Origin of the sequence: Methylorubrum rhodesianum, from assembly GCF_014199985.1 — a bacterium.
Lineage (GTDB): Bacteria > Pseudomonadota > Alphaproteobacteria > Rhizobiales > Beijerinckiaceae > Methylobacterium > Methylobacterium rhodesianum.
In genome coordinates this window covers 1-57,671 of sequence record NZ_JACHOS010000017.1, presented here as the reverse complement: position 1 = coordinate 57,671, position 57,671 = coordinate 1, and the positions used below count along the sequence as shown (strand labels likewise).

The window sequence follows — 57,671 nt, the reverse complement described above, 5'->3', positions numbered from 1 at the left end:
GGGTCACGACCTGGACCGCCTACGCCGCCCGGGCCGAGGCGGTGCTGCCCGAGACGGCCGGCCGAGCGCTCGCGGGTGAGGACGGCGTTCCGCCGCTGGCGGCGGCCCTGCACTTCTCCCGGCGCAGCGCCGAAATCGCCGCGCGGCTGTGCCGAGAAGCGGGTTTGAGCGGAGCGTTTCGGGCGCTGGCGCATTACTGCCTGTCCCCGGACGTGGCCGCGGGACTGGTCGAGCTCGGCGTTGCGGCCCATTTTGTGGCGGCGCGGCCGAGCGAGGAGGCACTCCTCGCCGGTCTCGCGGCTTCGGACTGAACGCCCTCGTTGCGCCCTGCGGGCCGATGCGGACGTGAGATGTGCCGGAGCGTCGGAGAAGGAGCCCGCAAGCGGCTCCAATGGATGACGGCGCGGTTTCGCTCTTCTATGGGAGCAGATCGCGCCGGTGCGGCGGCTGAATGGAGCGAACGCCCGTGACTTCACCCAAGGACGGCCCCAGGGACGGTGCCAAGCCTTCCGAGCAAGGCAAGTCTCTCGAGCAAGGCAAGTCTCCTGAGCAAGTCAGGGAGCCGGCCAAGGACTCGACGAGGTATCAGTCCCGACCCGCCGATCCCAAGGTGACGGGCAAGCCGGCCGAGCCGTCCGCGACCGCCTCCTCCGCGAAGCCCGACCCGGTCAAGTCGGAGCCGGTCAAGGCGGGGCCGACCGGCAGCAGCGCCCTGTCCGGCAGCGGGCCGACAGGTTCCCTCGGCCGTCCGCAGGACGCCAAGGCGGATGCGCCGGCCAAGCCGGGGCCCACCGGCAGCAGCGCCGTTCCCCCCTCCGGCACGACCACGGGTCCGACGTCCGGCAAGTCCACCGAGCCGGGACGGCCGTCGGCCGGATCCGCTTCCCCGGCCGCCTCCGGCTCCACGGCCTCCGGCCCTGCGACCTCCGGTGCAACCGGGGGCAGCGCGCCGTTGAAGCCGGGCCCGACCGGAAGCAGCGCCGTGCCGCCGAACACGGCCGGGACCAAGCCCGCCGACGCGAAACCGGAGGCACCCGCCAAAGCCGGCGCGACCGGCAGCAGCGCGGTGAGGCCGGACATCCCGGCCTCCGGGACTGCCAAGCCCCAAGATGCCAAGTCCCAAGATGCCAAGTCCCAGGAGACCAAGTCTCAGGAGACCAAGTCTCAGGACACCAAGCCGGATGCAAAATCCGGAACGGCGCAGGGTGCCACCAGGGTAACGGAGACGGCCTCGCTGACCGACGGGCCGATCCTCGACCTGAAGGCCAAGCGCCTCTCCGATCCGGCGGAGGCGGTGAAGCCGGGCGCGAAGCCCGATGCGGGCAAGGAGGGGACGGGCACCTCCGCCTCGCCCAAAACCTCCTCCAGTGAAGTGCCGAAAGCGGCCGCGCATCCCGCACGCAGCGGCCCGGGCTTCGGTTCGGTCGCCGCGTCGGGACTGCTCGGCGGCTTGATCGGCGCCGGGTTGCTCTACGGCGTCACCACCTACCAGCGGGGAGCCGATCCGCGACTGGCCGCTATCGACAAGTCTGTCGCGGGCCTCGCCACCAAGGATGCCGTAGCGGGCCTCGACAAGCGCCTCGCCGCCAACGAACAGGCGCTCAAGCCCTTGCCCGACGCGGTCGCCCGGGCGGAAGCGGCCGCGAAGGCCGCGACGGAGCGCGCCAACGAGGCGCTGCAGAAGGCGGGAGCCGCTCCTGCCGCCGACGGCTCGGTCCCGGCGCCCGCCGTCCCGGCGGACGTCGTGGCGCGTCTCGACGCCCTCGACCAGCGGGTCTCGGCGCTGCAGGAGGAGCCCGGCCGCGACGGCACCGCGGAGGTGAAGACCGCGCCGACGGTCGATCCGGCAGCGCTCGCCTCCCTCGACGACCGGATCAAGGCGCTCGAAGCGAGCGGCGCCAAGAGCCCGTCGCCCGATCTCTCGGATAAGATCGCCGCGCTGCAGAGCGAGGTCGCGTCGCGCACCAAGGCCGACGCGGAGGCCGAGGCCGCGCTCGGCCGACGGCTGGACGAGGTGCAGAAGGCGCTGGAGGGCCGCATCGCCGCGGCGAGCCAAGCCGCGCAGGAGGCGACCCAGGCGGGCAAGCAGGCCGCCGACGCCGCCCGGACCCGCGCCGACGAGACCGTGCAGGGCCTGGAGCGCAAGCTTCAGGACAAGCTGCAGGAGCAGTCGGAGCGGATCGCCAGCCTCGACAAGGCGGTCGATCAGAGCGCCAAGCAGACCACCGTGCAATCGGCTCTTCGCATCGTCGCAGCCGACCGGATCGCCTCGGCGCTGGAGGCGGGCCAGCCCTATCCGGACGCACTCGCGAGCCTGCGCAATCTCGAACCGGCGGATTCCAAGCGCCTCGACGCGCTCGCTCCCTTCGCCGACAAGGGCGCCCCGACCGCCGCCGGTCTCGCGGCGGAGTTCCGCCGGATCTCCGATAAGATCGCCGAAGCCAAGCGTGCGGCGCAGGCGAAGGCGGTTGCCGAAACCGGCAATGTGGGCGACCGGCTGATGAGCATGGCCAGCTCCCTGGTGCAGGTGAAGCGCGTCGAGGGACCGGCTGCGGGCGTCACGCCGTCGGCCGCGGGCAGCGAGAGCTCGACCGCGCAGGTTCAGGCGGCCCTCGACCGCGGCGACCTCGCGGCGGCCGCCAAGGCCTACGCCGCCCTGCCCGAGGAAGCGCGGGCCCAGGGCGGTGATTTCGGCGCCCGGCTCTCCGCGCGGGCCGAGGCGGGCCGCGCGGCCCAAGCGCTGCTGGCCGACGCCTTCACCGGCCTGCCGCCCGCGCGCTGACGGGCGGGAGCTTTTTCGCGATGACGATGAACGAGCCGCGCCCGGTGCGGCGTTTCCCCCTTCCACTCTGCCTGGGCCGCGTGCGCCCGCTCCCCGTGCTTCCAAGGAGGCCCTGACCCATGTGGCGCGCCCTCGTCTTCCTGGCCCTCCTGGCCGTCGCCGCCTACGGCGCGGTGTGGATCGCCGACCATCCGGGCACCGTGACCGTCGTCTGGAACGGCTACGAGGTCGGCATGAGCCTCGCCATCGCCCTGACCGGCGTGCTGGTGGCGGCGATCGTCCTCGGCCTCATCTGGGCGATCGTCACCGGCGTGATCGGCCTGCCGGCCAGCATCAGCCGCTCGACCCGCGAGCGCCGCCGCAACAAGGGCCTCGCTTCGCTCTCGCGCGGCATGATTGCCGTCGGCTCCGGTGACCCGCTGGCGGCCCGACGCCATGCGGGCGATGCCGAACGCCTGCTCGGCAGCCAGCCGCTGACCCTCCTGCTCAAGGCCCAGGCCGCGCAGATCTCCGGTGACCGGGACGCGGCCGAGCAAGCGTTCAAGCGGATGGCCGACGATCCCGAGACCCGGGTGCTCGGCCTGCGCGGCCTGTTCGTGGAGGCCCGCCGCCGCGAGGACGAAGGCGCCGCCCGCGCCTACGCTGCCGAGGCCGCCCGGCTGGCGCCGAGCGTCACCTGGGCGAACGAGGCGGTTCTGGAAGCCCAATGCGCCGACGGCGAGTGGTCGGCCGCCACGGAGACCGTGGAGCGCCGTGCCGCCCTCGGCCTGATGGACAAGAACGCTGCGCGCCGCCAGCGGGCGGTCCTGCTCACGGCCGCGGCCCAGCGCCACGAGGCCGGCGAGCCCGATACCGCGACCGAGCAGGCGCTGAAGGCGGTCAAGCTCGCCCCGGATCTCGTGCCCGCGGCGGTCATTGCCGGCCGGCTGCTCGCCCGACGCAACGATCTGCGCAAGGCCGCCAAGATCCTCGAGGCGGCCTGGAAGGCGACGCCGCATCCGGAACTCGCCAAGGTCTACCTGAACCTGCGCACCGGTGATTCCGCCCGCGACCGTCTGGCCCGTGCCGAGAATCTGGCCAAGCTCTCCTCCTGGGATCCGGAATCGCGCCTCGTGATCGCCCAGGCCGCGACCGAGGCGAAGGATTTCGCCCGCGCCCGGGAGGCGCTCGCGCCGCTCGCCGACGACCGGCCGACGGCGCGTGTCTGCCGGATGATGGCGCGGATCGAGGCCGCCGAGCACGGGGCGGAGAGCGGACGCTCCCGCGAATGGCTCGCCCGCGCCGCCCGCGCCCCGCGCGACCCGGCCTGGGTCGCCGACGGCGTCATCTCCGAGCGCTGGGCACCGGTCTCGCCGGTCACCGGCCGCCTCGATGCCTTCGTGTGGAAGACGCCGCCCGAGATCCTGGCCGGTCCCGACGAGGATGAGGCGCCGGCCCCGACCGAGCCGGTGGCTCCGACCGAGATCCCGGCGGTGCCCGCGCCGATCACGGCCGACAGCCCGGCGCCCTCCACCCCCGGCTTCCTCCAGACCGGCGCTGGCACCCCGTCGACGCCGCCGACGCCGGCGCCCGTCAACGCCCCGGCCAATCCGTCGCCGGCGCCGCAGGAGACCGCCGCGGACCGGCCGCGCCGCATCGCGTGAGACCCTGCGCCGCCCGGTCCGGCACCGGGCGGCGGCCCCGCGGCGCACGCGGCGTGCATTCTGTGGCATTCTCCGCCTTGCCAGATGTCGGCGCCCCGGCTACAGACCCGCCACCTGCCGCAAGAGACCACCGCCCGCGCCGAGCGCGCGTCGGTCCCCGGCCGGTTCCGGAGGGGTGGCCGAGTGGTTGAAGGCGCACGCCTGGAAAGTGTGTATACCGGAAACGGTATCGCGGGTTCGAATCCCGCTCCCTCCGCCAGTAACTCGCGAAATTTGAGCAGTTCATCCCGGCTTCGGCAGGCGCGGCATTTTCTTCATGCCTGCCGGGACTTTGCATGGCCAGCAACAGCAACCTGCCTCGCAGAGACACCGATGCAGCGCAGCATCGGCCTTTACAGGCTCAACGTCTCGCCAGCGCCATTCGCCAGTGCCACCTTCTCGGCCTGCTTCCTACCCACCCGACTTCCAGCGGCAAGAGAGACAGGCGCGATCCAGGCAGCCGCTGACGTGCGACAGACATCTCGGAAGCTCACGCCACGAACGAGAACGAGGCCCGTCGGACCCCGCTCCTCCAGATGCTGTTGTGATGGCTCAGACTCGTCGTTCGTCGGGTCGGCTCAGCCGAGCCCGAGGAGCTTGCGCTGCTCACTCCAGTCCATCGGCAGTCGCGTGTCCGCCATCAGGCGGGTCGCCGTCAGCTCCGGCGGATGCTCGCCTGAGAGCAGCCGCGCCACGATGTCCGGTGCCAAGAAACTGAGGCGGAGGAGGCGCGTGACGTAGGAGCGCGACAGCCCTTCCTCCTGCGCCGCATCATCGATCGACAGCTGCGTCTCGCCGAAGATGCGCTCGCGCAGCTGCTGCGCTCGGGCGAGCAGACCGGTCAGGCTCGCATCGGGTGCCGGCCCTTTGCGCTCACCCGAGATCACCAGCTGCAGTTCCTGCCCCACCCGCTGCAGCACAGCCGGCACACGCAACACCAGCACCGCGCCTCGATCCAGCTCGCCATCGTCCCCGTCTGAAGCGTTGGCTTGGCTGAGTGCCTGCGCATCTGCATGAGCCCCAGCGGCAGCACCGGGTACGCACAAGGATCCAGTGAGGCCCTGAAGCAGACGCGCCGTGTCGACGTGCAGCTCGATGCCGTCCGCCCGCACCACGATGCGGCGCAGACACACGCGAAGACGCTGCCGCTGCTCGCCTGCAGGTGCCTCGTGCCAGTGGGCTGCCAGAGCGGCACCTGCGGCAAGCAAGCGCTGCTGCTCGGAAGCCGAGTGCTCGCGCACCAGCTCGTGCAACGCGCTGGCGCTGCCGAGCAGCTCACGCAATCGCCCCGTGACCAGAGCCTCCAGTGCCAGAGCCGGCAGCCGCTGATTACCACTCCGCGGCGCATCGGCCGCGCCCGCATCGCTCTGATCTGTGTCTCCGAGCTTCCTGGATCCGCTGGACCGGGTGGGGATCCGTTTTCCGGAGACGAGGCTATGCGAGACGTAGTAGCGGTAGCGAAGGCCGCGCTTGAGCGTGTGGCTCGGCGTCAGCCGCTGACCCTGTGCATCGTAGACGAGGCCAGCCAGCAGGCTCGGTGCATCCGCCGTAGCGCCACTATCACGCTCGACTCGGTTCTGCGTCAGGACCCTCTGTACTGCGGCAAACAGCTCGGCATCGACAATCGCCGTGTGCTCGCCGGCATAGCTCTGCCCCTTGTGCACGACCTCACCCAGGTAGAGCCGGTTGGCGAGCATCGCGTAAAGGGCACCACGAGCCAAAGGCTGGCCGCCGAAGTGACCGCCATCGGAGGCGCGCCGCCGCTTGCTCAGGATGCCCGCTTGCGCCAGCTCGAGCTGCAGCAGACGGACCGAGCGCAGGGCACAGTAGCGCCGGAAGATGTGGCGCACCGTCTCGGCCTCGACCTCATTCACCACCAGCCTGCGCTCGCCCACGTCGTAGCCGAGCGGCGGCAGGCCGCCCATCCACATGCCCTTGCGCTTGCTCGCCGCGATCTTGTCACGGATGCGCTCGCCCGTGACCTCGCGCTCGAACTGGGCGAAGGAGAGCAGCACGTTGAGCGTCAGCCGGCCCATGCTGCTGGTGGTGTTGAAGGCCTGGGTCACCGACACGAACGAGACCTGCCGCGCGTCGAACACGGCCACAATGCGAGCGAAGTCGGCCAGAGCTCTGGTGAGGCGATCGACCTTGTAGACAACCACCACGTCGACGCGGCCGGCCGCCACGTCGGCGAGAAGCCGCTGCAGGGCGGGCCGCTCCATGCTGCCGCCCGAGTAGCCGCCATCGTCGTAGAGGGTGGGCAGCAGCCCCCAGCCCTCGTGCCGCTGGCTGGCGATGTAGGCGGCGCAGGCCTCACGCTGCGCATCGAGCGAGTTGAAGGACTGCTCCAGCCCCTCCTCACTCGACTTGCGGGTATAGACGGCACAGCGCAGCCGTGCCGGCTTGGTTGAGGACGGCACCGGCTTCGATCTAGGCATGGCTCGTCTCGCGCCCCACCCTGCGCCCGGTCAGGCCAAAGAAACGGGGACCGGACCAGTGGCTGCCGGTGATGTGCTTGGCGATCTGGCTGAGGGAGCGGTAGCGCTGATCCTCGAGTTCGAAGCCGCCTTCCGTGACGGTGACAACATGGCTACGGCCGTGCCACTCGCGCACGAGGCGGGTGCCGGGCCGCAGCAGAAGCGCAGGCGGCACCGCCGGTGTGTCAGGCATAGTGGTTCCTCCCCTCCCCCGCTGAGCCAAGGCACGCAGGTGACGCTGGTTGGCTTTGGAGAGGCCGCCCTGCGCGACCTCCTGAAGGCGGTAGGCCAGCGCGCGCACGATCAGGTCGCGGCTGAGCGGCGGTGGCGGCTGGGGGAACAGCCTGCGCCAGGCTTGGCGCAGCTCCACCGTGCTCATCTGCGCCAACTCAGAGAGCTGCAGCGGCGCCCGGCCCAGCACTTGTCGTCCGGCCGGCCGCTCCTGTGCGTCAACGAACGCAGCCGGAGCGGCCGGGTTCTTCGTCCTGCTCGACTGTGGCATCAGGCCATTGCCTCGGCTGAGGCGGCCGGGCTTTGCTCGGCGAGCTTGTAGCGGGTGCTGACCCCGGCGGCGCGCACGGTGAGGATGGCGAGACCGCGCTGGCGCAGGCGGGTGAGTGCAGCGCGGGTGGTATGCGGCAGCCAGTGGGTTGCGGTGGCCAGCGTCTCGAGCGTTGCTCCCTCCGGCTGGCTCAGCAGCGCAATGAGAAGCGCCTGCTTGCTTGGCTTAGGCTTGTCGTCTGCACCGCTTATAGGGTCGCTGCCTTTCGCCTCCTCAGGAGCGACAAGCGCCAGCGGCATGATGCCGATGGCGGCCCGGCCTTCGGCGGTGATAATGAGGCACACCTGCCTTCCTCGCTTGCCCTCAGCGTGAGGCATATCAGCGATCAGTCCGCGTGTGCGGAGGACGGACAGGCTGGCGCGGAAGGTTGGCGGCTTGATCGTGTCAGGGCAGAGGACACGCTGTTCGGGGTGATGAGCGGCCTGGGTCAGGATCAGGCGTTGCGTCTGGCTGAGGGTGTCGGCCGTTTTGCGTGGCATGTTTGTGTCGTCCGTCTCTGGGCGGCAGCTCTGGCGCTGTCACTGAGCGGACCCCGCGAGTGGCTCGTGCGCCAGCGGGGTGACATGCGCGCCGGTGAGCAGTCATCCGGCACAGCCACAGCAATGCTCAGGTGTCTGGCGAAGTCCAGTCGGTCCACGAGGACGCGTTGCTACTTCCGTGAACTTGTTTGCATGGGGCTTCCCCCCTTCCCTGCGCGGGGACCAACCGAACTGGAATCAGTCGGCTTCGTGATGTGTGATCACGGCAGTCGCCAAGCCGGCCGTAGAGAAGTCAGCTTCGCCGCTTTTGGCCGACAGACGTACAAGCGGCGTGCGAACTCCTGACCCATAGCGGTCCCTTCACACCGCGGCCTTTGTCGTCCGCTTCGACGAAGGAAGCGGACGTCGTAGAAGCCTTCACTGCCCCGCTGGTAGGGCGAATGCAGCGCGTGCCGTGAACCCTGCGATCAAGATCACCAACATCACCGCTTTGCCGCTGCTGACCGTGCCGACGCGTAGCTGTTTGATAGCCGAACCAAAGTTCCGCACCGGAGCAACCTAAAGTAAAAGAGGGCCGCCACCCCAAGGTGGCGGCCCCTCAGTTTTTTGAGCGAAGCGCGTTCGCCCTTGATGTGGGTGTCTCGCCTTTCCTGGCTGCGCGGTCAGGCGCCGGCAGGCGCGTCCTCGACCTTGTAGCGCAACCATACCATCCCGCCTTCGAGCGTCTCAGTGTGGAGGTGCCGGAGTGCTTGCCCGGCGCCCGGCCGTTCGTCGGCCTCGCCCTGGTAGTCGAAGATGCTCTGGACGCCGGCGAGGCCGTCGACCGCCGGCTGGATGAGGACGCTCATCTCGTCGATGAGCCCGGCCTTCAGGAAGGAGCCGTTGATGCTCGCGCCGCCTTGCAGGAGGATGGTCTCGACGCCGAACGCCTCGCCGAGCGCGTCCATGGCCTTAGCGAGGTCCCGGCCGTCCGGGCCTGCGAACAGGTAGGACACGCCGTCCTCGCGCAGCTCGGCCAAGTAGGCGTCTGACACCGTTTCGGAAAGCACGGCGACTGCATGGTCGCCGAGCAGGTTGTCCTGCCCGTAGTGAACGCGCCCCTTCGGGTCGATGGCGATTGCGAGGTCGCGGTCCTTCCGGTCTCCGACGAACGGCTCGCGCGAGGAGACGCCCGGCCCGGTCACCTGCCGCGGCTTGCCCTTCGAGATCTCCTGCATGGTCACGCGCCCGCACATCCAGCCCTGGGCGCCGAAGCGGGCCGCGACCTCGTCGTAATGCTTCCGCAGCCGTGCCCCGTCGACGCCGGCCGCGGGCACCGTGAAGCGGCTGGGGTGCAGCCGCCCGTCGATGGAGCTCACCATGTGGCAGATGATCTTCGGTCGCATCGGGTCGCGGTTTCCTTTTCGGTCAGGGGACGCGGGTGGCTCACTCGCCCCGGTATTGCGCGTCCGTGACATGCTCCATCCAATCGACGACTTTGCCGTCGAGCGCCTCCGCGATGGCGACGTGGCTCATGCCGGCTGTAGCCGAGGCGCCGTGCCAGTGCTTCACGCCGGGCGGTATGCGCACCACGTCGCCCGGCCGGATCTCCTGAACCTGGCCGCCCCACTGTTGCACCCGGCCGGCTCCGGCCGTGACGATCAGGGTCTGGCCGAGCGGGTGCGTGTGCCAGGCCGTTCGCGCGCCCGGCTCGAAGGTGACGAGCCCGCCCGACATCCGTGACGGCGGCATCTCCCTCAAAAGCGGGTCGACGCGCACGGAGCCGGTGAACCACTCCGGCGAACCTTTGGCCGAGGGCTGGGAGCCGCTCCTTTGAACCGTAATCGCCGCGTCCGACGGTCCGGCGGCGGAGGGTTGAACCGTCCCGCCGGCCATCACGCCGGCGAGCACGAGCGACAGGAAGCCGACAGGGATGCGCATCTCGGTCCCTCCGGTTCACGCCGCGTCGGGCATGCGGTCGAGGAGCTTGTCGAGGGTGATCGGGTAATCCCGAACCCGGATGCCGGTGGCGTTGTAGACCGCGTTCGCCACCGCGGCGCCCACCCCGCAGATACCCAGCTCGCCGACGCCCTTGGCCTTCATGGGCGAGGACATCGGGTCGACCTCGTCGAGGAAGACCACCTCCTGGTGCGGGATGTCGGCGTGGACCGGCACCTCATAGCCGGCGAGGTCATGGTTGGCGAAGAAGCCGCGCTTGGTGTCGACCGCAAGCTCCTCCATCAGGGCCGCGCCAGTGCCCATGACCATACCGCCGATCACTTGGCTGCGGGCGGATTTCGGGTTGAGGATGCGCCCCGCCGCGCACACCGCCAGCATCCGCCGGACCCGGGTCTCGCCGGTGTAGGCATCGACGCCGACCTCGACGAAGTGCGCCCCGAAGGTCGACTGCTGCTGCTTCTTCGAGATGTCGCCGAACTCGATGGTGTCCTCGGCCGTGACTTCACCCTGCCTCGCGGCCTCGCCGAGCGGCGCGGCGCGGTTGCCGGCCCGGACCTGCCCGTCGGCGAACACCGCGTCGGCCGAGTTGATGCCGAGGCGCTGCGCCACCGCCTCGCGCAGCTTCACGCAGGCCGCGTAGACGCCGGCCGTCGAGGAGTTGCCCCCGAACTGGCCGCCCGACCCTGAGGAGACCGGGAAGGAAGAGTCGCCCAGCCGCACAGCGACCTTGTCGAGCGACACGCCCATCATCTCGGCCGCCGTCTGGGCGATGATGGTGTAGCTGCCGGTGCCGATATCGGTCATGTCGGTCTCGACCGTGACCGTGCCGTCGGCGGCCAGCCGCACCCGCGCGCCTGACTTCATCACCATGTTGTTGCGGAACGCCGCCGCCATGCCGATGCCGACGAGCCATTGCCCGTCGCGGACCTGGCCCGGCTTCGCGTTGCGCTTCGACCAACCGAACTTCTCCGCCCCCAGCCTCAAGCATCCGACGAGGTCGCGATGCGAGAACGGGCGCTTCGGGTCCTGCGGGTCGACCTGGGTGTCGTTGCGGATGCGGAACTCGACCGGGTCCATCCCGAGCTTCTCCGCCATCTCGTCCATGGCGACCTCCAGCACCATCAGGCCCGGGGCCTCGCCCGGCGCGCGCATGGCGTTGCCCTCAGGCAGGTCGAGATGGGCGAGCTTCATCGCGGTCAGGCGGTTGGCGCCCGCGTACAGCAGCTTGGTTTGGCTTACCGCCGTCTCGGGGTCGCCGTCGGGCAGGTTCCCCGACGTGCTCTCGTGCGCGATGGCCGTGATGATGCCGTCCTTCGTCGCGCCGATGCGCACCCGCTGGATCGTGGCGGGCCGGTGCGTCGTGTTGTTCATGACCAGCGGACGAGTGAGCGCCACCTTCACCGGGCGCCGGACGGCTTTCGCCGCGAGCGCGGCCAGCACTGCGTCGGCGCGCACGAACAGCTTCCCGCCGAAACCGCCGCCCACGTAGGGGGAATCGAGGCGGACGTTCTCTTTCGGGACGCCGAGGATCTTGGCGAGGCTGCCATGGCCCCAGGCGATCATCTGGTTCGAGGTCCAGAGGGTGACCTTGTCGCCGTCCCACGCCGCGATGGTCGCGTGGGGCTCCATCATCGCGTGGCTCTCGTCGGCGGTTGAGTAGGTCTCGTCGAACTGCACCGGAGCCTGCGCGAAGGCGCCCTCGAAGTCGCCGACGCGCTCCTCGCCGTTGCCGCCGCTGCCCTCGCCGCTGTCGCCCGGGACCGGCTTGGCGCCCTTCGCCTCGGCGGCGAGGTCGAACTTGCCGGGTTTGCTGTCGTAATCGACCTTCACGAGGAAAGCCGCGGCCCGGGCCTGCTCGAAGGTCTCGGCGACCACCACCGCGATGGCTTGGTGGTAGTGCTGCACCTCGTCGCCGCCGAACAGGAAGGCGGCATTCATCATGCCGCGCTCCATCCTCGGATGGTCCAGCGTCGTCACGATGCCAAGGACGCCAGGCGCCCGCTTGGCCGCCGTCATGTCGATGCGGCGGACGCGGCCCTTGGCGATGCCGGCGCCGAGCACGTAGCCGTAGGCCTGGTTGGTCGCCACGTCGTGGCGTTCGTAGGCGTAGGGCGCCATGCCCGTGGTCTTGTACTTGCCGTCGATGCGGTCGGTCGGCTTGCCCACGACTTTGAGCTGGTCGATGGGGTTCTGGCCGGCGGGGGTGTCGAACTTCATGGCTCAGGCCCTCGCTTGGTTGAGCGCCGCCGCGAGCGTGCGCTCGGCGAGCTTCAGCTTGTAGGCGTTGTCCTCGGTCGGCTTGGCGCCGGCGAAGGCCTTGGCGGTCACCGCCTTGGCGCCGTGCGGCAGGTCGGCTTCGGCCGCCTCGACCCGCCAGGGCTTATGGGCGACGCCGCCGAAGGCGACGTGGCCGCTTCCGTCCTTGCCAAGAATGGCCGCTACCGAGACGAGCGCGTAGGCGTAGGAGGCTCGGTCACGGACTTTGCGGTAGATGTGCGTGCCGGCGACCGGCTTCGGCAGCGTCACCGCGGTGATGAGCTCGCCCAGCTTCAGTGTCGTGTCGACCTCGGACCTGTCCCCAGGCAGGCGGTGGAACTCGGCGATAGGGATCCTGCGCTCGCCGCCCTTGGCGTCGACGGTCTCGACGGTGGCGTCGAGCACCCGCATGGCCACCGCCATGTCTCCGGGATGGGTCGCGATGCAGGTCTCGCTCGATCCGATGACGGCCAGCGACCGGCTCACGCCGTCGAGCGCCGAGCAGCCCGAGCCCGGCTGGCGTTTGTTGCAGGCCTGGGCGGTGTCGTAGAAGTACGGGCAGCGGGTCCGCTGGAGCAGGTTGCCGGCGGTCGTCGCCTTGTTGCGCAGCTGGCCCGAAGCCCCCGCGAGCAGGGCCCGGCTGAGGACGCCATAATCCTTCCACACGCGCGGGTCAGCGGCAAGGTCGGTGTTGCGCACCAGCGCACCGATGCGCAGGCCGCCCTCGGGCGTCGCCTCGACCTTGTCCAGGTTCAGGCCGTTCACGTCGACGAGGTGCGTCGGCGTCTCGATCTGGAGCTTCATCAGGTCGAGCAGGTTGGTGCCGCCGGCGATGAACTTGGCGTTCGGCGTGCGCGCGACCGCGGCGGCCGCCTCGGCCGGGGTGTTGGGGCGCTCGTAGGTGAAGGACTTCATGCGGGCCTCCCGGCGACCTCGGTCATCGCCTCGACGATGTTGGAATAGGCGCCGCAGCGGCAGATGTTGCCGCTCATGCGCTCGCGGATCTCGGCCTCGGTGACCTGCGGCGCGGCTTCAAGGTCAGCGGTGACGTGGCTCGGGATACCGGCCTTGATCTCGGCGAGCACCGCGACGCCTGAGCAGATCTGGCCCGGCGTGCAGTAGCCGCACTGGTAGCCGTCGTGCTTCACGAACGCCGCCTGCATCGGATGCAGGGCCTCGGGCTGACCCAGCCCCTCGATGGTGGTGATCTCCGAACCCTGGTGCATGACCGCCAGCGTCAGGCAGGCGTTGATGCGCCGGCCGTCAACGATCATCGTGCAGGCGCCGCACTGGCCGTGGTCGCAGCCCTTCTTGGAACCGGTCAGGTGCAGGTGCTCGCGCGCCGCGTCGAGCAGGCTGGTGCGGGTGTCGAGCTCAACCTCCCGGCGCTGCCCATTCACGGTGAGCGACACCTTCGCCGTCACGGGCTTGTCCGTGCCTACGGGAGCTGCGCCTGCGCCGGCGCCGGCTGGGGTGGCGGCCAGGGCCACCGCGGCGGATGCTCCGACCATGAGGTCTCTCTGGTTCAATGCGATGTCTCCAGGACGACCCATCGCGGCCTCCGAGCTTGCAGGGGATGACCGACCGATGGCCGTGCATCGTTGTGGGGGTGTCCAGGGCCAACCCGGACAGCTTGAATAGGCTCCAAGGTACGGCGCTTGGCCGCGACGATTAGGGCCCCGTTCCCACATAAGCCTATGAGTGCAGCTTATGGATTTGCGAACGCGCGTGGTACGAGGGACCACGAATGGTGGGTCGATGCATCCAGGCGGAGATGGGCGATGGCACGACAGGACATGACCGACCTGCTCTCCTTCGCCACCGTCGCGAAGGAAGGAAGCTTCACCCGCGCCGCCAAGCGCCTGGGCGTCACGCAATCGGCGCTGAGCCACGCCATGAATGGTCTGGAGGCGCGGCTCGGGCTGCAGTTGCTGAACCGCTCCACCCGCAGCGTCTCGACGACCGAGGCCGGCGAGCGCCTGCTGCGCTCCGTGGGGCCGCAGTTCGAGCAGATCGAGGTCGAGCTCGCGGCGTTGACCGAGTTCCGCGACAAGCCGGCGGGCAATATCCGGATCACGGCGCCCGAGCTCGCGGCCGAGACGGTCCTCTGGCCGGTCCTGCAGAGGCTGCTGCCGGAATACCCCGACATTCACGTCGAGGTCGTCTCCTCGGACGTCCGGACGGACATCGTGGCCGAGCGCTTCGACGCGGGCGTGCGCATCGGGGAGTACGTTGAGAAGGACATGGTCACGGTCTGCATCGCGCCGCCCATGCGCATGGCGGTGGTCGGAACGCCGGGCTACTTCAAGGGCCGGTCCAGGCCCCGGAAGCCCGAGGAACTGACCGCCCACCGGTGCATCAACCTGGCGCGCGTTTCCCGCGGCGACCTGTTCCCCTGGGAGTTCGAGCGGAGGGGGCGAGAGGTCGCCGTCCGGGTCGGCGGCCAACTCGCCTTCACCAGCCTGCGCCTGATCCGCAGCGCGGCCTTGGCCGGGCTCGGGCTGGCCTACCTACCCGAGCAGGAGGTGCAGGCCGACGTGGCGGAGGGACGGCTGGCGCGGGTGCTGGAGGACTGGTGCGAGCCCTTCCCGAGCTACCACCTGTACTATCCGAGCCGCCGCCAGCCCGCGCCGGCCTTCACGGTCCTCGTCGAGGCGCTGCGCTATCGGGTCTGACGGGCGTCGGCATCGGTGACGCCTGCAGCCTTCCTTGCGAAGGAACCCGGATCAACCGCCCAGACCGACGGTCTGGCCGCCGTCGACGACCATGGCATGCCCCGTCGTGAAGGCCCCGTCGGCCGAGCTCAGCCAAAGGACGGCGGAGGCGATCTCCTCGGGTTTCCCGAGGCGTCCGACAGGCTCCTGCGCGACCATGCTGTCGTACCCGTCCGGCGCTCCCTCGGCCACGCGCCGGATCATGGCGGTGTCGATGATGCCGGGGCAGATGGCGTTCACCCGGATGTTCTTGCCGGCGTAATCGAGCGCGGCGGACTTCGTGAGGCCGATGGTGCCGAACTTCGTGGCGGAGTAGGCCGCCTGTCCGGCGATGCCGACGATGCCGGCGCCCGACGAGGTGTTGACGATGGACCCGCCGCCCTGCCGGAGCATGACCGGCACGAGGTACTTCATGACCAGGAACACGCCACGCAGGTTGACCGCGACGATGCGGTCCCAGAACTCCTCCGTCACCGCGTCCAGGGCGCCGTAGGGCTGCTCGATCCCGGCGTTGTTGAAGGCGACGTCCAGGCGTCCGAACCGCGCCACCGCCTGCTCGACGGCCGACCGGACCGCGGCGCCGTCGGTCACGTCGCACGGGATGGCCAGCGCCGAGCGGCCGCTCTCCTCGACGAGGCGGGCGGTCTTCCGGATGCCGTCCTCCTGCACGTCGAGAAGCGCGACGTCAGCGCCGGCCCGCGCGAAGGCGACGGCGGTCGCCCGGCCGATGCCGCTGGTCGCGCCGGTGACGAAGGCGACCTTGCCGGAGAAGCGGGTGTCCTGGGTCATGTTCGTGTCCTCAGACCGTGAAGCCGCCATCGACAGCAAGGGCGTGGCCCAGGATAAAGCTCGACGCGTCGCTGCAGAGCCAGAGGACCGCGGCCCCGATCTCCTCCGGTCGGCCGAGCCGCCCGATGGGCTGGCGCTTGATGAAGCCCTCCATGGCCTCCGGCTTGGCCTCCTTCATCGCGGCCACCATGGGCGTGTCGATGGTGCCCGGGCAGACCGCGTTGACCCGGATGCCGCGCGAGGCGTTCTCCAGCGCGGCGCTCTTGGTCAGCCCGATCACGCCATGCTTCGAGGCGTGGTAGGCAGCGAGGTTCGGCCCCCCGACCAACCCGCCCACCGACGAACAGTTCACGATGGTGCCGCTGCCCTGGCGCTGCATCTGCCGCAACTCATGCTGCATGCAGTTCCAGACCCCGCGCAGGTTCACCGCCATGACCCTCTCGTAGTCGGCCTCGGGCACGTCGGTGACCTCCGCCGACGGGATCTGGATGCCGGCGTTGTTGAAGGCGGCATCGAGACGGCCGAAGGTGTCGACCGTGCGCCGGACCATGACGGCGACCTCAGCGTCGTTCGAGACGTCGCAGCGCACGCCCAGCACCTTGTGACCCGCGGCCTCCAACGCGGCGACGGCCTTGCCGAGGGCGTCCTCGTTGAAGTCGGCCAGGACCACGGAGGCGCCCGCCTCGGCGAACATCCGGGCGGTCGCCAGGCCCATGCCCATGGCGGCGCCGGTGACGAGGGCGACCTGGCCCTCGAAGTCGTAGGTCGGGTTCATCTCAAGCCCTTATGTGGGAATGCGGGGATTCCTGCCGCCCGGGGGCGCCTGGGTCAGGTTTGCGGTCGCGTGGCGAGACGGGCGCCGCGGGCGGACAGGAGCGCCGCCGCGGCGCAGCCGACGAGAACGAGGGCGCTGAACGTGAAGGTCGCCTGGTAGCCGGCATGGTCGAACAGCAGCCCACCGAAGGCCGCGCCGCCCGTGATGGCGAACTGGACCACCGCGACCATCAGGCCGCCGCCCGCCTCCGCCTCGTCCGGCAGGGCTTGGCTTACCCAGGTCCACCAACCGACGGGCGCCGCCGTGCCGATCAGCCCCCACAGCGCCAGCAGGCCAGCCACCATGGGCAGTGACGCCCCGAACCAGATCAGGCTCACCGCGAGCAGCGCCATCGCAAGCGGCATGACGACCAGGGAGCCGTACAGGTTCGTCTGCAGGATGCGGCCTATGAGGGAGGTGCCCACTAGGCCCGATACGCCGAGCACCAGCAGCAGGACGGACAGGGTCGAGGTGTCCACCCCGGTCACTGTCTCCAGGAACGGCCGCAGGTAGGTGAACAGGGCGAACTGGCCGAGGAAGAACAGGGCGGCGGCGAGCATGCCCAGCGGCACGCGCGGCCGGCGCAGGACCTTGAACGTTGCGAAGGCGTCGGCCCGCGTCCGGTTCGGCATCGCCGGCAGGGTGAGGAACAGCCAGGCGAAGGTCACCGCGGCGACCGGCACGACACAGAAGAAGGCGCCGCGCCAGCCAATGTACTGACCGAGGAAGCTGCCGAGCGGCGCGGCGACCGTCGTGGCGAGCGCGTTGCCGCCGTTTAGGATGGCGAGGCCGCGTGGCACGTCCTCGGCCGGCACGAGGCGCATGACCGTCGCCGCCGACAGCGACCAGAACCCGCCGATGACCATGCCGACCAGCGCCCGTCCGCTCAGGAACACCGCGGCGTTCGGCGCGAATGCGACGGCGAGCCCCGAGACCAGCATGACGACGGTCAGCCCTAGGAGAAGCGTCCGGCGGTCGAGCCGCGGGGTCGCCGGCGCGATGAACAGGCTGGTCAGCACGGCGAACAGGCCGGAAACCGCGATGGCCTGACCCGCCTGCCCCTCGGTCAGGTGCAGGTCTGTGGCAATGGGGGTCAGCAAACTCACCGGCATGAACTCGGACGCCACGAGGGTCGCTGCGCACAGGGACATGGCGAACACCGCGCCCCACCCTTGCGCCCGGGAGGCGCCTGCCTCGCCGATGGCGACCCCGTTCGCACAGACCTCGTTCGCGTTCATGGGCGATCCGCCCCTTTCTCTATGTTCGGTTTTGAGTGTGACACCGCGCGAAAGACCGGCTCGGCCGGCCTCGGCGTCGCGGCCTGGGCGGGCGACCGGCCTTAGGCGCCGTACTGGCCGTCGGTGACCTTCTCCATCCAGGTCACGGGGCTGCCGTCGAGCGCCTCCTGGATCGCGATGTGGCTCATCGCGGTGGTCGGACCGGCCCCGTGCCAGTGCCTCTCGCCGGGCGAGAACCAGACCACGTCGCCGGGACGGATCTCCTCGACGGGACCGCCCTCGCGCTGGACCCGGCCGCAACCCGCCGTGACTATCAGCGTCTGGCCGAGCGGGTGGGTATGCCAGGCCGTGCGGGCGCCCGGCTCGAAGGTGACCAGGGCCCCGCCCGCCCGGGCCGGCTCGATCGGGCTGAACAGCGGGTCGACTCGGACGGTGCCGGTGAACCAGTCCTCCGGGCCCTTGCCAGAAGGACGCGAGCCGACGCGCATGATCTCCATGGCGATGTTCCTTGACAACTTGGCAACCGTGACGGCGGCCCATGCCGACGTCGTTCGGGCCGGAAGCTAGCGCCTGAGCTTGGGCTGCATTAGATGCTCAAACCAACATGAGGTCATGAGCAGGGCTTATGGATGCTGCGCGAGAGCCTGAACGACCTCGTCGCGTTCGTCGCTGTCGCGCGCGCGGGCAGTTTCACCAAGGCGGCCGCGCAGCTTGGGGTCTCGCAGCCTGCACTGAGCCAGACGGTCCGGGGTCTTGAGGCGCGTCTCGGCATCAGGCTCCTCGCCCGCACCACCCGCAGCGTGGCGCCGACCGAGGCTGGGGAGCGTCTCCTCAGGGCGGTCGGCCCCCGTTTCGACGAGGTCGAGGCCGGGCTCGCCGGCTTGGCCGAGATGCGAGGCAAGCCGGCCGGGACCGTGCGCATCACCGCAGACGAGCACGCGGCACGAACGGTGCTCTGGCCGGCCTTGCGGCGCCTACTGCCGGATTACCCGGACATCAAGGTCGAGACGGTCGTCGACTACGGCCTGACCGACATCGTCGCCGAGCGCATCGACGCCGGCATCCGGCTGGGCGGGACCGTGGCCAAGGACATGACCGCCGTGCGGATCGGGCCCGACTTGCGCATGGCCGCGGTCGCCGCTCCGGCCTACTTCGCTGCGCGACCGAAGCCGGAGCGGCCGGACGACCTGACGGGCCATACCTGCATCAACCTGCGCCTGCCGACCCATGGCGGCCTCTATGCCTGGGAGTTCGAGAAGGGTGGGCGCGAGCTCCGCGTCTGGGTCGAGGGTCAGCTGGTCTCCAACACCGTCACCCTCATCCTGGAGGCAGCGCTGGACGGGTTCGGCATCGCCTACCTGCCCGAGGACGGCGTGCTTTCGCACCTTGAGACGGGCAGGCTGGTCAGGGTTCTGGAGGATTGGTGCGAGCCGTTCTCCGGCTATCACCTGTACTATCCGAGCCGCGGCGAGCCGGCGCCGGCGCTGGCCGTCTTGGTTGAGGCGCTGCGCTACCGCGTCTGAAGTCGCTACCGGGCCGCTCGCGCTCCTGCGGCGGCGAGCAGGTCTCGCCGTCCGAGGCGGTGCCTGTCCCAAAGCGCCGCCACTGCCTCGTCGGCGGCCCTCTGCCCGCTGTCGTGGGCCCCGTGGGCTGTCGTGAAGTCGTGGGGGTGCGTCGCCTCGCCCGCGAAGAAGAGCCGGCCCTCGAAGGGCCGGGCCAGCCGTGCCCGCGCATCGGATCGGCCCGGCACGGCGCAGCTATACGCGCCGCCGATGGACGCCATACGGCTCCAGGACGTCGCCGCGAGCGGTCGGATCGCCGACGCCACGTCGCTGCCGAACAGGCCGGCCAACTCGGCCGACACGTGGGCAAAACCTGCTGCCGGACCATCCTCTTCCACGATGCGGGCGCCGTCGCCCCCGAGGAACGCCTCGATCACCGGCCATCCATTAGGTCGGATGGAATAGGCGGCGGACCTCGGGTCATGCAGGTTGCCGTAGGCATGCGTGTCCGGCTCGAACGCGGTGTCGCGTCCGATCTCCAGGAACACCTTCTCGTTGCGACCGAGTGGCAGGGCGGCGGCCGCCTCGCGCCAAGGTTCCGTCCCGGAAGGAAGGCGGATCGCGTCGCCGGCCAGGACCGCGGTCGAAACCGTGAGGATGGCGGCCCCGGCGCGGACGGTGCCGGCGCGGGTGGTCACGGCGACGCCGTCCGCCGTCAGGTCGATCCGCTCGGCGGGGGTGACCAGGCGCAGCGACGTCGAGGACGGCAGGCTGGCGGCGACCAGCGTGCCGTAGCCGAGCGGCAGGTTCCAGTTCTTGCCCGTCGAGGCATCGTCGTAAGCCAGGTAATCGGTCGCGGAGATCTGCTCAGGCGCCAAGCCACTCATGAAGCCGGCGATGGCCCGAACATAGGCGTTCCACCGACCGCCGGGCTCCATCGCGTCGCTTGCGCGGTCGCTCCCTTTCGCGACCGCGCAAAGCCGCTCCTCCCAATCGCCGAACGCCTTCCGTGCCGCTTCCTCGTCGTCCTCGTTCCGGGTGATGCCGGGATGCGCCTGAGCCCACGGCGGGTCGCTTCGGTCGACCGGGAAGCCGGATGCCTCGGCGATGCCGACCCAGGCGTTGCGGTCGCCCGAGTGCAGCCACTCGCAGCCCAGGTCGAGCGGGTAGCCTCCGAGGTCCTGCGTGCAGGCTCGCCCTCCGATGCGCGACGACGCCTCAAGCAGCAAGGTCGATGCGCCGCCGGCGGCGAGCCTCCGCGCGGCGCCGATGCCGGCGGCGCCGCCCCCCACGATGATGACGTCGAACTCGCTGGCCATGGGGCTGTAGGTGAGGCCGCTTGTTCGGCGGGACAAGCGCCTAGGCGTGCGGGGCACGGCATCGTTCCAGGCGGTCGGGAGTTCGGCCAAGCCTTCGGCCAGGTCACGTCGCTGGACCTTGTTGACGGTCTCGCAACCAACCCGCCAACTCCTCTCGGGAAGTGCCTCTCCCGGACCGTCCCGACAAGCCGACTAACGGGGTTCGAGGGCCTCCTCGACGAGGGCGCGGACCTGCTGCCAGGCCGGGGCGGAGGGCGTGACCAAGTCGAAGTGGCCGGCATCCGGGACGTCGGCCAGCCGGGGCGCGGGCACGGGCTTGCTCCTGAGGGCGCGGGCATAATCGCAGGCGACCTAGGGCGGCACGAGCCGGTCGAGCAGGCCGCTGACCATGACGACCGCCCCGGCTGACGGCATGAGTGCCGCTGGCGAGACCTCCGCGAGCGTATCCGCCGGGGCGAGCCGTTCCGCGATGTCGGGGCCGCACAGGACCGGGACGAGCCGGGCGAACGTCGCGAGGTCGCCCACGCCGCCCAGGCTGATGACGGCGCGTGGCACGAACCGGAGTGACCCGTGCGAGGGGCTTACGGTCGGCAGCGAGCCGCGCGAGGCCGCCCACATCGTGAGCCTTGGAAGGCACGCCTCCGGGAACAGGATGCTTCCCGTGACCGCGCATCGCCCCAAGGGCTTTCGCAAAAAACATCGTGGAAGCCACTAGACGACCGGTCTAATCAAGGCTATGTCAGCGTCATGGCACACCCGAGCGGCAACACCGACGTCCGGCAAGGCATCCTCGACACCGCCCACAAGATCGTGGGCGCTAAGGGGTTCTCCGGCGTCGGCCTCAACGAGATCCTGGCCGCGGCCGGGGTCCCGAAGGGCTCGTTTTACCACTACTTCGGCTCGAAGGAGGCCTTCGGCGAGGCGCTGCTGTCGGACTACTTCGAGGATTACCTCGCCGACATCGACGCCACCCTCGCCGAGCCTGGCCTCAGCCATGCCGAGCGCCTCATGAATTACTGGCGCAAATGGCAGGCGACGCAGGGCAGCATCGACTACCAGCGCAAGTGCCTCGCAGTGAAGCTCGCGGCGGAGGTCTCGGACCTGTCCGAGCCCATGCGCCTCGCGCTCAAGCGCGGCACGGCCGGGATCATCGACCGGGTGACCGGGGCCATCGAGGCGGGCGTGATCGAGGGCTCGTTAAAGGTCGAGCGCGAGCCGCGTGAGACGGCCGAGTTGCTTTATCACGTTTGGCTGGGTGCGAGCCTCATGGCGAAGATCGAACGCACCAACGCGCCGTTCGAGGCTGCGATGGCCACGACACGGCGCATCCTCAACCCGCAACCCGCCTGAGAACCAGGCGCGGCGAACCCGTTCAGTGTGCTGGCATTCAAGACGACCAGTCTACTAGGTAAAGCCATCAACGAGGAAAGCGACCATGACCTTCCAATCTGCACACACCATCATGCCCTACCTCCTGCTCGCCGATCTTGGGGCCGCCCTGTTCGGCAGCTCCGCCGCCTCGGCCGGGGAGCGCATCACCCTGGAGGTCATCGGCGCCGTCCGCATGGCGGGCGCAGAGGAGATCCGTCCTTCCGACAGGCCGCCCAGGCTGACCGAGAACCGGCAGGCACAAGACGCGGGCGCCGAGCGCGCCGATGCCGTGATGTCGTCGCACCGCAACTGACCTGCCGGCGGACGAAAGCGCTCCTGTTCGAGCCGACTACTACGGCAACCCTTCACCCACCCTATGACCACGGAGAACGACGATGAAGATCCTGATGGTGCTGACCTCCCACGACCAGCTCGGCAACACGGGCCGCAAGACCGGCTTCTGGCTGGAGGAGCTCGCCGCCCCCTACTACGTGTTCAAGGACGTGGGCGCCGAGATCGTGCTGGCCTCGCCCAAGGGCGGCCAGCCCCCGCTCGACCCCAAGAGCAATGAGCTGGCCAACCAGACGGACCAGACCCGCCGCTTCGAGGCCGACGCCGAAGCCAACGCGGCCCTGTCGTCCACAGTCCGCCTCGACGGCGTGACCCACGACGGTTTCGACGCCGTGTTCTACCCCGGCGGGCACGGACCCCTCTGGGATCTCGCCGAGGACCCTGCCTCGGTCCGGCTGATCGAGACGACGCTGCAGGCCGGCAAGCCCGTCACCCTGGTCTGCCACGCCCCCGGCGTGCTGCGCCATGCCAAGGCGCCGGACGGCAAGCCGCTCGTCGAGGGCCGGAACGTCACCGGCTTCACGAACACCGAGGAGGAGGCTGTCGGCCTCACCCAGGTGGTCCCCTTTCTCGTCGAGGACGAGCTCGGGCGGAACGGCGGCAGGTTCTCCAAGCTCGATGACTGGGCACCGTACGTGGTCGTCGACGGCCTGCTGATCACGGGCCAGAACCCGGCCTCCTCCGGCCCGGCGGCCGAGCGTCTGGTCAGCCTGCTGGCCAACGGCTGACGACGGACGCGGCCCTCGGGCAGGGGTGTCCGCGGGCCGGTCAAGCAAGCTCGCAAATCCATACGTCCAGGCAAGACACTCGCATGTCCGCGGGTGTCTCGCCCCTTCCAGTCAGGAAATCGGCCATGCCGGCAATCGAGATCAACGGACAATCGAGCGACTTCGACGTCACGGACGACACCCCGCTGCTCTGGGTCCTGCGGGACGTGGCCGGGCTGACCGGCACGAAGTTCGGCTGCGGCATGGCCCTGTGCGGATGCTGCACCGTCCTGCTCGACGGCGACCCGAGACGACGCGGCAGCCTATTGCCGCCTGTCGCCGTCCACGTGGGATCGCTGGGTCAGCGCCGGTAGGATGCCGCCGCCGGTTCCTGGAACGCATCGGTGGGATCGGAAGGCCATTGATCTGGCCTGGGATCGGCTCTCCGGCATCGCCACGGCGGTGGTGGACGCATCTGAGACAGCCATGGCCGCGTGGCGTGCATCGAAAAGGCGGTGAGACCAGGCAGGCTCACCTACGGCAACCTATCAGAATTCCCCGCACGTTCTGGCTCGCGAGGCGGGGAAAGAGGCCGGCAGGCCGTCACCGTCCTGGCAGGCGTGACGGAGCACCTGCCGGCCTCGTCTTCGAAGCGCAAAAAGAGCGTCATCGGAACGAAGGTGAGCACGTTAGCGAGCGCTATCACCCTGCGATCCAGCCCCTTCGATCTGGCTAGCGGCCCCGTCCCCAATCCGCCGGTCGGTAAGGCTCATCTGCGGGCGCAGCACCTCTGCGCCAGTGAGGATCTCGCTCGTATCGCGGTGCTGGCGGAGCATCGCTATCCCACTCCAGCCGAAGACGGTCGTTCAGGACGTGGATCCGCGCGAGCCCGCAGAAATTGACCCGCTGCTCGATCACCTTCTCGTCGGGCCTGACGCGTGATCCAAAGTCGACGATTACCCGGGCGATCATCACGCAGGCCGAAGGGCGCGCCGCGTTGAATGCGAGGTTCCTGTCGCCGCGACCGGGAATTGGCGTGTTCAGCCAGTTGCCGCTCCACGACTTGCCGGGGGCCTGGAGGCGAAAGTCCCGAATGGGGCCGGAGGTGTGGTTGGTCAGCGTGAACCGCTTATCGGCCGCCGTCTGAGCTTGGGCTGGCGCGATGTGCTCGCCGGTCGCCGCGCAGCCTGCGAGGAGCATCACGCCCACCAGCCTGCCTGTCCGCATCTTTGCGCTTCCGCGCCGCCCCACGACATTCCCCATGACACGCTCCCTCACAGCCGCATGGGACTCTTGCCCCTTCACGACCGCAGCCCCTTGCCTCAGCAGCCCTCTTTAGCTGCTGAGCGTTGGCTAACACGCGGGCCGCAGTGTGCCCTTGAACGCCTGTTTCAGGCTCTTGAATGAGCGTGCCGAGCATGGAACCCGTGACTACGTAGATGCGAGGAATTGGCCGGAGAGGTTAGGAAAGGTTCTGGACACAAGGCAGTCCTGATGCTTCAGCCGACTGGTTCCCTCCGCGCCGGACCAACTGGCTCTATGCTGACAAGCTCTGCGCCGCCCCTTGCGCTCCAGCGGTTTACCACGAGCACGCTTCCGGCACGTGACCGGCATGAAGCGTGGTTGCATCAAGACTGGCCGAGCTTTGCGCCGGCCTACCGCTGCGCCCCGCTCGAACCGTTCGACGTCACCGTTGATCGGCTCCGCCTCGACAGCATGGTCTTGCACTACTCGCGCATCACGGCACAGCGATGGGAGCGCGACGCCTCCACGATCAGGTCGTGGAGCCCGGACTCGCTTGTTGTTGCTCTCACTCTACAGGGTGAAGCGCGAGGCACCTGGGGGGACCTCGATGTGAAGACCGGCGTCGGCAGTCTCCACCTGGCAGATTTTGCCAAAGCCTCGGCGCATGTTTCCAGCGCCAGCCAGACGATCGCCCTCACCGTACCGCGCTCCGTCGTGGCAAGCCGCGGCCTAGACGTCGCCACCCTCCACGGGGTCGCCATTGCGTCACATACGGCGACGCTCCTGACGACACACCTGCTCAGTCTCCGGCAGGCAGTACCAGAGCTGCCGAAGGGTTCTGAGGCGATGCTGGCGCGCGGCGTACTCGATCTGCTCGTCCTTGCACTTGCAGGCGCCGGACGCGCGTCTGGCTCGGCTGTAGGTAGCCGCGGTCTTGCGCTGCTGGCGCGTAGTGCCATCGAGGAGGCGTTGGGTTCGCCCTCACTCAGTGCTGCACGGCTCTGCCGCATGCTCGCCATCTCGCGCTCAACCCTTCACCGCTTGTTCGAGTTGGAGGGTGGAGTGCAAAGCTACATCCGCCGCCGACGGCTTGAGGTTGCCCGCGAGGCGCTTGAGGATACCGCCTCCCGCGAGACGATCCGCGCGATCGCGGAACGGCTAGGCTTCAGCGACGCGGCCCACCTCAGCCGCCTGTTCCGCAGCCATCATGGCATGACGCCGCGTGATTGCCGTGCCGAGGCGCGGCGGTCCGCTACGCACGCATAAGGACAGGCGCGATGGTCATTTTCACCATTGTCCTGGCCAGCTTCGTCGTTGCCTTGGTCCTGGTCGCGTCGACGCGCCTTCCCGCTGTCGCAATAGCTGGCGCGCTTCCTGTTGCTGCCGCTACCTGTGCCTACCTCGCGATCGTGCTGTCTCCTTCGACCAGCTCAACCGCGCCGGTCGCCGTGCCGTTGGTTATGTTATTCGTCGCCTTTGGCTCGGTGTCCGGCGCAGTGATGGGGGCCCACCGTCGCTCAGCACGGGCCATAAGGTGCCTGGGCCGACGAGGCGAGAGGTAGGGGGAAGAACCTCCTGCCTCGCCGGTATTCCCCGACGCATCGGCCGGGGCCGGGAGAGCATCTGGAGCACCACCGCGAACGGTCAAGCTAGCCGCCAATGATGCCTGAACGGGCTGCTCGCCTTCATCTCGGCTGCTTGCCTGCGCCGCATCTGAGCAGCGGTTGCGATGACCGAAGCAGAGATTGCAGATGAAGATGTGCAAAATGGCACGGCGTTTCAGAAGATTCGGCCCTAACTCAGCGCTACGCAACAAGTCACGGCCAGCCGCCTTTCGACGGAGACCGCGCAAGCCTTGTAGGGTTGTGCTATGAAGACTCGCATCAGTTCTGCCATCGCTGCTGTTATCCTGAGTGCCGGCGCGATTTCGTCGCCTGTTCTCGCCCAGAGCAACTCAACGGTCCGAGGTGAGAAGCCTTCGAGCTTCTTCACTGATCGTGCGGCTCCGAACGCCTATGACGACCTGACGACCGGTTCAATCGACACAAGTTGGAACCGCGGCGTCGATCGCTCAGCCAAAGAGGGCAACGCGGAACTCAATAACCGCTCTGTGCCCAATTACGGCATGACTTCCGGTGGCCCGTCGCGATAAGCCTCCGCCGCTTCGTCGGTACAGAAGAACCGGTCGAACGAAGTGACGGTAGCGATGATCAAACCCGCCAGCCCGTGAGCAGATCGGGCGGCGGGGCTGCTCATTGATTATTAACCATACCGATCCCATCTGAGGGACATGCCGATCGCGATCCTGTCGCTTGATCGGACGCGGCCACGATGCCGGGATTAGGGTGACGCCGGATGTACGCGCACCTTCGTTCCGGCTTCCGTGGCCGTTCTCTTTTGCGGCTATCTCAGAAGGCGGCGGCCTGCTTCACCCGATCGTCGGTAGCCGGGACCTTCCACTAGACGGCGCCGGGAAGGGCGTAGCCGCCCTGGCGTTGCACCGAGCCGATGTTGGTCGCGAGACCTCCGGTCTCCAGAGTCAGGGCACCGACCGTCTTGGTGTTGTCGATGCGGCCCGGCTCGCCTGCGAAGGCGGCGGTGGCGGCCAGGGTGAGCGCCAGGGTGGCAACAGCGCGCAAGATGATCTGCTTGGACATGTTGTTCAGCCTCTTCATTGTTCTTGCGGCGGGCTCCCGTCGCTTCATGAAAAGGAATGTGCGGGCACGGGTCTTATGAATCAAATGGGATGATTTCATAATTTTCATCGATGGCGTGCATATTGTCCGGCTCGGCACTAACGTGATCGTGGTGCTGAACTAACGCTGCCGACTGGATCGTTCAGGCGTTGATGGAGGCTATCTCCGATCGCGGCGGTTGAGCCTCAGGGCTCCCGACCGCGAGCGCGCCGGCTGCCGCGTTCACCCCGTTCGCGCGCGGCCGGCGCGTCCCTCTACTGTCGCCCCGCTACGCCGCCAGAAGCCAGCGGGTGAAAGCGCGATCTCGTAACGCCCAGCACTGCGAATGGGCGCAAGCGTGGACCGGGCCGCTCTGGAGGCCGCGCCTCCGAAGCAGGCTGCTGCATCAGCTGGCGAGTTTCTGCTCCTGGCGCCGGTTCGGCTTTAAGGCCTGGAGGTCCCGCGCCAGATTCACAACCTGGTCAGACCTGAACCGTCCAGGCACCAGTGAGCCGCCGTACCCACGCGATAAGGGTCGAAGCGATAGCCGCTTGGCCGCTTTACAACATCGAGAAGGTGGCTGAGTTCTGTCCAGCCCGAACCGGGTTGGCGCCAACATCTTAGTTAGAACAATTCGTTTTAGTTGCTGTGAAAACACATCCACAGAGCAATGGTGCCGTTCCGCTTGCTCACATCGCTGTGATCGCCTACTCGCTCAAAATATTAGTGCAGATGAAGTCGTATGACGACTTGAAGCACCTCTATGGCCCTGCGTGAGCGCACTCCGCTGGTCATTGAACTAAGGACGCAGCGGTGTTCAATCCTGGATATCAGCTTACTACAGCCTCAATCTGTGCGCTGATCTGCGCCGCATCACTCGGCATGGCCGCCCCATGGTCAGTGATGAAAGCGTGGGCGCAGGACGCGGTGCAGCTCGACGAGCTCGCGGTCCACGGCCAGGTCGGCAATGTCGGAAGGGTCGGTCAGGGCGTTGGCCTCCAGAAGTGACGTGACCGGCTGGCTTTGGACCGGGCTGATTGAGAGGATCAGCCTGGATCAAAGGAGTTGGGAATGAAGCGAGGACAGAGGCCGAGCGCGGAGCAGGTCGTGCTGAAGCTGCGCCAGATCGAGGTACAGACGGCGCAGGGCAAGAGCATCGCCGTCGCGTGCAAGGAGGCGGAGGTCTCCGAGCAAAGCTACTCGCGATGAGTGTCCGAGGCAGGAGATTTTCTACTCACTGAAAGAAGCGCAGACCGTGACTGGGCTCTGGAAAAACACCTACAACCGCGTCACGCCGCATTCGTCGCTCGGCTATCGACCGCCCGTGCCTGTCAGCTTCCCGGATCTGGCCTACCGGCTACCCATGGCCACTACCATGCAGTAGCCTCCCATCTGGCCCGGTCCAAAATACCGGTCAGGTCACCCCTTGAAGTGCTTCGCTCCATCTTGAACTTGCACTGGCGGAATGAACGCATGGTGCCAAGCAGAGCCATTCACAAAAGGGCCCATCGCCACCCTACCAGAGGACAGCTCTGCCAAAGTACATCTCTATCAGAGCACAGCTCTCCGCACACGAGGCGGCGGCAAGCGAATGCTTCAAGCTCATGTAGACCGACGCGGTCGAAACATTTCTTTTTACCGAACTCTGGTGCGAGTTTATAGCTGATCTATAGATACCCTCCATCCTCTCAAGCCTAGAGTCCCAATCAAACAAATCAGCGGCCGCGCGCCGTCCTTGCTGGCTCGCTTCGGCCAGTAGGCTGGGCTGCTCGAGAACGCGGGCGAGCGTCTCGCGAATGTCAGCCAAGACCTGCGCAGGTCTCCGGGCCTCGACGATGAGCCCACCGCCTGTAGACAACATTGCGCCTGGGCCGGCGAGATTGAACGAAAGCACCGGCAAACCAAGAGTCATCGCCTCGGCTACGGATGAACTACCGCTGTCGCGAAGACTGAGAAAAGCGAGCAGATGCGCGCGTTGCATCTCGGCCAGCGTCTCCTCCCGACTGATTTGTCCAAGAAACCGTACCTTTCGCTTCAGTCCAAGCCGTATAGCCAGTCGCTGAAGACGGGGCAGCATGGGCCCTTGACCAATAAAGGTCAGCGAAATTCTATCTCGCTGCTCGGGCTGCATTCCGGCCACCGCCTTGAGCAGCAGAGAAAATGGCCGCATTGGCACGAGTAGGCCCACAGCCACGATCGCAAGATCAGTTGTCGGCAGTTCGTAGGGTGGAGCGCACTGGGGGACCACCGCATTTGCGGGTAGCAGTTCGTAGTCGCGCGGGACTCTCTTGTGAAGCACTCGCAGCGTGTCCTTGTTGGACACGACCACGTGACTTGCCTCTTTAAGGCAGCGCCGGATGATGGGGTTGTGGATCTGCACCCAGGTGGCAGCCATCCGAACGAGTTCGACGGCGCCGCTCCAGCCCATTGTCGGAACAAGGGCTAACGGGACGCTCTCAAAACCAGCGACCGGTCCCCAGATGACCGGAACATCTCCCCATAACGCTGGCAAGCAGGGTCGTCGCGCTGTATGAAATGTACATTGATGGACAATGTCGGGCTGGAAAGATTCCTTCAATGTTTTCGCGAACTTCTCCGCACGTCGGTTCCATATATGGTAGAATATCTGACGCCCAGGCTCACCCCATGAGCGCAAAAATATAAAGTTCTTGTCCGGAACGGGGATCAAGCGCAAACCTGGAACAGCCTTGCCCTCGCTCTCTGGGATGTATTTTGCGCGGGTCAGCACGAGCACGTCGTGCCCACGGTCAGCCATCCCCCGAGCCCACTCCCAACCGAGAAGATGCTCCCCCCCGCGCCGAGGCGAGCACGCGAAGGAGATCATCAAAATTTTCAGCTTTCTTGGCGAGTCGAGCAAATCACTGGAGTGCATGAGGCTATCCTTTCAGAAGATGCTGAACTCGCAGAGTTAGTCACTCCCCAAACCAAGTGACTGAGCAAGTCGGTAGGCATCAAGAATGTTGTCCTCAATAGAGCAATATTGCCATCGGCCATAGCGACCAATTGGATAGACATCGCGACGCTCTAATTCGGAAATATAATTTGTAGTGTAAACTTGCCCGCTCGGCGTGATATGTATATATGCTGGATCAAGCATGACAGAGCACCATGAGACCACCTGGTGATCAGACACAACGCCGGCTAATCGAAGATCGGTCAGCACTTTCTCGAACATGCGCTCAGCGTCCACCGAAGCTGTCTGAGGAAATGCCACTTCAACATAAAGACTCATGCGATCGGTTCCCAAAATATTGTCGTAATGACCGATGCGAAAGAATGAAAATTGCGGCTGCGGGTAGTATACCCAGTGATCAGGCTTATACGATGGCCGATCGAAGCCGATATTGAAGACTAGCACTTTATTGGCCGACAACAGTTCTCGACAATAGCTTACATTCGCGAGATCAAGTATGTGCGTGAGTGGAGCAGAAATGATGAGTCGCTCATACTTAATCCAATCGTCGCCGACAAGAGCGCGTTTATTATCGAGATCGATCCGTTGACACAATGTGTTTGTGCGCAGAACGCTTGCATCAACGAACGAGGCGAGTGCGTCGACATAAGCACGTGCGCCCATCCTATGATAACTAAACTGAGCGTTATAACCCGGGGCCGAGGATGTACTCTGATTTGCGGTGATCCGATCCAGTAGTTCTGCAAATTCAATATGTGGGAGGAAGCGCCCCATCGCCTCTGGATGAAGCTGCTCGCAAGGTAGAGAATAAAGCTTCTCATTATACGGGATAAAAAATAGTTCCGACATTGCTTTGCCGTAGCGGCCAAAAACCAAGTCTCGAAAAGACGAAAAATCTTTTTGCTGATTCGAACTTGCCATATACATGTCTCGCAAACAAAGACTGAAGCTTGAGAGAGAAAGCTGATGAATATTGTACTGAAATGGGTAATCAATGTAGCGCCCCTCCAAAAAGATACGCGCTTTGCGATCGACCCTGACGAGATCTGCCTCATCCATTGTCGAGTGCAGGCGATCTGCTATCCATTTATTGCGGAAATGGAAAAAATGGCCGGAATAATCCCACGTAAATCCGTCTTGGTAGATCGTACGGCAATACCCCCCAAGCTCATTATCCTTTTCGATCAACAGGCACTCGGATTGATCATGCAAAAAACCTGCAAAAGCGAGACCGCTAACTCCTCCACCGACAATGAGTGTAGTCATGGCAACCTACTCCAAGATCCCACACGGTTACGGAGCCGAATGTAGAAATCTTCACCTAACATTTTCTTTGCCAACTGTTTCAGGTGAAAATTCGTAAATTTCGCCTCACCTAGCAAAATTTGCTCGAATTTTTTATCAGTTGTGGAAGAGAATATCGGGACCGTCTTAAGTGCCCTTCTCGGAATAAAACTGTTGTTGTAGCCCCAATCCATAGAGCGGACTGTGTTATACCCGCAGTCGTACGCTATCTGAGTAACACGGTGGTTCAGATACCCGCCGGGCGCAGCAAAGGCGGTGACCGGCGACCCGGTTAGATCCTCCAGAAGCTTCTTGGATCTATCCAGTTCGGCTCGCAGAGGCGCGTCCGTGAGTGTTGTCAAGCGAGCATGGGTGACGGTATGCGAGCCGAGTGTATGGCCGAATCCCAACAACGCGCGGAGTTGCGGGCGGGTCAGGAAACCGGGCCGGCCGATCCAGTCGGTCACGATAAAGAATTTTGCTTGAAACCGCTCTTTGAATAGAAGCTCACCCACTCTGAGGTGATCTGAAGTTCCGTCGTCGAAATTAAGTTCTATTAGCGGGCTAAGTGATGCCCATGCTGAAAGCAGAGCCATTTGTCGTTGAAAGCGATGCCAGGGTAGATCATAAAAATCACAGTGATCGATATCATCGGTAATTCTATGATAGGTGAGAATAGCGAAGTAAGCATGTCGTGCCCGCTTGACAGAATTCGCCGACACGAGAGGCGATATCGAATCCCGGCCCATGAACGCGCTCGTTCCAATGCCTGTTCGGCAAAAGGCTGTTCTTCTCACACTGTGAACACAAATGCGTATTGTAGGTAGCCCGCAAGCGGCCATGCTACACATTCGAGCTAATCGGTTCTGGCACGCCGGCTGGTAGTCGCAGTGCAATCACTTTCCCGGCTCGACGGTCCACTGCTGGTGGCTTCCGCGGCTGGTGGGAACTCTGGTGAAAGCTTCACCGTGTTGGCACCAGTGAATGCGGTTGGTCGCTCTTGTTCATTTGCGACAGTTTTATCGAGCCTTCTCTGTTTCGATTTATGGGTCAGCCGGTCGTGAGGAATTTGCGGTTTAGCCTTGCACCCCGCGGGGTGGCATCAACGCGGCGTCCAGTTCGGGGAACTGCTACGCTTGCTTCGCGCCGTGGTTCCGAGCGCGACGCCGAAGATCCACTCTTTAGTCAGGACTTGGCATTTTTTCAGTGCCATACTGTCTGTCTTAATCGCCTAACCGAAAGTCGGCTTTCCACCCCATTCGCACCTCTGCCATCCGCGGCCCAAAAGACCGCCTGGGATTAGGATCTGTACGCCGCTTGTTCAGATATGCACCGTCATTGGTCCTTCTGCTCAAGCGGTCAGAGGGCGTGCTCTTTCTATGGCGATTGCCATCGGTGGGATGGCTGCGACCACAGCCGCTCGCGGTTTGCGGCTCCTTACCGCGTTCAGGCTGGCAAGTGCCTTAGCCACCGACGTGTGTCGATGTCGCCACCTTCCCAAAGAGGCAGACCCCTGTGAGGGAAGCCGCAATCCCGCGCCCCGGCGTCAGCCGACGTCGCTTCGCGGCCATGATCGCCGGCGGCTTCGCGACAGGCGTGATCACGCGTGTGATCCGGACGAGCGGACGCCGGTTCCTCGCAGGGGTTGCTGGCAGCCGCTGCCGGCCGACAAGGTAGCCTTGGCCCGCGTCGGTATGAAGCGCGATCTCGGTCGTTGTTGCGCTACAAATGCGGAGAACTGCGGGCCGGCGAGCGGGGTGTAACGACCGGCCCAGATCTGAGAGCAGGATCCCTACCGCCCAACATCACGGCTCTGAGTTCGTCGCAGCTGAAATCTGCCAGGTTGGCTGCCAGATCGGCGCGCACACGCTCCAGCAAGGCCTCGTTGCTGGCGCCATGGATCATCGCGTCGATCAGCACGTCAGCGTAGGCGCGGCTCGTCTGCCCATCACAGCCAAGTTTTCGGATGGCGAAATCGGCCAATGCTTGGGCGCCAGCACGGCGGTTCAGAAAGCGCCGTTCCTCGCCGATCACAAATGAAAGCTCTTCGGCGCGTTCTCTCTCCTCGAACGATCTGAGCATCTTCTCCCTCCATAACAGGTTGGCCGATGCGAGCGTGCGAAGAGTTTAACATGAGACGAGTGGCGGCGAAAACCAAGAGAAATCGCCTTTGCTGTCAGGGCGGCCTCTGAGGGGTGGGGAAACTCGAATCATGGCCGTGCGACGACGACGTGAGTAGCCGGACTCCCTACGCGGCGCAGGGGCCTCACAGCGGGCGTTCTGTCACAGCGCGAAAGCAGCCATCGCCGACCATGTTGAGGTCATGCGATCTGCACCCTTTACCATCGTCATATCCGGCAAGCGATACGAGTGCCGTGTCGCTGGGAACACTGAAACCGAGGCCGCCGATACGGCCGAGCACATCCTGCATCAGCTCCGACAGGAGGAGCGGGTTTGGCCCGGGCAAGTGAACATTGAGTGCGAGGACTTTGAAGCGGCCAAGCGCCTTGCCGCGTACTTCGCCACCATCACCGTCGAACCCGACCTCGAGTGACTTCTGTCGTGCAGCGATGCGTCTGGCCGGCGATCTGGTGCGACAATGGTGAGGCTGTGCAGCTCGGCGGCCTCATCACCACCGGTGCCGCAATCCGCCGTAGACCGCCCGGCCGGTGCCCGCGTTGAAGATTTCCAAGGAAAGATTAGCAACGCCTGCGATGGCCACGCTGGAGATGTAGCGCCGATCGAAGAGGTTGCGGGCTTCGAGATAGCCCGACCACTTTTGGCCGATGTCGTAGCCAATCCTGAAGTTTAGGAGCGCGTAGGACGCCCAAGACCGAGCCCTGCCGTACGCGGCTCGTCCGCTTCGAAGCTTTCGGAGTAGCGCAACGGGTATTAGGCATGGTTTAGGAGATGGAGCTAATGTAATTCTTTGCATTCATTTAGGGCAGCTCTACTGAAGGGTTGCTCATGAGGACATGGCCGCCGTCAGAAAGGGCGCGTCCAATTGAGGCAGTGGTACGACAAGCGGCGGGGGCTGGCCGGCATTAAGCCGCGCAGCGCCAGCACCCGACATCGACCTAATCACCCTCAGTCATGCATCCGCCACGTGAGCAAGCTACTGCGGGGCTGCCTTCCGGCCAAAGAGGATGAGGCCGCTGATGCGCCCTCATCGGCTCCCCTCTCGCCCCCTTACCCGGCTTTAGATGTTTGATCCCAGGGTTTGATGGTGCAGTCTTCACGCTGGAGTGGAGGGACGCGCTATGGGCCAGGTTCTTCACGGCAGCGCCACGACGACTGAGGCGATCCGTCGAGCGATCCAGCATCGTCAAGCGAGCCTGAGAGCGCTCTCGAAGCGCTATGGGATCAACCCGAAGACGGTCGCTAAGTGGCGGCAGCGGACCGCGGTCGCCGACCAGCGCACAGGTCCGAAGGATCTGCGCTCGGCGGTGCTGTCACCCGAGGACGAAGCAGTGGTGGTCGCCTTTCGCCGCCACACACTCCTGCCGCTGGACGACTGCCTCTACGCGCTCCAGGCGACGGTCCCGCACCTGACCCGCTCGTCGCTGCATCGCTGCCTGCAGCGCCATGGGATCAGCCGATTGCCGGAGGTCGACGGGGACAAGCCCAAGCGATCCCGCTTCAAGGCCTACCCGCTCGGCTACTTCCACATCGATCTGGCCGAGGTTCACACGGCGGAAGGGCGGCTCTACCTGCTCGTTGCCATCGACCGTACGACCAAGTTCGCCTTCGTCGAGTTGCACGAGAAGGCGACTCGGCGGATCGCAGGCGACTTCCTCCGGCATCTCATCGAGGCCGTGCCCTACAAGGTGCACACGGTGCTCACCGACAACGGCACCCACTTCACGACACCCGGCAACGTTGCCTCGGCCGCATCCATCATCAGGGAAGCGATCGCCGCCGGCGAGACGTTCCGGGCCCACAGCTTCGAGTCCGCCTGCGCCCGAAACGATATCGACCATCGCCTGACCAAGCCGCGCCACCCCTGGACCAATGGTCAGGTCGAGCGAATGAACCGCACGATCAAGGACGCGACGGTCAAGCGCTACCACTACGACAGCCACGAGCAGCTCGGCGCTCACCTCGCTGACTTCGTCAGCGCCTACAACTTTGGCCGACGCCTGAAGACCCTGCGAGGTCTGACCCCCTACGAGGCCATCTGCAAGGCATGGTCCGCCGAGCCGGGCCGCTTCAGATCAAACCCGCTCCACCAAATGCCGGGACCAAACATCTAAGCCCCGTTACTCAGACAGGCTCCTAGAGATCCGGCTTTGGGGGCGCAGGGCCGATGCGATGACAATGGCCCGGACGAGGTGGATCCTCCCCGAAGCCGCTGCGCGCCGGTCAGACCTCCGACGGCACAGTGATCGCCACGCGGTGCACCTCGTTCCGCAGGCCCTCCAACGGCTGTGTCCGGCCCTCGACGTCCGTCGCGCGGCACATCAGCGACAGCCCGAACTTGCACTGCACGCGTATGCCTGACGAGGTTGAGTCCGCTTCCTATGCCAGAGCGGGCTCCCGAGGAGACTGCGCATTGAGTCCGGAAGGGGTGGAAAGCGGTCGTCATTCGGACGCTGGGAAGCGGACATTTCCCGCTCGATCCAATCGACATGAGGATGATGTTACTTAAATCGCGAAGGCCGAAAATGTGTGGCTAGCCTCACACTAAGCCGTCCAACATTAACCTAAGCCTCTCGACTGCATCCCCGATTTGCGTCTCGGTCAGCGATGAGTAGCCGAACACCAGCATATTGTCCTCGGCTCCGGGGTCGAAGTCGTAGGCAGCTCCACTCGACAGGGCGTAGACACCAATGCCTCGCTCTCGCGCCATGACTTGGATCTGCCGCGCGGACGGGAACCCTACCGGGAGTTGCCAGACCAAATGCAAACCACTCTCGCCGCTGATGATGACGGCCCCGTCGAAGGTTCGCTTCAGCGCCTCTACGAGACAGTCGCGACGGGCTTTGTACACCTGACGCAGTCGGCGCAGGTGCCGATCGAAATGGCCTTCATCGATGAAAGCGGCCAACGCAGCCTGCTCAAGCCATGCTTGGCCGTTGCTCATCCGGGCCTTGAGCATCCGCGCCTCGTCCCAGAACATCCGAGGGACCGTGGCGAAGCCGATGCGCAGGCCGGCGCCGACCGACTTGGAGAAGGTGCCGGCGTAGAAGACGCGGCGCCCCCCATCGAGGCCGGCCAGGGCAGTCAGTGGCGGGCCGTCGTAGCGGAAGTCGCTGTCGTAGTCGTCCTCGATGATGAAGCTATCGGTCTCCTCCGCCCACCGCAGCAGATCCAGGCGGCGGGTCAACGTCATGATTGCGCCGGTCGGGAACTGGTGCGAGGGCGTGACGTACAGCAAGCTGCCTCGCTCTCTCGGCAAAAGGTCGGTCCGCAGGCCCTCGCCGTCGACCGGAACCGGGTGGATGGTCAACCCGGCGCTTCTGAAGATCAGCGACGCCCCGAGGTAGCAGGGGTTCTCGATGCAGAGCTGCCGGGTGTGCGATTTGAGCAGATTGAAGACGAGGTTGAGCGCGTCCTGCCCGCCCGTCGTCACGATGATCTGGTCTTCACCGTCAGGACCAACGGCGTAGATCACCCGCGTTCCGGCGCGCGCACCGCTCGCGATCGGCTGCGGAATGCCTTGCGCCTTCCAGCCGTAGGCGGCGATCCGCGCCAGGAGCTCGTCGATGTCATCGACAACAAGGGCCAGATGCGCGAAGCCAGGGTCGAACGGCTTGGCTGGCTCGCTTGGTCGGTCCGGACCCTGCACTACAACGCCGTTCGCCCCATGCGTCACTCGGATATCGCCCACCTGCCCCGGAGGTGTTCGTGCCAGCCTTCACCGCTTGGCCGGCCGCGCTCATCCGACCGGCTGCGCCGGCCAAGCTAACCATGGTGAAGCGGCCTACCGCGCACCAACTTTGCTCGTGGACCACCTCGTGGGGGCCGATCAGGAGCTTATTAGATCTGGTATTGAGTTGATATCTGGCGAAACCGATCCTGCATCGGTATCTTTCTCTACTCCACTCGTCCCAAGTCACGAATCAGGACTAGAGATTGATGGCGCAATCGTCAATTATTTGAAGCTTGAAACGACATTAACTGTCTGGTGCGCTGAGGCAGAATTCATTGTTTGCTTGTGCGATGGCAGATTTGATTGCGCAGCTAAATCGGCAGAGTTGAGATAGATCCAGACAATCCAAGTCTAACAGTATCAAGATTATACCGAAAGCCTGAGAGGGTCGGAGGAGTTCCCCCTGGTGATCGCGCGAGAACTCGGTTCCACGGTTGAGCAAGCGGATTTAGTGGGGGCTGACACGACGAGCCTAACAGACAAGGCTCAGGATCGAAGTGGCGATGCTCAACCCTCAGAAGAGCTCACCACCCTTTTACCAGAGGCAAACCCGTCTTCCGCCAGCACATCCGAAGCCCGACCGCGGCCAGCCGTGATCGAAATCCCTCCAGAGCGGCTCTGAGGGCGGCCTCGTCCTGACAGCGTCCGGCGATTAGCAGCCCGATCCTCCCCCTTAGGCACGTGCCTGCGCTTTGAACGCCACCCTCACGGCGATGTCGTCCAGCTGGTCGGGCGCCACTCCGGGGGGAAAGGCCAGCACCTGCTGGTCCTTGGCGATCGTGGTCCAATCGCCCGGAGTCTTCCCCTTCGGCATGAGAGCGAACTCCGCCTCCACCACCTCGGTTGTCATGCGTTCGCGGAACAGCCAGGGCAGAGTCTGCTCGGGCTTTTCCAGCCGGATCGGCTCGTCGGGCCGCTGCTGGAACGCCGACCAGGCGTCCGGGAAATCATGCGCCAAGCTGAGCAGCACCGTCGGCCCGCCGGGCGGCGCCGCGGCCAACGAGGTCACGGTCTTGTAGATCTTGCCGATGCGGTCCTCCGCGGCCAAGCGGGCAGGCGCGCCGCCCGGTTTGGCGACGTAGCGCAGCGTCAGCACCACGTTGCTGATCGCTCGGTAATTGAGGCGGCGGAACGTCCACGGCAGCCGCAGCGTCCAGGTCGACACCGCCCCGCGGCCCTCGAACGGCATGTAGTCGTCGCCCTGCGACGACAGCTCGAACCGCCCGCCGTCCTCCCGCACGGTGCTGAGCGCGATCCACGGAGCCTGCGTGACGCCGTCCGACTGGATCTCCGCCATCCCCATGGTCGGCGCGGTCTTCCGACGCTTCGCGCTCTCGAGCACGAGCTCGCCCGTCAGCGGCGCGTCGGGCGTCTGGAGATAAGGGATGGTCACCTGCACGCTGCGCAGCCGCCGGTCGTAGTGGCCCGGATGGTCGATGTCGAACATCTCCTCCGGGATGGTGAAATGCGCTTCGCCTGATTCTCGCAGCTTCCACAGCTCCAGCGGGGCTATGTGGCGCAGTGATACCTGCCGGGTGATCTCGGCCAGGTCGGGCGTGTCGATATAGGCACGGTCCATGTCGGCCAGGCAGGCCAGCAACTCGTGCCCGGCCGTCAGTTCGCCGCGCGCGTCGGCGGGTTTCGACACCCGTACGAAGGTGCGCGGCTCGCGCTCGTAGCCATAGGACGCCTGCGCCATCAGAGCGCGCTCCAGCGCCAGGTCGAAGCAGCGCCGGAACAGCTCCATCTGCCGCTCGATCCGGTAGTCGTAGAGCTCCACCCGGGTGAATTTCTGCTCCAGATAGGTCTGCACCTGCTCGGCGTGGCGCGCCGCCGCCTCCTGGCTCAGAACCTCCTTGTCGGCCGCGCTCTTGCGCAGCCGCGCCACCGCGGCAGCCGTCTCGGCCCGCTTGATGTCAGCCACCGCCTGATGCAGCTGCGTCGCCCATTCGTGCTCGCGCAGCACGTAGCCCGCCTGTTTGCCGAGCAGCCCGGCGAAGAAGCTGTGAGCCGCGCCGAGCGCCTGCTTCTGGCGCGAGAAGGCGGCCTGCACGCCCGCTAGCTGCTGCCCGCCGAAATGCACCGCCACGCCGCCGCCGAGCGGCTTCACCGCAGCCTCGATGCTCGGGATGATCTGCAGCACCGACCCGAGAATCTCGATGTTAGACGCCTCCGCGGCCATATCGGCCGCCTTGAAGCTCTCGTTGATCTCGCCGGCCTCCTCGGCCAGGATCGTGCCGTTTGTGATGAGGCCAGGGCCGCTGACGTTGGTCGATCCGCCCGCCCCGGTCACGCCCGCCGCGGCCGCTCCGCCGACACCGCCGAACGCCGCTCCCAGCAGCAGCGGCGCCAAGTTCAGGACCGACAGCGTGCCGACCTGCACGGAGTTGGAGTCCACGAGGTTCAGTTGGCGCTGCACCGTGTAGCGATCCTTGCCGACGTCCTCCGGCCGCGGCATGGCGGTCGGCTCGACGACATCTTTGGCGCCCAACAGATCGCGATAATGCGTCCAGCGCTCCAGCGGCGCCTGCCGTTCCGCCTCGGCGCTCTCCACCGCCTTGGCGGCTTCCGTGGCCTGCTCGCGCCGCGTGTTCAGGATCAGGGTGGCGAGCTCCTTCTCGTTTTCGGCACGCTTGTGCGCCAGCTCCTCCGAGTCCCGCCGGTCGCGCGTCTCGCTCAGGGCCGCCCCTAACCGCGCCACGGCCTCGGCCAGGGCCGCCGCCTCGCGATGCACGGCCCGAAACCTGCGCCGCGGCGGCGGTGCGCTCAGCGCGGCCGTCACGTCGGCGATGTCGAGCCCGGCCGCCGCCGCCTCGGCCAGCAGCGCCGGATCGATCGGCGGCGAAAACAGCGGCAGCTGGATTTGCTGCCCGTCGATGTTCATGCCGTTGCGGATCTTGTACAGGCGATCCTCGACCAGATCCCACAGGGCGAGCAGCTTCTGGTTCTTGGGCACGCCAAAATATTGGATCGAGGCCCGCCGTACCACGCCGAGCGCCGCCGCCGTCGAGGCTGCCGGGGTCGCGCCCGCGGCTGGCCCCAGCAGCGTCTCGGCCTCGTAAGCCACATTGCCGAAGGCGTTCAGGCGGAGCCGCAGCTCCGCATAGGACATCGCCGGCAGCGTCGTGCGCGACGCGGTCGTCTCCGGCCGGGGTCCAGCGCAGGCGTGCGCAATCACGTAATGCTGGATCGAGGCGTTGACGTCCTCGGGCGTGAAGCGTCGGAAGAGACGGTCGCCGATCGCCACGCGCAGCAGGATGTACTGCATCGAGGCCCAGCGCCGATAGGCTGCCGGCCGAAGCCGCGCGATGCGGTGGGCCCGGAACGGAAACAGCCGCAGCACTTCGATCTGCGCCAGCATGGCGGTCTTTTGCGGATCGCCGTCCGGGCGCGACAGCGCCGCTAGCAGTTGGTCGATAGGGGTCGTATCGACCTGGCGCAGCGGCGTGAACCGCCACGCACGGGCGACGTCGTTGCCATAGTCGAGCGGGTTCAGGACGCGGTGCATCCACTCCAGCGCTTCGTCGAGCCGCCCGTTGTCCCACAGCCGCTTCATCAGCATCATCGGGGCGTGGAAGAAGATCTCCCAGTTGTAGCCGCCATAGGGCGCGCTAGCGTCGAACGCGACCCCTTCGTCCGCCGGCCCAGTGACGCGGGCCGGATCGGCCCCGAACACCGCCATGAAGCTCTTGGCCGCGCCGAGGCTCTGCAACTGCGTATCGGGCGACAGCAGCGCGTCGAGCCCGCCGTTGCGCAGCGTCTTGGCGAAGTCCTCTGCATGCGCGTGCCAGAACGGCTCGACCTTGAGGTCCACGGCCTCGACATCCTGGTTGCGGCGGTTGACCTTGCCGAGGCCGTTCAGGAAGGCGGCATTCATGGCGGCCGTCCGGCTCGCCTCGAAGCGCTGCCCGACGGGCGCGGCGATGCGCGCCACCGCAAGCTCCTGCGGAAGATAGGCGGACTGCACCAGCGAAGCAGACGACAGCCGAAATTCCGTATTGGCGGTGGCCAGCCAAGGATGCGATGGAGCGACCGCGACCGGCGCCGTGATCCCGCGCGTCAGATCCAGGGCCTTGGCTTCCTCGACCAGCCAGGGCAGGTGGTCCTTGATGCCCTGCGGGTTTTCGACCGCGATCGTGGTGACGCCTGAGGACGGGGTCGCCACATAGCTGCGGCCGAGCCCGCCGATGAACAGGGGCGCCTGCATGGGCGCCCCGAAACCCTGGTTCAGCGTGACGAGGCGGGTCTCGGCCGGGGCGTTGAACAGCCGGTCGCCGTCGCGGCTCTGGCCGGGTGGCGTCGCCTTCACGGCGCCGCTGGCGGCAAAGCCCATGTAGGAGCCCTTGAGGGTGCCGGAGAGGCCGACATGGTCGCCGTCGATGAAGCCGCCCAGCGCGGACGCCGCCATTTCGCGGGACCGCACCGGCAGCGAGAACCGCGCGATGGCGCCGGCCCGCGGCGCGCCGCCCGACGCGGTTCCGCGCAGGCCAAGCACAATGGCGGCGTCGTCGCCGGTTCCCGTCGCTTTCAGAACCAAGTCGGCCGGATTGGGAAATTGCGGTTTGTCCAACAAGCGGATGAAGCCTCCGGCGCCGCCGCTGAAGCCGGGGAGCACGATCATCAGCCCGATTGAGTTGCCCGTTGCCTTGATGGTTTCGTCGGCCCACCAGCTCTCGTACAGCGCCGACGATTGCTGCTTGGGCGTCCAGGCCTCGCCTTCGAGCTTCGACCAGCACAGCTTCACCTCCCAATATGCCGACGAGAAGCTCGGGTTGATCTTCTTTTGCGGATCGATCGTCTGGGCTTCGGGCTGGTCGACCTTGCGGACCAGCGTCGGCCAGAACAGGTGCAGCTTGCCCTCATGCACCATCGGCAGCACGTGGACGCCGGCCTCGAATAGGGCGTTGGCGGAGCCGTCGCTCGTCCGCGGGCTCAGCCGGTCCTTTTCGACGCCCTGGATTTCGGTGGTGATCGGCGACCAGGCGGTCCATTCCTGGTGGTGGTCGTAGCGGTTCAGTCGTCTGTAGAAGTATTTGCGCGGCAGGCCGCTGCGGCTGCGCCCCACCACATGCAGCACCGAGGCGTAGACGCCTACCTCGTCACCCTCGAATACGGTCTGCATGAAAGTGCCGCAGACTTCCAGCGACGCCACCGCGCACAGGCTGTCGAGATAGTCCGAAAAGGCCCGCTCGGCCGTCGCCGGCGTAGCGTCTGACTGCCGCAACGCGTTCTCGAAAGCCACGAAAGCAGGCGTCTTGTCGTCGCGCCAGCCCGGCTCCAGAAGATTCTCGGGATAAAGCAAAGCCTGTACGAGCGACGCCCAGGTGGGATAGCGTCCGGTGATCCGCCACTCCTTGGCGTTGATCTGGCCGGGATCGACGCCGTTCTTGATCTCCTGGCCCATCAGGCAGCGCTGCACGAAGATCTGCACGGCGAAGATTGCCTGCCGGATGCGCGACGTGAGCACAAAGGCGTTGGTCTGGACGTCGATGAAGTAAAGCCCAAAGAGCTGGTCGGCGTCGCGCAGACCCTTCGTGCGGACAAGAGTGGCCACCAACGCGTCCCGGCTCGCTTCCCGGATAGGATCGAACAAGCGCCGCGAGCCTTCGAGCCAGCCCGAGCCGCCAAACCGCGACTGCACGCCCCGCAACAGCGTCTCTAAGGAGTCGGCCGGCAGCGGCTCCGCCACGCAAGCGGCGGCTTGCACGGCGGTCAGGCCGAGCTTGCGCAGCGCCTCGATGCGCTCCTGGAGCAAGCGCAGCGCCGCGAACGGCCGGATCGCGGCCGCATCCGGCGCGAGCGCCCCGGAGGGCGACGCGGCGGCGTCTGTCACGGCGGAGTCCGGCGTCGAGAGCCAGCGCCCCACCGCGGTCGCCCCAGCGTCCGTCACGGCTCCTCCCGCCTGGATCAGCGCCGCTGCGGCTTCCGCCAGCGCGGCCGGGCGGTTGGTGGCCTTGGCGCAGACCTGCGCCGCAGCGACCTCGCCCAGCGTCTCAACGCGATCCGCCGGAGATCCGGTCAGCCGGGCTTGCGTCAAGAGTTTGCTTGCGCCGAGCGCGCGCGCCGTCGCCACTTCGTCCCAGCCCAGCGCGCCCGCGAGCGTGAACACCCGCCAGGCGGCCAGCAGCGCCGCGCTGGCATCGCCGCCTTCGGCCACGACGTCGAGAGCCGGCCGGCCCCCGACCTGCAACAGGGCCGCTTTTGGATCGTCGGCCGCACCCAAGAGCTTCGCCGCGATGGCGGGCGATCCCCCGAGTGCCGTTGCGGAGGCGGCCAGCGCCGCGCCGCGCCGGCGGAGCCGTCGCGCCCACTCACGCTCCTTGGCCTGCGCGTCGCGCGCCTCACGTCGCGCCTCAATCGTGTCGGGGTCCACCCCGGCAACGTCCGGAGCGCCGGCCGCGGCTGCAGCGTCGTCCTTCAGTTCCGCCTCGTCGCTCTCCGCGGGGGCGGCAAGCGCCAGCGCGATGGCGGCCGTCACGGCGGCGGGCTTCCACTCCGCCGGCGCGTCGCTCACGAAAGCGTGCGTCGCCGCCGCGCCGAGGCCTGCGTCGAGCAGCAGTCGGGCGCCCTCGATAAAGGCCAGCAGCACCGCTGCGTCCGCCGGCGCATTTAGCGCGGGTCCCCCGAGATCAGCGGCCAACGCGATCACGTCCCGCGCCGGAACTCCGAGCACGCCCGCCAGTGTGGTGACGCGGTGAAGCGCCGACACGGCGCCCAGCGACAGGATCGTAAGGTTCAGCGTCGTGGCGAGCTCGCGGATCTCGGCGGGACTCACCCCCAGCGCGGCCGCAATCCCGGCGACGCCGTCTTCCAGCGGCGCTTCGGCTGTGAGCGGAACGCCGTCGGAGTTCAGTCGAAAAGGCGAGTGCAGGCGCGCGACGCCGCTCGCCAGGAACAGCTGGGCATAGAGCGAGTCTCCGCCATGCGCTCCAACGCCGCTTGCCAGCGCAGCCGCGACCGGCCAGCTGACGTCGCAGAGTCGGCGCAGCTCCTCCACGGCGCCGAGCGCCCGCAGGTGATCGAGCTTGAAGGCTTCGTCGGCCTTGGGGCCCACCGCCTCGAGTGCGGCGTCGAGCTCGGCGAAGCTCACCTCCATGCGCCGGGCAAGCCGCACGAAGCAGTTGAGTCGACGCCAGTCCGATGCGTTGCGCGCCTTGCGAGCGTCGTCGGTCCCGTCCAGAACGCCGCCGTCGAGCGTGCGCAGCCGCATGCCGTCGAGGTCGCAGCCGATGGGCGGATCGAGCACCCAAATCCGGTCGAGGCGGTCCTTGCGCGCTGGCGAGTCCAGTAGCGCCAGCACCTCTGCCCGGGTGATCTGGCCGAGCGCTAGAGCCTTCTCGATCTCGGCGACAGGTGCGTCGGCGTAGCCGGGCTGGCGGAGTATCTGCAGCCGATCCACGTCGATGTAGATCCGGGCGCGGATATCGCGCGCATTCCCGTCTGGCACCTCGCCGCCGACGAAGCGGGTGCGCAGCAGCGCCACGAGCTGCTCGAATGAGAGGTCGAGCGTGGCGAGTGCGGTGCGTACCTGGGACAGGTCTTTCATCCAGTCCGCGCCGTCGCGGCCAAACAGTGCTGCCGTCTCGACCGGCGCGTCCGCCTGCGCCCCGTTGATGCGCGTCCCGGTGAGGATCTCGACGTCGCGTGCGAAGAGCCCGAGCCGCTCGACCTGTGCGGCCGTCAGCGCCGCCGCCGGTCCGCCGGCGTCACCGGGAGCAGCCGCAAGGCGCGGATCGAAAAGCCTGAGGACCTCGGCGCGTTCGGTCTTGGCCAGCGCCATTGCGGCGCGGGCCGTCGCTAGCAGCCGATCGAACGGCAGCGAGAGAGGAAAAACGGCCGCAGCGAGGGTCTCGTAGGCCTTCTCCTGCACGTTCTCGGGGGCGGCCGACAACTCCGCGCCCGTGATCCCGAAGGAGGATTCCAGCGCCTTTCCGGCTGCGTCCAAGCCGCTCGGCGGGTCGCCCTGCGCAACAAGACTTTCGAGGATCTCATTGATCAGGTCGATGGTCGGGATAGTCGTGTTGGTGTTCTCGCAGCTCAGCTTCACGTGCGTGAGATCGGGCCGACGACCAGGGACGCCTTTGTCCGGGTTGCCGATCAGCACGTCGAGCAGCGTGACGCCGTTCTTGTCGGAGCAGCGCTTGTCCAGGAATTCGAACAGATCGACCAGATAGGCCGCCGGCCCAATCACGGAGCGGCAATCGTCGCAGTCGCACATCTCGGCGCCGCCGAAAAAGTCCGTCAGCGACGCAACCATGTCGGGCGCGGGCCCATCCGCCGCCGGCGCAGCGGCGTCCGGCGCGGCGTCCTCCGGCGCGTTCGCCCCCAGCGCCCGGCCGACCCCGGCCAGCGCCAGCCCGGCCTCCCGTCGCTCCTGATGGTAGCCGACCAGCAGGGTGGAGACGGTTTCGGCCTGCCCGGCGGCGCGCCGGTGCAGCGTGCGCAGGCCCGCGGCCTCTTCGGGCGTCGCGCCCGCCGCGCGGGCCACGAAGGCGTCCTCGCTCAGCCGCGCGATGTCGAGCGCGCCCCGGAACGGGCTCCCGTCAGCGGACCGAACGCTGAGGGCGGTCTTGAGTGTGACCGGGTCCGGGCTCACCCGAAACAGGCGCTGCACGCGGTGCAGGCCGGCGGCCGCCTCAGCCCGCGCCGCCGGATCGTTCACGCCCGCAAACAGCGTGTCCGCGTGCTCGGCTATGAGATCGGCTACGCGATCGCTGGCGAGGTCGAACGCAGTGGCACGCACCGCCCGGGCGAGCGCGTCCGCGGTCAGTTGCGGCACGAGCCCGGGCGCCTGGTGCGCCACGGCCGCGACGTCACGCGCGACCACGGCGGTCGTCTGCGTGGCCGCCAGCACGCCCGCGATCTCGGACGCGGCGCGCCGGGCGGCCGCCTCTGCGTCCTCGCCCTCGCGCGGGGCCGGGCGGGCCTGCGCAACTGCGTCCGCGATCGCGTCCGGGCCGAGCTCAAGCGCTAGCACGCGCAGGCTCGCGGCCTCGGGCACGGCAGCGCGCAGTCGCTCGGCAAGCCCGGGCGTCCCGCCCGCCAGCGCGGCCGTTTGTAGTGCGAAGCGCGCCCGACCGACGTCCACGCCCGGGAGTTCGGCCGCGAAGCCCGCCCACGCGTCGTCGTCTAGGCCCCCGCCCGCGGCCGCGCGGGCGTAGAGAGCGGCGCGCGCCTTCGCGTCCGGAATCGCGTCGCGCAGGCTCGCGTCGAAGCTCGTGCCCGCCGCGAGCGGCTGCGCCATGGCGCCCCGCGCCGCCGCGTCGCGCAGCCGCGCCGCCACGTCGTCGAGCCCGTCCGCAGGCGGCGCAGGGATGAGCCCGTCCGCGCCGGCGCGTGCGAGCGCGCTCGCGAGGGCAGCCGGCGTCTGCGCCGCGATGGCGCGCGCGTCCCGCGCGCCCAGCACGCGGGCCAGCGCGAAGGCGTGCTCGGGCGCGCAGTCCAGCTCACGCGCCAGCCGGTGCGCGCCCGCCACGTCGCCCACGTCCGCGACCGCGAGCCCGCACTCACGCGCCGCGAAGCGCACGTCCGCGTTTGCGTCCTCGTCAAAGTCCGCGAGCGCCACGCGCGTCGTCACGGGCGCGAGCGCCTCCATCAGGCGCTCGTACAGCGAGGGCCCGCGCGGGGCGCGCACGTCGTCGAGTACGATGCGCACACGCTCCACCGGGCGCGCCACGATCCCGAGCGTGAGCTCGTCCACGCCCGCCGGCAACGCGTCCGCGATCGTGGGGTTGCCCTCTACGGGCAAGCGCACGATCGCGAAGCGCTCGACCGCGCGCTCCTCGTAGGCGAGCGTGAACAGCATGTCCGGGCACTGTGCGCGCTCGCCTCGGCCCTCGGCCTCGCGGAACGCGGACGGGCCATACGCGATCGCGAAGGCGCCATCTGGGTCGGTCACGGTCGGAGGCTCGCGCGGACCCAGGGGCTCGCGGGCGGGTCCAACGTCGCGATCCCAGGCGCGCACGGTGATGCCCGGGACCGCCCGCCCGTCCGCGTCTACCACCACGCCGCTCACGCTGAAGGGCACGTCCGCGGGCGGCTCGGCGGGCGCCGGCTCGGGCCGCGCCCGCGCGGGCAGCCGCAGATCGATCGCGGTCTCGAGCCCGGCCACAGGGACAGGCTCGGAGCGGGCGCGCTCGGTTCCGTCCGGCGCGAGCGCCCGTAGCACGAGGTCCGGCCGATCTTTGCGCCGGCGCACCTCGCCGCCCTCGCGGGCGTAGAAGAGCGGGTCGTAATAAGCGCGGTAGCGCCCCGCCGCGTCGCTGCGGACCCGGGCGCAGACGCCCGGGTTGTCGGCGTCCCCGAGCTCGAGCGCGACGTCCACGCCGGGCCCGTCGTCATCCTCCAGGATCGCGCCGATGCAGACGAAGAACACCTCACGGCGCACGGCGGCCTCGTTCATCGCGACGGCGGCCTCAGGGTCGATCGCGCCCGGTGCCTGGGCGCGGATGCCGAACTCTTGCTGGAAGGCCTTCACGGCGGCCGCCGTGGTGTCGCCGAAGGCCTGCCGGTCGCGCTCGCTAGCCGCGATGCGCTCGCCAAAGCGCATGCGGTCCAGAAAGGCGTGCAGATTGGAAACCTCCGCGCCCTGCGCTTGCAGCGCGAGAGCCGTCAGGGCGAACAGCGCGATCGGTTCCATGAATCAGGTTCCGCGATTGAAACTCAATTGAGATATGTTCTCTGAAGCGAGGCTCACTTCCTTTGTAATTTCGCCGCCGCCATGCGGGCCCAGCCCTGAGGCGTGAGTGCGTAGGTCCAACTCAGCCCAACCGCGGCCGTCAGACCTGCGGCTTCGCCGAGAGTTGAATTGCCCGAAATTGCCGTGACCTTGTCGGCGATCGCGTGAGCGTCCTTCGCGGCCTGATCGGTGAACCCGATCTTTTGATCCGCATACTCTGTAGCGCTCATCGCGAGCGCCGGAATCAAGAGGTGCGGCATCCGCATGGATCCGAGATACATGCCCTCTTTGATCATATCGAGCGTGTGGATCGCGGCGTCTGATGCGGTCGGGGCCGTACCCGCCGCGTGCGCCTCCTTGGCGATCATCAGGCCTCCAACCACGATCCCGACCGGCCCCGCAACTTTGAGAATCGGTTTTGCCGCCGCCAATGCTGGAGCGATCATGTCCATCGCTTTGGCGAACCGGCTCATCCCTCCAAGCATGTCGATGACCTTCACCAACGAGGGGGCTGCTTCGAGTTTCTGGCCCACATTACCGCCGGTGGTGAAGAGCGTTCCCATATGACTTAAGATCGCTTTATCGAGCGCCGCCGCATCAACCGTTGCGCCTGTGGCTTTTGCAGCCGCCGCGTAGGCAGCCCTGGTCTCCTCGATGAGCTGGCTTTCCGAGAGGATCAACTTGGGGTCAGGTTTTGGAAAGACGATCGATTCGCCTCGTGCCTCGGCATATCCTTCTGCGGTGCTTTTGAGGCCGAGATACAAATCTCCAGCGATCTTTCTGAGGGCGATGTCATACTGTAATTTACCTAATTCCGTATGGAATAAACCCTTTCCGGTTTCTGCGAGTACGACGAATTCATGTTCGGCCTTCGATAGATTTCGATTGTATTCTCCGAGTGTCTCTAGTTTTCGGAGCGCGACCTGAATCGGATGATCGCCCTGGATGTTCTTCCCGAGACCTGCCTTATTGGCGATGGCTTTTCCGTATTCCCAAGCTCCCATGAGCTTCGGTTCTTCTCCCTCTCGGCCTGATGAATCCAGCAGGCGGACCGGATTACCCGATACATACGCGTACAAATTCGGCCCATCCACGAACCCGGCCGGATCGCACGCCATCCACCGGCCCAGCCAGGGCGCGTAGTACCGTGCGCCGTGATAGGTGAAACCCGTTTCGCCGTCCCGCTCCTTGCCGGTGAACCGGTAGCGCTTGGGCGCGTCCAGGTTGGCCTGCACACCCTGGTAGGCCGTGGAGCCGTAGGGGTGGTATTCCTCGTAGGACAGGATGGCGGCCGTCTCGTCGAGCTCCAGCGCGGATGAGCCGAGATGGTCGTCGAAGCGATGGCGCCATAGGCGCGCCGGGCCGCCGACGCCGCGGGTGCGGGTCTCAATGTCGAGAAACACCTTCTGGCCGTCTGCCACCTGCAGGTATTCGCGCTCGCGCGTCAGCGCGCCACTGGCGTCGACCTCGCGGCAGATCTCGAAGCCGCCGAGGTAGAAGCGCTCCTCGGAGCCGGCCGCGACGCCGCCCGCGCCTGTGCGGACGATGCGCTTGCGCACGCGCTGGCCGGAGCCGTCGTACTGGTAATCGGCCCTGCCGCCGCCACCGAGATCGACCGAGGCGAGCCGGTCGGCGTCGTCCCACACGAGCGCGGCGAGCCGGCCGGTGCGGGTGACGTTGCCGTGGGGGTCGTAGTCGAAGCTGTCGCGCTGGCCGCCGAGCTCGACATGGCTCAGCCGGTTGGAGACGCCCTCCCCGAGGAGGCTCGGCTCCTCGTAGGCGTAGAGGCGCGTCCAGTCGCCGCCGTCCGCCACATGGCGCATCTGTTTCAGGTTGCCGACGAGGTCGTAGACGTAGGATTCCACATACGTTCGCATCGCGGTCCCGTCTTCCGGGTGCGCAGCCTGCCGCTCAATGTCGTCCCATGTCGGCGGCGCCGCGCCGCCCTGGCCGCGATGCTCGCGCCCCCGCGCCTCGATCAGCCGGGAGAACGGATCGTAGAGATAGCGCCGATCGGCCTGGCAGACCTGGTTGCGGAAGAACACCGGCTGCTGCGCCGCATCCGCGATCTCAATGATGTTGCCGACCGCGTCATACGTGTAGGCGAAGTTCTGAACGTCGCCTGGCGCATCGGCTGGGAAGCCAGCCCCGCGCGTGGTGCGGATTGCCGTGAGGCGCTGGTCCACGGGGTCGAAGCTGTGACGGGTCTCCACGCCGTTGCCGTAGAGCACGCGGGTGCGCCGCCCCTTGGCGTCGTGCTCCACGGCGCGCACGGCCCGGCGCGTTGCAGTGGCGGTGTCCAGCGGCGCGTCCGGCGCGGCCGGCAAATCGAGCCAGACGTCCACGGCGGCGACGCGGCCGGCATGGTCGTAAGACGGCCGGATCGCGCCTGCAAATGCGCCGGGCCGGCTGGACAGCGGCGTGGTGGTCTGCACGGGCCGGCCCAGTGCGTCGGCCCACGCCCGGCTGGAGAACTGCTCGTCCGCGAGCGGCGGCGCGGTGTTCCAGTCCGGCTGGCCCTGCGCGTCGCGGACGAAGCGGCGCGTCGACAGGCGGGGGGCGCCCTTGAAGTCGTAGGCCTCCACGGCCGCCACCCCGGCGCCGTCGAAGGTCTGGTGCACGCGGCCGCGATGGTTGAGCGCCGCGCCCAGCGCCTCGCCGTAGACGACCTTTTGGCGCAGATGCGCGCCGGTCGCGTCCTCCACTGTGACCGCGACGAGGCGCCGGGCCGCGTCGTGGCGATGGCGCGCCACATGCCCGCGCGAGTCGCGCGCCCAGGCCGGGTTATCGTCGATGGCCGGCAACCCGACCCGCAGCCCCGCCTCCATGCTGTGGCGCCGAATGGGACGCCCGAGCAGGTCGTGGTGATTGCGCGCGCAGGCGCGTCCCAGCGCGTCGATCACTACGGCGGGGTGGCCGCGATCGTCGTACAGCGTCGCTGTGACGGCGAGTTCGCCGCCGCCGTCCGCCACCACCAAGACGGGCCTCCCGAGCGCGTCCGTATAGGTGCGGCCCGGCGTCTCGGCGTGGATGGCGGCCGCCGCGGCGGCCCGTCGACCCGCTTCGCCCTTTAGGCCGGCGGTGCGCTGGGCCGACCACGCGACCGGGCGGTCCGCGGCCGGCAGGCGGCGGATGAAAGGCCCGAGATCGGGATCGGCCGCATGGTCGGTGATCAGGGCCGTGTCGTTGGCGTCCCATACCGTGCTGGTCCACGGTGTGACGCGCGTCTTCTCAATCGCACCGTCCGGGTGCAGAGCTCCCACAGGACGCCCCAGTGGGTCGTAGAACGAGATCGTGCTCACGCCCGCCCGCACATTCGGCTCGAACGCCGGCGAGGCCGAAAAGAACGGCTCGAAGGCCCGGACCGGGGCGCCTTTGTGGTCGTGGATGGTCCAACTGCTCGCGATCCAGCGCACCGGCAGGTCGGGACCTCCTGGCTGCAGCGGACCGGGGTCGACCAGCGTCTTGGTCTGCAGCGGCTGCCCGGCGCCGTCCAGATAGGTGATCGACACGCCGATGCGCGTGCTGGCCCCGGGCGCGAGATCGGCCGCATGCGTCTCGCGCGCCAGCATGACGGCCGCGCAGGGGCGTCCGGTGCGGTGATAGCGGGTCGGATCGCCGAGCGTGCGAGTGGTGGCGCGCCCCAGCGCGGAGGCGGCCGCCTGCAGGCCCCGGGCCGGGTCCGACAGTGCCTCCAACAGGGCGTCGACGTCGGTCAGCGCTAGCACGGCGTCGGCGTCCGGCGGCAGGTCGCCCTCGGGCGTGCCAGCCTCCGCCGCCTCGGCCTTGCCGGCCAGCGACACGGCCGCGAGCCCGCCCATGGCGTCGTAAGCCGCGAAGCTGCGGTTGAGATTGGGATCGGTGACCACGACGGGCTGCAGCGTCCGAGCGTCATGCTCGGCGGTGGAGACGTTGCCGACCCGATCCTCGCCGGCCGCGGGGAACAGGTCGAGGCGATAATCGACGTGCGCTGCCCCGCCGAAGGCGTCGCGCAGCGTGCGGGGCAGATAAAAATGCGCCCGGGCCTCGTTCTGCTCTGCCTGGGCGCGGACGGCCCGCTCGGCCGCGTCGGCTGCCTGGTCGGGAGCAAGCCCACCGCGCAGGAAGAAGCTGCGGCCCCCCGGGACCCAGAGCCCGCCATCGCCTTCGAGGTCGCGATAGCCGGCCTGCGCGATGGCGGCGTCGTCCGGACCGTCCGCGCCGAGGCAGGCAGCGCGCAACGCCGGCGTGAAGGCCAGTTGCTGGCTCTCGAAGGGCAGCCCGAGCGGCTCCTGCACGCCAGGAGGCAGGGGCCCCTTGAGATCGTCGCGGCGATAGAGATTGCGCGTGCGGCCCGTCAGCACCCGCCCGCAGGGCTCCGCCGCCGGGTCGAGCGCATCGGCGTCCTGGGCCCGTTCGACGAGGGTCCGGACGTCCGCGAGGCGCAGCGGCCAGGGCGCCTGGAGGGCCGCGCCCGCCATCGCATGGTGGTACGATTCGGCCGTCGCCGGCAGGCGCAGAGCGTCGGGCAGGTCGACCATGTTGGTGAGGCCGATACGTTCGAGCTCCGCATGCGTGCGCGTGACCGACTGGGCAGCCTCGCCCGGGAAGGGCGGCGCCGGGCCGCCATGCGCGACCGACAGGGTCGCGATCGGCTGGCCCTGCGGCCCGCGCTCCAGCACGAAGCTCTGGCCGACCCGGGGGGCGTCGAGGCTGCGCTCCAGTGCGACGCTGAGGCTCTCGCGCTCCAGCGGCTGCATGATCGCGGGCTGGTCGCCGCGCCTGGGCTGGCGGACCACCACCTCGTGGCCATGCACCGTGATCGAATAGGGGATTGGCTCCATGTCGGAGCCGCCAGGGTCGTCCGCGATCTCTTCGCGCAGCAGCGCGCCCTTGAGGGCCCGGCAGGCGTCGCGCAAGTCGGCGGCCGACAGATCCGGCGGCAATGCGGCGTCCGCGACAAAGAGGCGGGCCGAGAGATCGCGCTGCCGCCCCGGCCCCGCGCCGGCGCCGAAGAAATCGGCCGCATAGAACGGTGAAACGCTCCCGTCCGGCGACGAGCGACCGGTGTGGAACCAGCGGCGCACTCGCACGGGCGGCCGGCGATATGCCTCGTCCCCGTTGGCGGCCGGCACAAGCGGCGCGCCGAAGCTCTCGGAGTCGAATTGCTCCACGAAGCCGAAGCCGTGATATTCGCGCTCGTGGCCATCGTAGAAGCCGTGGTGGTAGGCGTAGCGCGACACCAGAGCGCGGCCGGCGACGCGATCCTCAGTCTCTACGCGCTCCACTACCTGGACCGGGAACGGTAGCCGCGTGGCCCACGGCCGGCCGGCCAGCCGGTCGCGGATCGCGAAGGCGGTGGACGGCGCGTAGCTGAGGCGGGTGACGAGGCCGAGGCCGTTGTCGACCTGCGTCAGCAAATGCGGTTTGCGGCCGCCCGCTAGCGGCAGATAGCGCAGCTGCGCGCCCGCCCGGGCCGGATCGCGGCTCGACCAGACGAGGCAGGCCGTGCCGTTGCCGAGTAGGTCGAAGGCCTGGACGCGCGACAGAACGTCGAGCGGCGGTGGCGTGGTCCAGCGCTGCGGCGGCGCGAAGCTGTTTCCGACGTAGTTGCGATGGGTCGTCCAGGCGGTCTCGCCCAGATACACGATGTCAGCGACGCCCGAACCGTCGGTGTCGGCCAGCCGCACGCGCTCCGGATCGAACGGACCGTCCGCGTCCAGCCGCGGCGAGTCCGCCATAACTATGCGCTCGCCAAAGCGGCCATAGCCGAGATTGGGCCAGTACGACACCACACGGGCCTCGACGCGGACGATATCGGCAAGGCCATCGCCCGTCATGTCGGCCACGAACACCGAGCCGGTAGCGTCGCGCAACGCCTCGCGCGGGCCCGCCGCGTCGCCGTCCGCCAGCCGCGCCCAGGCGAGCGCGCCAAAGCCGTCCATCCCGTGCGAGGCGTGCCAGGCGAGGCGCTCGTCCTCAGCCACCGTGAGATCGGCCCGGCCGTCGCCCGTGAGGTCGAGCAGGCGCAAATCCGGGCTCGCCCAGTCGATCTGCGGCAGCCCCGCGAAGGGCCGGAACGTCTCCCAGCCGCCATCCTCGCGCCGGGCCCAGACGCCGGGGTCTGGGCCCGTCATCCGAACAGCCTCAATCAGGCCGTCGCCGTCAATGTCCTCCAGACGCAGCCCATCGCCGCGCCCGCCGGCCGGATGCTCAGCCACGGGCACAGCGCCGCCCAGGCGGGCGGCGGGCACGTCCGCGGTGGCGAGCGGCGACAGGTTCGGCTTGAACAGCCAGCCGACCCCGGTTTCGATCAGCGCTCCGGCCGCGCCGTCACCAGCGAGGTCGACCCACGCGACGTCGTCGGCCGCGAAGCCGGCTGGCAGTTCGACGAGACCGGCCTCGTCCGGCGTCAGGACGCCCGGCGCAAAGATCTGCGGCTCGGGCCTGTCCGGCAAGCCCTGATAGGTGAAGCTTGCCGGCGGCCCGCTCTGCGCCACCACGACGCCCGCCGACGTGATCGCGTGGCCGGTGAGAGAAGCGCCGACGAGCCGCGACGCCGCGGGGTTGCGCGCATACGCGAAACTCAACGAGCGGGTGAGCAGGGCATCCTGGTCGCGCCCATCCGGCAGGCGGTGGAACAGCAGCACCCGCTCGCACAGTGCCGTGGTGCGGATCTCGAATCCGGCGCGGCGGACCGAGAAGGCGTCCGGCCGCAGCGCCGGTGCGCCGGTCGGCTCGCGGCCCGGCAGCGCCCCGGCGGGGCCGCCGGCGTGGTCGCCATAGTCGAAGGCGAGCTCGAACAGGAAACGGTCGTAGCCGTTGTGGTCCTTAGGCGCGGCTGCGCCGTAGCGGATGCGCTTGGGCAGGCGTTGCGGATTGGCGAAGCCTGGGCGGTCGCCCCCGGCGTCGCGCATGTAGTCGATCAGCGTGCACCCGCCGGTGGGCAGTACGATCTCGTCGGCCAGCCAGCTGAACACCCGTGAGGGGTCGGCCGGATCGGCGATGCGGCTGTCCGGCCGCGCTCCATAGAGCGTCACGACGTTGTTGGCGCTGATGCTGCGCCAGTGCGCCGGGCCGTCGGCGGGCGTCCAACGCTCGATACGCGCGAAGGCGCCTTCGATGCGCGGCGCGTAGCGCCGCACCTGAAATCCGTCGCGCGGCGTGTCGCCGCCTTCGAGTGCGACGAGATCCTCGTGCCCCGACAGCACGAAGGCGTCACTGTCTTGCCGGTCCAAATAAAGCGGCAGCCCGCGGTCGGTGCGCCGCGTAATGGAAGGTAGATCCAGGCGCCAGCCGATCCCGAACGGTCCGAGGCCGGCGCCGCTGTCATACGCAACCGTCAACGTCGGAGTCTCACCCGGACGCCCCGGCGACAGCGGTAGCGGGATCGTGAAGCCGGCCGTTCCGGTCGCGGCATTGATCTGGATCTTCTCGCCGATCGGCCGGATGGCTCCGCCGCCCTTCGGCAGCGCCATGGACGGGGCGGCGTCGATCGCGCGGGCGATTCGCTCTGGCGGGGTGCCGGAGGCCTTCGTAGCGGCCACCGTGGCGACCGCCGGATCCGAGCCCTTCCGGTCCTCCTCGAGCCCGCCAAACGCTCTGGCGTTATTCATGGTCGCGACCTCGTCTCGTCGGACGATAGACCGGCTTTGGGGCAGCGCTTCCGGCAAGCTCCGCGGTTTGGATCTTAACCAATTTTGCGCGGTCAGGTCTGACGATCTTCACAGCCGAAGCTGAAAACTTTCTGCGTCTCGTGACCTGAACGATATTTTGGACCGGGCCAGTTGCGATGTTACTGCATGGTCGCGCCCATGGGTAGCCGGAAGGCCAGATCCGGGTAACTGACGGGCGCGGGCGGTCGGTAGCCGAGTGACGAGTGCGGCCGGACGCGGTTGTAGGTAGTTTGCCAAAGACCGATCACAATCTGCGCCTCTTTCAGCGAGTAGAAGATCTCCTGGCGCAGGCACTCGTCCTTCAGTTTGCCATTGAAGCTCTCGCAATAGCCGTTCTCCCACGGCGATCATGGAGCGATATACTGGATCTGCGAGCCGGCTTTGGCGACCCATTTGCGCAACGCCGTGGAGATCATACACATCGCCTCCGCCAAGGCCTCGATCACGCCCACGCTGTTGATGCGCCGGGCCAACTTCAGCGCCAGGCACGCCCGGTTGTGCTCGTCGATCAGCGTCAGGACCCGGAGCGAGCGGACGCGACGGCGAAAAACGCTAGCATCGCTCGCTTCATCGCCTTGGACATCCTTTGCCGTCTCAATGGATTACGGCAAGGCGGCCGAGGTCGGCCCGTTCCTGTATGAATGGGAATTTAGCGATATCGGTCCGCCGGCACCTGCGCCCGCCTGCGGCCCGTTTCTCGACAGGAGCGCCCGATTGCAGCCGTCGGCACGACGGCGAATGCCTGGGAACGGCCGCATAACCGGGCGACGGGACCAAGCCTTGCCGGTGACCTTGTCGGCGACGTGCTTGGCGCCGCCCTAACCGACGCCCATCGGTGCGTCGATCAAGGATCTGACCCTGCGGACGAGTTCCAAGCGCTTGTAGGGCTTGTTGATGATTTCGAACTCGGTGCCGCTGGCGTCGCTCCCTTCCGGCGAGGCTTCGGCGTAGCCTGTCGTGAGGAAGACCTTGATCCTGGGCTGGGTAGCCGGGCGGCACCTATCACGTCCGCTTCGGAGATGCCGCCGAACCTCGACAGACGACCGGGTTGGGCGCGAAGCCGAAAGTCCGGTTTCGGGCAACGAACTGATGTCTGCTCATGGCGCACAGCCGAACAACCGACGTGCGAACTCCTGACCCCTAGAGCCGTGCCCGAGCGGTTTGGGACGGTTGGAGAGTCGGGACGTTGAGGGGTGAAGGAGGATGCCGATGCCTTCACACTTGTCCGTCGATCTTCGCCAGCGTGTCGTCTCTGCTGTTTCGGAGGGCGCGTCCTGTCATCAGGCGGCAGCCCGGTTCGGGGTCAGCGTGTCCACCTTGATGTTGGGCAGCGACGCGGCTTGGGACAAGCTGCGGCCCTACGGGATCAAGCGGATCGTCGAGCGGCATCCGACAGAGGCGGCGAAGATCATCGTCGGCGAGCGCGAGATCCAGGTGCGCTGACCAAGCGCCGGGGGATCCGCCAGCGCACGGCAGGGGCTGCATTATTTTGGTCCGACTGCTGGACCTAGACGGTGCTACGCAATCTTGTGACTCGCATTTGCCGCCAGTGTCGGCATTTAAGCGATATGAAGATCCTCGCGGCTTATTTTCGAGCAAAGGCCGAGCTCTGCCGGGAGTTGGCAGATACTCTATCCAACCAACGAAATCCGGTTGCTTCAAAACTTCGCAGCATGGCTGACGAATTTGAGCAGAACGCGAGCATTCTCGAAGACCGACTTGCGAATGAGGGTGAGGCGGAAGAAGTACAGAGTAATAAGCCCGACCGCCACTGACCTATAGACATCCGAGGGATAGGCGCATCCTTGAGCGAGGACAGAGGCATGGCGACAGGCACCAGCGATGATGACTGCATGGCCAAGGTGCGGAAGCGGATGCTCGCGGCGGCGCGGGGAGATTGAAACGAAAAACCCCGCCGCGGCTGAGCCGGGCGGGGTCAGTCTGCCATGTAAGTCAAAACCCGCTGGAGGGCGGCATGAGGCAGACGGACCGGGGAGACGGTTTCATCCCCAACCGACCATGCACCGAGATCATTCGACCCGCGAGCAGCCTGTGCGGAGAAGGCTATCCCTGTCGGGCGCTATCCCGGCAATAGGCCGGCATGCAGAAGCTCGCGATCCTCCTCGAAATCGTCATGCTCATCCTCCTTGGCATCGCGCTGTCTGCCATCGGGCTCTACGTTCTAGAGGTGGCATTTGGGGTGCCGCTTGAACAAAAAGACCCTGCGCCGGCGGACCGGGCGGGGCTGATGACACGGCGTCAGGTCGGCGCGGGCCTGCCGCTATAACGTTCGCCAGAGCGCTTCCAGTCCACGCTCCAGGCAAGCGCGCTTGATCCCTGACCATG

At 67.3% G+C, this 57,671-nt stretch carries 38 protein-coding genes, 1 tRNA gene and 7 pseudogenes (1 of these 46 running past the window's edge); 20 read left to right on the top strand and 26 right to left on the bottom strand.

What is annotated here, in order from left to right:
* Nucleotides 1-311, top strand: partial view of a uroporphyrinogen-III synthase gene (locus HNR01_RS21620; RefSeq protein ID WP_183669735.1) — the final stretch only. 403 nt of this gene lie to the left of the window's left edge; 311 of the gene's 714 nt are visible here — the last part of the coding sequence; its start codon lies off the left edge, out of view; the stop codon is at nucleotides 309-311.
* Between the two features lie 274 nt (nucleotides 312-585).
* On the opposite strand, the gene HNR01_RS28060 is transcribed toward HNR01_RS21620, so the two are convergent.
* Nucleotides 586-1,080, bottom strand: a complete 495-nt coding sequence (locus HNR01_RS28060) for a hypothetical protein (RefSeq protein ID WP_309236238.1) — start codon at nucleotides 1,078-1,080, stop codon at nucleotides 586-588.
* Here HNR01_RS28060 and HNR01_RS21615 point away from each other — a divergent pair.
* From HNR01_RS21615 to HNR01_RS21605, 3 genes are all read left to right on the top strand, one after another.
* Nucleotides 1,067-2,782 carry a COG4223 family protein gene (locus tag HNR01_RS21615; protein ID WP_309236239.1) on the top strand — a complete coding sequence of 572 codons (1,716 nt, stop codon included), beginning with the start codon at nucleotides 1,067-1,069 and terminating at the stop codon, nucleotides 2,780-2,782. The two genes, HNR01_RS28060 and HNR01_RS21615, sit on opposite strands and share 14 nt — an antisense overlap.
* A gap of 119 nt (nucleotides 2,783-2,901) precedes the next feature.
* Complete coding sequence (locus tag HNR01_RS21610) at nucleotides 2,902-4,425, top strand: heme biosynthesis protein HemY (RefSeq protein WP_017487452.1); 1,524 nt, start codon at nucleotides 2,902-2,904, stop codon at nucleotides 4,423-4,425.
* A 169-nt stretch (nucleotides 4,426-4,594) separates the two neighbouring features.
* Nucleotides 4,595-4,684: transfer RNA gene (locus HNR01_RS21605), tRNA-Ser, on the top strand.
* Between the two features lie 358 nt (nucleotides 4,685-5,042).
* Here HNR01_RS21605 and HNR01_RS21600 read toward each other — a convergent pair.
* The 8 genes from HNR01_RS21600 to paoA form a co-directional block, all read right to left on the bottom strand.
* Entirely contained in the window at nucleotides 5,043-6,902 is a 1,860-nt protein-coding gene (locus HNR01_RS21600) for a recombinase family protein (RefSeq protein ID WP_183669731.1), read from the bottom strand.
* Complete coding sequence (locus HNR01_RS21595) at nucleotides 6,895-7,443, bottom strand: DUF2924 domain-containing protein (RefSeq protein ID WP_246417598.1); 549 nt, start codon at nucleotides 7,441-7,443, stop codon at nucleotides 6,895-6,897. The genes HNR01_RS21600 and HNR01_RS21595 overlap by 8 nt, the downstream gene beginning before the upstream one ends.
* Complete coding sequence (locus HNR01_RS21590) at nucleotides 7,443-7,982, bottom strand: DUF3489 domain-containing protein (RefSeq protein WP_183669729.1); 540 nt, start codon at nucleotides 7,980-7,982, stop codon at nucleotides 7,443-7,445. The genes HNR01_RS21595 and HNR01_RS21590 overlap by 1 nt, the downstream gene beginning before the upstream one ends.
* A 662-nt stretch (nucleotides 7,983-8,644) precedes the next feature.
* Nucleotides 8,645-9,367, bottom strand: a complete 723-nt coding sequence (locus HNR01_RS21585; protein WP_183669727.1) for a RibD family protein — start codon at nucleotides 9,365-9,367, stop codon at nucleotides 8,645-8,647.
* 40 nt (nucleotides 9,368-9,407) lie between these two features.
* A complete protein-coding gene (locus HNR01_RS21580) occupies nucleotides 9,408-9,806 on the bottom strand; it encodes a (R)-mandelonitrile lyase (protein WP_309236240.1) in 399 nt (132 codons plus the stop codon).
* A 111-nt stretch (nucleotides 9,807-9,917) separates the two neighbouring features.
* Nucleotides 9,918-12,137: an aldehyde oxidoreductase molybdenum-binding subunit PaoC gene (paoC, locus tag HNR01_RS21575; RefSeq protein WP_183669724.1), complete on the bottom strand. Its 2,220-nt coding sequence runs from the start codon at nucleotides 12,135-12,137 to the stop codon at nucleotides 9,918-9,920.
* A 3-nt stretch (nucleotides 12,138-12,140) separates the two neighbouring features.
* Entirely contained in the window at nucleotides 12,141-13,091 is a 951-nt protein-coding gene (locus HNR01_RS21570) for an FAD binding domain-containing protein (protein WP_183669722.1), read from the bottom strand.
* Nucleotides 13,088-13,687, bottom strand: coding sequence for an aldehyde dehydrogenase iron-sulfur subunit PaoA (paoA, locus tag HNR01_RS21565; protein ID WP_246417597.1), 600 nt, complete (start codon nucleotides 13,685-13,687; stop codon nucleotides 13,088-13,090). The genes HNR01_RS21570 and paoA overlap by 4 nt, the downstream gene beginning before the upstream one ends.
* A 270-nt stretch (nucleotides 13,688-13,957) precedes the next feature.
* On the opposite strand from paoA, the gene HNR01_RS21560 reads away from it, so the two are divergent.
* Nucleotides 13,958-14,851 carry a LysR family transcriptional regulator gene (locus HNR01_RS21560; RefSeq protein ID WP_183669718.1) on the top strand — a complete coding sequence of 298 codons (894 nt, stop codon included), beginning with the start codon at nucleotides 13,958-13,960 and terminating at the stop codon, nucleotides 14,849-14,851.
* A 51-nt stretch (nucleotides 14,852-14,902) separates the two neighbouring features.
* Here the strand turns inward: HNR01_RS21560 and HNR01_RS21555 are convergent, their stop codons facing one another.
* The 4 genes from HNR01_RS21555 to HNR01_RS21540 form a co-directional block, all read right to left on the bottom strand.
* Nucleotides 14,903-15,679 carry a glucose 1-dehydrogenase gene (locus HNR01_RS21555; protein WP_183669716.1) on the bottom strand — a complete coding sequence of 259 codons (777 nt, stop codon included), beginning with the start codon at nucleotides 15,677-15,679 and terminating at the stop codon, nucleotides 14,903-14,905.
* 10 nt (nucleotides 15,680-15,689) lie between these two features.
* Nucleotides 15,690-16,454 (bottom strand): glucose 1-dehydrogenase, encoded by a 765-nt coding sequence (locus HNR01_RS21550; protein WP_183669714.1) that lies wholly within the window; start codon nucleotides 16,452-16,454, stop codon nucleotides 15,690-15,692.
* Nucleotides 16,455-16,507: 53 nt separating this feature from the next.
* Nucleotides 16,508-17,731: an MFS transporter gene (locus HNR01_RS21545; protein WP_183669712.1), complete on the bottom strand. Its 1,224-nt coding sequence runs from the start codon at nucleotides 17,729-17,731 to the stop codon at nucleotides 16,508-16,510.
* Between the two features lie 101 nt (nucleotides 17,732-17,832).
* Nucleotides 17,833-18,228 carry a (R)-mandelonitrile lyase gene (locus tag HNR01_RS21540; protein ID WP_183669710.1) on the bottom strand — a complete coding sequence of 132 codons (396 nt, stop codon included), beginning with the start codon at nucleotides 18,226-18,228 and terminating at the stop codon, nucleotides 17,833-17,835.
* Between the two features lie 132 nt (nucleotides 18,229-18,360).
* Here HNR01_RS21540 and HNR01_RS21535 point away from each other — a divergent pair, with 132 nt between their 5' ends.
* Nucleotides 18,361-19,254, top strand: a complete 894-nt coding sequence (locus tag HNR01_RS21535) for a LysR family transcriptional regulator (protein WP_183669708.1) — start codon at nucleotides 18,361-18,363, stop codon at nucleotides 19,252-19,254.
* A gap of 5 nt (nucleotides 19,255-19,259) precedes the next feature.
* On the opposite strand, the gene HNR01_RS21530 is transcribed toward HNR01_RS21535, so the two are convergent.
* Complete coding sequence (locus HNR01_RS21530; RefSeq protein WP_183669828.1) at nucleotides 19,260-20,552, bottom strand: flavin monoamine oxidase family protein; 1,293 nt, start codon at nucleotides 20,550-20,552, stop codon at nucleotides 19,260-19,262.
* Between the two features lie 351 nt (nucleotides 20,553-20,903).
* Entirely contained in the window at nucleotides 20,904-21,107 is a 204-nt protein-coding gene (locus HNR01_RS21525) for a hypothetical protein (RefSeq protein ID WP_183669706.1), read from the bottom strand.
* Nucleotides 21,108-21,299: 192 nt separating this feature from the next.
* On the opposite strand from HNR01_RS21525, the gene HNR01_RS21520 reads away from it, so the two are divergent.
* From HNR01_RS21520 to HNR01_RS21505, 4 genes and pseudogenes are all read left to right on the top strand, one after another.
* Complete coding sequence (locus tag HNR01_RS21520) at nucleotides 21,300-21,902, top strand: TetR/AcrR family transcriptional regulator (RefSeq protein ID WP_183669704.1); 603 nt, start codon at nucleotides 21,300-21,302, stop codon at nucleotides 21,900-21,902.
* A gap of 85 nt (nucleotides 21,903-21,987) precedes the next feature.
* On the top strand, nucleotides 21,988-22,236 hold the full coding sequence (locus tag HNR01_RS21515) for a hypothetical protein (protein ID WP_183669703.1): 249 nt from the start codon (nucleotides 21,988-21,990) through the stop codon (nucleotides 22,234-22,236).
* 82 nt (nucleotides 22,237-22,318) lie between these two features.
* Nucleotides 22,319-23,002, top strand: coding sequence for a type 1 glutamine amidotransferase domain-containing protein (locus HNR01_RS21510; protein WP_183669701.1), 684 nt, complete (start codon nucleotides 22,319-22,321; stop codon nucleotides 23,000-23,002).
* Between the two features lie 125 nt (nucleotides 23,003-23,127).
* Nucleotides 23,128-23,283 (top strand): annotated as a pseudogene (locus tag HNR01_RS21505) (2Fe-2S iron-sulfur cluster-binding protein); the annotation flags it as partial.
* 430 nt (nucleotides 23,284-23,713) lie between these two features.
* Here the strand turns inward: HNR01_RS21505 and HNR01_RS21500 are convergent.
* Entirely contained in the window at nucleotides 23,714-24,244 is a 531-nt protein-coding gene (locus tag HNR01_RS21500; protein WP_183669697.1) for a hypothetical protein, read from the bottom strand.
* Nucleotides 24,245-24,604: 360 nt separating this feature from the next.
* Here HNR01_RS21500 and HNR01_RS21495 point away from each other — a divergent pair, with 360 nt between their 5' ends.
* Both HNR01_RS21495 and HNR01_RS21490 read left to right on the top strand, forming a co-directional pair.
* Nucleotides 24,605-25,492 (top strand): helix-turn-helix transcriptional regulator, encoded by an 888-nt coding sequence (locus tag HNR01_RS21495; protein WP_183669695.1) that lies wholly within the window; start codon nucleotides 24,605-24,607, stop codon nucleotides 25,490-25,492.
* A 604-nt stretch (nucleotides 25,493-26,096) separates the two neighbouring features.
* A complete protein-coding gene (locus tag HNR01_RS21490; RefSeq protein ID WP_183669693.1) occupies nucleotides 26,097-26,378 on the top strand; it encodes a hypothetical protein in 282 nt (93 codons plus the stop codon).
* A gap of 307 nt (nucleotides 26,379-26,685) precedes the next feature.
* Here the strand turns inward: HNR01_RS21490 and HNR01_RS21485 are convergent, their stop codons facing one another.
* The gene (locus HNR01_RS21485) at nucleotides 26,686-26,883 is read right to left on the bottom strand and encodes a hypothetical protein (RefSeq protein ID WP_183669691.1); all 198 of its coding nucleotides are present in this window, start codon (nucleotides 26,881-26,883) and stop codon (nucleotides 26,686-26,688) included.
* 1,089 nt (nucleotides 26,884-27,972) lie between these two features.
* Here HNR01_RS21485 and HNR01_RS21480 point away from each other — a divergent pair.
* Both HNR01_RS21480 and HNR01_RS21475 read left to right on the top strand, forming a co-directional pair.
* Nucleotides 27,973-28,107: pseudogene (locus HNR01_RS21480) on the top strand (IS3 family transposase); the annotation flags it as partial.
* Nucleotides 28,103-28,285, top strand: a pseudogene (locus tag HNR01_RS21475) (integrase core domain-containing protein); the annotation flags it as partial. The pseudogenes HNR01_RS21480 and HNR01_RS21475, both read left to right, overlap by 5 nt.
* Before the next feature lie 132 nt (nucleotides 28,286-28,417).
* On the opposite strand, the gene HNR01_RS21470 reads toward HNR01_RS21475, so the two are convergent.
* The 4 genes from HNR01_RS21470 to HNR01_RS21455 all read right to left on the bottom strand — a co-directional run bounded on the left by HNR01_RS21470 (nucleotide 28,418) and on the right by HNR01_RS21455 (nucleotide 33,202).
* Nucleotides 28,418-29,746 (bottom strand): glycosyltransferase family 4 protein, encoded by a 1,329-nt coding sequence (locus HNR01_RS21470; protein ID WP_281384580.1) that lies wholly within the window; start codon nucleotides 29,744-29,746, stop codon nucleotides 28,418-28,420.
* 84 nt (nucleotides 29,747-29,830) lie between these two features.
* Nucleotides 29,831-31,102, bottom strand: coding sequence for a protoporphyrinogen/coproporphyrinogen oxidase (locus tag HNR01_RS21465; RefSeq protein ID WP_183669685.1), 1,272 nt, complete (start codon nucleotides 31,100-31,102; stop codon nucleotides 29,831-29,833).
* Nucleotides 31,099-31,869 (bottom strand): polysaccharide deacetylase family protein, encoded by a 771-nt coding sequence (locus tag HNR01_RS21460; RefSeq protein ID WP_183669683.1) that lies wholly within the window; start codon nucleotides 31,867-31,869, stop codon nucleotides 31,099-31,101. Before HNR01_RS21460 ends, HNR01_RS21465 begins: the two co-directional genes overlap by 4 nt.
* Nucleotides 31,870-32,842: 973 nt before the next feature.
* Entirely contained in the window at nucleotides 32,843-33,202 is a 360-nt protein-coding gene (locus HNR01_RS21455) for an ATPase inhibitor subunit zeta (protein WP_183669680.1), read from the bottom strand.
* 241 nt (nucleotides 33,203-33,443) lie between these two features.
* On the opposite strand from HNR01_RS21455, the gene HNR01_RS21450 reads away from it, so the two are divergent.
* Entirely contained in the window at nucleotides 33,444-33,674 is a 231-nt protein-coding gene (locus HNR01_RS21450) for a hypothetical protein (RefSeq protein ID WP_183669678.1), read from the top strand.
* A 706-nt stretch (nucleotides 33,675-34,380) separates the two neighbouring features.
* A complete protein-coding gene (locus tag HNR01_RS21440; protein ID WP_183669676.1) occupies nucleotides 34,381-35,373 on the top strand; it encodes an IS481 family transposase in 993 nt (330 codons plus the stop codon).
* Between the two features lie 425 nt (nucleotides 35,374-35,798).
* Here HNR01_RS21440 and HNR01_RS21435 read toward each other — a convergent pair whose 3' ends face one another.
* The gene (locus HNR01_RS21435; protein WP_376770936.1) at nucleotides 35,799-36,908 is read right to left on the bottom strand and encodes an aminotransferase class I/II-fold pyridoxal phosphate-dependent enzyme; all 1,110 of its coding nucleotides are present in this window, start codon (nucleotides 36,906-36,908) and stop codon (nucleotides 35,799-35,801) included.
* Between HNR01_RS21435 and HNR01_RS21430 the strand changes: the two are divergent.
* Nucleotides 36,849-37,054: pseudogene (locus HNR01_RS21430) on the top strand (IS3 family transposase); the annotation flags it as partial. The gene HNR01_RS21435 and the pseudogene HNR01_RS21430 overlap by 60 nt on opposite strands.
* A 611-nt stretch (nucleotides 37,055-37,665) precedes the next feature.
* On the opposite strand, the gene HNR01_RS21425 reads toward HNR01_RS21430, so the two are convergent.
* The 4 genes and pseudogenes from HNR01_RS21425 to HNR01_RS27680 form a co-directional block, all read right to left on the bottom strand.
* A complete protein-coding gene (locus HNR01_RS21425) occupies nucleotides 37,666-47,631 on the bottom strand; it encodes a Tc toxin subunit A-related protein (protein WP_183669672.1) in 9,966 nt (3,321 codons plus the stop codon).
* 53 nt (nucleotides 47,632-47,684) lie between these two features.
* Complete coding sequence (locus HNR01_RS21420; RefSeq protein ID WP_183669670.1) at nucleotides 47,685-55,265, bottom strand: SpvB/TcaC N-terminal domain-containing protein; 7,581 nt, start codon at nucleotides 55,263-55,265, stop codon at nucleotides 47,685-47,687.
* Nucleotides 55,266-55,444: 179 nt separating this feature from the next.
* Nucleotides 55,445-55,858 (bottom strand): annotated as a pseudogene (locus tag HNR01_RS21415) (integrase core domain-containing protein); the annotation flags it as partial.
* A gap of 285 nt (nucleotides 55,859-56,143) precedes the next feature.
* A pseudogene (locus tag HNR01_RS27680) lies at nucleotides 56,144-56,308 on the bottom strand (hybrid sensor histidine kinase/response regulator); the annotation flags it as partial.
* Nucleotides 56,309-56,534: 226 nt separating this feature from the next.
* On the opposite strand from HNR01_RS27680, the pseudogene HNR01_RS21410 reads away from it, so the two are divergent.
* From HNR01_RS21410 to HNR01_RS21400, 3 genes and pseudogenes are all read left to right on the top strand, one after another.
* Nucleotides 56,535-56,642 (top strand): annotated as a pseudogene (locus tag HNR01_RS21410) (helix-turn-helix domain-containing protein); the annotation flags it as partial.
* 251 nt (nucleotides 56,643-56,893) lie between these two features.
* Nucleotides 56,894-57,100 carry a hypothetical protein gene (locus tag HNR01_RS21405; protein WP_183669669.1) on the top strand — a complete coding sequence of 69 codons (207 nt, stop codon included), beginning with the start codon at nucleotides 56,894-56,896 and terminating at the stop codon, nucleotides 57,098-57,100.
* Between the two features lie 326 nt (nucleotides 57,101-57,426).
* On the top strand, nucleotides 57,427-57,612 hold the full coding sequence (locus HNR01_RS21400; RefSeq protein ID WP_183669667.1) for a hypothetical protein: 186 nt from the start codon (nucleotides 57,427-57,429) through the stop codon (nucleotides 57,610-57,612).
* Nucleotides 57,613-57,671 lie beyond the last annotated feature (59 nt).

Bases quoted from the DNA above. Each gene is read 5' to 3' on its own strand.
- HNR01_RS21500 (WP_183669697.1), bottom strand. From the start codon at position 24,244: ATGGGGAATGTCGTGGGGCGGCGCGGAAGCGCAAAGATGCGGACAGGC.
- HNR01_RS21425 (WP_183669672.1), bottom strand. From the start codon at position 47,631: ATGGAACCGATCGCGCTGTTCGCCCTGACGGCTCTCGCGCTGCAAGCG.
- HNR01_RS21450 (WP_183669678.1), top strand. From the start codon at position 33,444: ATGCGATCTGCACCCTTTACCATCGTCATATCCGGCAAGCGATACGAG.
- HNR01_RS21460 (WP_183669683.1), bottom strand. From the start codon at position 31,869: ATGGGCCGGGATTCGATATCGCCTCTCGTGTCGGCGAATTCTGTCAAG.
- HNR01_RS21490 (WP_183669693.1), top strand. From the start codon at position 26,097: ATGAAGACTCGCATCAGTTCTGCCATCGCTGCTGTTATCCTGAGTGCC.
- HNR01_RS28060 (WP_309236238.1), bottom strand. From the start codon at position 1,080: ATGTCCGGCCTCACCGCGCTGCTGCCGGTCGCGCCGGCTTTGGCGGGT.
- paoA (WP_246417597.1), bottom strand. From the start codon at position 13,687: ATGGTCGGAGCATCCGCCGCGGTGGCCCTGGCCGCCACCCCAGCCGGC.
- paoC (WP_183669724.1), bottom strand. From the start codon at position 12,137: ATGAAGTTCGACACCCCCGCCGGCCAGAACCCCATCGACCAGCTCAAA.
- HNR01_RS21455 (WP_183669680.1), bottom strand. From the start codon at position 33,202: ATGCTCAGATCGTTCGAGGAGAGAGAACGCGCCGAAGAGCTTTCATTT.
- HNR01_RS21515 (WP_183669703.1), top strand. From the start codon at position 21,988: ATGACCTTCCAATCTGCACACACCATCATGCCCTACCTCCTGCTCGCC.
- HNR01_RS21535 (WP_183669708.1), top strand. From the start codon at position 18,361: ATGCTGCGCGAGAGCCTGAACGACCTCGTCGCGTTCGTCGCTGTCGCG.
- HNR01_RS21545 (WP_183669712.1), bottom strand. From the start codon at position 17,731: ATGAACGCGAACGAGGTCTGTGCGAACGGGGTCGCCATCGGCGAGGCA.
- HNR01_RS21585 (WP_183669727.1), bottom strand. From the start codon at position 9,367: ATGCGACCGAAGATCATCTGCCACATGGTGAGCTCCATCGACGGGCGG.
- HNR01_RS21595 (WP_246417598.1), bottom strand. From the start codon at position 7,443: ATGCCACAGTCGAGCAGGACGAAGAACCCGGCCGCTCCGGCTGCGTTC.
- HNR01_RS21470 (WP_281384580.1), bottom strand. From the start codon at position 29,746: ATGATCTCCTTCGCGTGCTCGCCTCGGCGCGGGGGGGAGCATCTTCTC.
- HNR01_RS21540 (WP_183669710.1), bottom strand. From the start codon at position 18,228: ATGGAGATCATGCGCGTCGGCTCGCGTCCTTCTGGCAAGGGCCCGGAG.
- HNR01_RS21520 (WP_183669704.1), top strand. From the start codon at position 21,300: ATGGCACACCCGAGCGGCAACACCGACGTCCGGCAAGGCATCCTCGAC.
- HNR01_RS21405 (WP_183669669.1), top strand. From the start codon at position 56,894: ATGAAGATCCTCGCGGCTTATTTTCGAGCAAAGGCCGAGCTCTGCCGG.
- HNR01_RS21550 (WP_183669714.1), bottom strand. From the start codon at position 16,454: ATGAACCCGACCTACGACTTCGAGGGCCAGGTCGCCCTCGTCACCGGC.
- HNR01_RS21555 (WP_183669716.1), bottom strand. From the start codon at position 15,679: ATGACCCAGGACACCCGCTTCTCCGGCAAGGTCGCCTTCGTCACCGGC.
- HNR01_RS21400 (WP_183669667.1), top strand. From the start codon at position 57,427: ATGCAGAAGCTCGCGATCCTCCTCGAAATCGTCATGCTCATCCTCCTT.
- HNR01_RS21610 (WP_017487452.1), top strand. From the start codon at position 2,902: ATGTGGCGCGCCCTCGTCTTCCTGGCCCTCCTGGCCGTCGCCGCCTAC.
- HNR01_RS21530 (WP_183669828.1), bottom strand. From the start codon at position 20,552: ATGGCCAGCGAGTTCGACGTCATCATCGTGGGGGGCGGCGCCGCCGGC.
- HNR01_RS21510 (WP_183669701.1), top strand. From the start codon at position 22,319: ATGAAGATCCTGATGGTGCTGACCTCCCACGACCAGCTCGGCAACACG.
- HNR01_RS21440 (WP_183669676.1), top strand. From the start codon at position 34,381: ATGGGCCAGGTTCTTCACGGCAGCGCCACGACGACTGAGGCGATCCGT.
- HNR01_RS21570 (WP_183669722.1), bottom strand. From the start codon at position 13,091: ATGAAGTCCTTCACCTACGAGCGCCCCAACACCCCGGCCGAGGCGGCC.
- HNR01_RS21465 (WP_183669685.1), bottom strand. From the start codon at position 31,102: ATGACTACACTCATTGTCGGTGGAGGAGTTAGCGGTCTCGCTTTTGCA.
- HNR01_RS21485 (WP_183669691.1), bottom strand. From the start codon at position 26,883: ATGTCCAAGCAGATCATCTTGCGCGCTGTTGCCACCCTGGCGCTCACC.
- HNR01_RS21560 (WP_183669718.1), top strand. From the start codon at position 13,958: ATGGCACGACAGGACATGACCGACCTGCTCTCCTTCGCCACCGTCGCG.
- HNR01_RS21600 (WP_183669731.1), bottom strand. From the start codon at position 6,902: ATGCCTAGATCGAAGCCGGTGCCGTCCTCAACCAAGCCGGCACGGCTG.
- HNR01_RS21420 (WP_183669670.1), bottom strand. From the start codon at position 55,265: ATGAATAACGCCAGAGCGTTTGGCGGGCTCGAGGAGGACCGGAAGGGC.
- HNR01_RS21590 (WP_183669729.1), bottom strand. From the start codon at position 7,982: ATGCCACGCAAAACGGCCGACACCCTCAGCCAGACGCAACGCCTGATC.